The sequence below is a fragment of the Chromobacterium sp. LK11 genome (genome assembly GCF_001043705.1).
Classification (GTDB): Bacteria; Pseudomonadota; Gammaproteobacteria; order Burkholderiales; family Chromobacteriaceae; genus Chromobacterium; species Chromobacterium alkanivorans.
In genome coordinates this window covers 57672-115342 of the sequence record NZ_LDUR01000017.1, presented here as the reverse complement: position 1 = coordinate 115342, position 57671 = coordinate 57672, and the positions used below count along the sequence as shown (strand labels likewise).

The window sequence follows — 57671 nt, the reverse complement described above, 5'->3', positions numbered from 1 at the left end:
GTCGTTGAAGAAGGGGCCCTGGATCTCCGCGGGCAGGGTGGCGCGGATATCGCCTATCTTCTTGCGCACCTGATACCACAGCTGCTGCACGTTCTTGGGCGGCACGTCCTCGCGCACCGAAATCAGCAGCAGGCTTTCGCCGGGCTTGGTGTAGCTCTGGACGAAGTCGATCTCGCCCATTTCCTGCAGTTTTTCCTCCAGCTTGTTGGTGACCTGCTGTTCCATTTCCAGCGTGCCGGCGCCGGGCCAATAGGCTTGCACCAGCATGGCCTTGAAGGTGAATTCCGGGTCTTCCTTCTGGCCCAGCTGGGTATAGGCCCAGACCCCGGCCAGCATCAGCATCACCATCAGGTAGCGCACCAGCGACTGGTGGCGCAGCGCCCATTCGGACAAGTTCAGTTTTTTCATGGCCGTCTCAGCGCTCCAGCAGTTTCACGGCCTGGCCGTCGCGCAGCAGGTGGATGCCGGCGGTGACGATCTTGTCGCCCGGCCGCACGCCCTGGGACAGGGTGACGGAATCGGCGTCGACGCGGCTGATCGTCACCGCGCGGCGGGCGACCTTGCCGTTGGCGGCGATCAGCCAGACGTAGTGCTTGCCCTGCTCGTCCAGCAGCGCGGTCAGCGGTAGCCGCATCCGCGTGTCGGCGGCGTCAGGCAGCGCGACGTTGGCGGTCATGCCCAACTGCAGGCGGCTGGAGTCGCCGCCGATGGCGACGCGCGCAGCATAGGTGCGGGTGGCCGGATCGGCGTCGGCCGCCAGTTCGCGCAGCGTGCCCGGCAGCGGCGCGCCGCCGTTCCACAGCTGCACCTGGAATTGGCCGGCGCGGCGCACCTTGTCCAGCGCGTTCTCCGGCACCTGGATCGCGGCTTCGCGCGCGCCGTCCTGAGACAGCCGCGCCATGGCCTGGCCGGCGGCCACCACCAGGCCGGGCTCGGCCACCATCTGGCTCAACACGCCGTCGGCGTCCGCCACCAGGCTGGTGTAGCCGGTCTGGTTGCGGCTGGCCGCCAGTTGCGCCCTGGCCTGGTCCGCCTTGGCGCGGGCGGCGTTGACCGCGTTCTGCTGGCCGTCCACCTGGGCCTGGCTGACGAACTGCTTGGCCAGCAGTTCGCGGTAGCGTTTCAGGTTCAGTTCCTGCTGGGCCTGGTCGGACTGAGCGGCGGCCAACTGCGCCTGTTTGGCGGAGAGATCCAGCGCGTAGTCGCTGGGGTCCAGCCGCGCCAGCACCTGGCCCTTCTTCACCCGGTCGCCGCTGTTGGCCAGCTTGGCCACCACCTTGCCGGCCACGCGGAAGGCCAGATTGGTCTCGTGGCGGGCGCGGATTTCGCCGGCGTAGCTGTCGCCCTGTTGCGAAGCGGTGGCGCCGGCCACCACGTAGCGGACCGGGCGCGGCGCTTCCGGCGGCGCCTCCGGCTTGCTGCAGGCGGCGAGGGTCAGGCTGGCGATGCCCAGCCAGAGGCAGTGAGCGGCAGTTTTCATGTCAATTCTCGTAGGTGGGATTCTTCAGGCCTTGCAGCACCAGCTGCAAGGCTTCGCTCAAGTGCGCGCGGGAGTATTGATGCGAGTAGCCGCAGACATCGGGCACCACCTTGGCGAAGGAGTGGGCCCAGGTCATCGCCATCACCAGCGGCGCCAGCAGCGCGTCGCTGCTGCTGGCGATGGGCAGGTCGCGGAATTCTCCGCTGTCCATGCCGCGGCGCAGGATGTGCTCGACCATGCGCAGACAGGGCGAGATCACCTCGGTGGTGTAGAAGCGCGCCAGTTCCGGGAAGTTGGTGGCTTCGGCGATGGCCAGTTTGCACAGACCGGCGGCCGGGGTGGCGCCCACTTCGTCCCACCATTTGAGCAGCAGGATCTGCAGCAGCTCGCCCACCGGGCCCTGGTGCTGCTGTTCCAGTTCCACGAAGGCGTTGAGCCGGCTGGACAGGTGATGGCGCACCATGGCCTTGAAGATTTCTTCCTTGTTCTGGAAGTACAGATAGGGCGTGCCCTTGGTCACGCCTGCGGCGCGGGCGATGTCTTCCATCTTGGTGGCGCTGAAGCCTTTCTCTACGAACAGGGTCAGCGCGGCGTCCAGGATTTCGCTGGGACGCGCGTCTTTTTTGCGCTGCCAGCGCGAGGCGGGGGCTTGTGCCATGGTTGTGTAGCTGAATCTTGGTTCATTAATGATTCGGACTGTAGGGCAGAATGCCGTTGTTCTGCAATTAATAAATCACAGTTCATTAACGAGCTTGATTAAAATGCAACAGATCAGAACCGTCATAATCGCCGGCCGGCAACGGCGCGGCGCAAACCTGGAGAACGCCGTGCCGACCGATGCAGCAGAAAAAGCCCTGATTCTTGCCGAAGCCCTGCCTTATATCCGCCGTTTCGCCGGCAAGACCCTGGTGATCAAGTACGGCGGCAACGCGATGACCGACGCGGCTTTGAAAGAGGGCTTCGCCAAGGACGTGGTCTTGCTCAAGCTGGTGGGCATCAATCCGGTGGTGGTGCACGGCGGCGGCCCGCAGATCAACGAGCTGTTGAACCGCGTGGGCAAGCAGGGCGAGTTCATTCAGGGCATGCGCGTCACCGACTCCGACACCATGGACCTGGTGGAAATGGTGCTGGGCGGCTTGGTGAACAAGGAAATCGTCTCGCTGATCAACAAGCACGGCGGCAAGGCCGTCGGCCTGACCGGCAAGGACGGCCACTTCATCCGCGCCAGCAAGATGTATCTGAAATCCGAAACCGACGACGAGATCGACATCGGCCAGGTGGGCGAAATCTCCGGCATCGATCCGTCGCTGGTGTCCTTGCTGGACAGCCAGGACTTCATCCCGGTGGTGGCGCCCATCGGCGTCGGCGAGGACGGCGAGGCCTACAACATCAACGCCGATCTGGTGGCCGGCAAGCTGGCGGAGACGCTGGGCGCGGAAAAGCTGGTGTTGATGACCAATACCCCGGGCGTGCTGGACAAGAGCGGCAAGCTGCTGACCGGGCTGTCCGCGCAGCAGGTGGACGGCCTGTTCGCCGACGGCACCATACATGGCGGCATGTTGCCCAAGATCAGCTCGGCGCTGGACGCGGCGCGCAACGGCGTCAACGCGGTGCACATCATCGACGGCCGCGTGCCGCACGCGCTGTTGCTGGAGATCCTGACCGACGCCGGCGTCGGCACCATGATCCGGGCCTGACGCGCGTTTCCGCCCAGGCAGGCGAGGGCGCGGGCCGCCGCGCTTACCGAGGCGCCGCAGCCTGCGCTATAGTGGATTGGTGGGCGCTCGTCCGCGTCGCCTGGCGGCGGGAGAGGGCTACGGGAACGGCCGGATTGCCGGTTTGAAAGGGGACATGCATGCAAACGGTAAGACAGTTGTTGGACAGCAAGCCAAACCGAGCCTTGGTCTATGTGAACCCGGACAGCACGGTGTTCCAGGCCTTGCAGGTGATGGCGGAAAACGACATCGGCGCGGTGCTGGTGATGGAGGAGGGCGGCATCGTCGGCATCTTCTCCGAACGCGATTACGCGCGGCGCATCGTGTTGCAGGGCCGCACCTCCGCCGGCACCAAGGTGCGCGACATCATGACCAGCCGCGTGGTCTACGTGACGCCCAGCCAGACGCTGGACGACTGCATGGGCCTGATGACGGAAAAGCGCATCCGCCACCTGCCGGTGCTGGAAGGCAGCGACGTGATGGGCATGTTGTCCATCGGCGACCTGGTGCGCGCCACCATAGAAGAGCAGGAACAGGTGATCAACCACCTGGTCCATTACATCCAGTCCGCCTGAGCGCGCGCTCAGCCCGGCGGCGCCAGCCGCAACCGCAGCGCTTGCAGAGCCGGCGCGATGCGTTCGCGCATCGCGCCTTCGTTCAAGGCGAAGGCCGGACCGCTGGCGTTCAGCGCCATCGCCGGCTGGCCGGGCACGGCCAGGTGCACGCCCACCGCCATCACATCCGCCTCGTATTCTCCGAAGGACGCGGAATAGCCCTGGCGCAGATAGTCCTGGCGAGCCTCCTCCAGACGAGCGCTGATTTCCTCCCACTCCGCGCCGTAGCGCGCGGCCAGCAGCGGCTGCAGCTTGAGCTGTTCCGCCGCCGGCAAGCCGGCGTAATAGGCGCGGCCTATGGCGGTGGTGGCCAGCGGCACCCTTGAGCCCACGGTCAGTTGCACCGAGATGCGGGCCGGGCTGCGGCAGGTTTCCAGATACACCATATCGCTGCCGTCGCGCAGCGCCAGGCTGATGGACATGCCTTGTTCCAGCGCGAACTCGCGCATCAGCGGCCCGGCGATCTGGCGGATGTCGTAGCTGGCCAGCACGGTGGAGCCCAAGGCCAGCACCGCCAGTCCCAGCCGGTAGTGGCCGCTGGCCTCGTCCTGGGCCAGATAGCCCAGCCGGGTCAGAGTGTAGCTCAAACGCGACACTGTTGATTTCGGCAGGCCGGTGCGTTTGGCCAGCTCCTGGTTGGACAGCGCCAGCTCGCCGGGGCGAAACGCCGCCAGCACTTCCAGTCCGCGCGCCAGCGCGGTGACGAACAGCCGGTCCTTGTCGGTTTCCAAATCCATTGCATCCATCTTGTTTCGTGAGCCTCCGCTGGGGTTGCGCGCAGGGGGCGGGCGTCGAGTTTCGCAAAAACGCTTTACATCCGTCCAGGCGGCGATTAGCCTATTCTGCAATGTGAAACCAAGTTCCGCAATGCGGAACAAGTTAACGCGGAGACAGAACTTATGGCAGCCCCCTCCAGTCGCGCGCCGTTCAACTGGGACGATCCTCTGCTTTTGGCCGAATGCCTGAGCGAAGAAGAACGCATGGTGCAGCAGAGCGCCTATGACTACTGTCAGGACAAGCTGTTTCCGCGGGTGCTGAGCGCCAACCGCGAAGAACGCTTCGACCGTGAAATCATCAACGAGATGGGCGAGCTGGGCCTGCTGGGCTGCACCATCGAAGGTTACGGCTGCGCCGGCCTCAGTCACGTGGCCTACGGCCTGGTGGCGCGCGAGGTGGAGCGCGTGGACTCCGGCTACCGCTCGGCGATGAGCGTGCAGTCCAGCCTGGTGATGCATCCGATCTGGGCTTACGGCTCGGACGCGCAGAAGGACAAGTACCTGCCGCGGCTGGCCAGCGGCGAATGGCTGGGCTGTTTCGGCCTGACCGAGCCGGACTCCGGCTCGGACCCGGCCAGCATGAAGACCCGGGCGCGCAAGGTGGACGGCGGCTATCTGCTCAACGGCAGCAAGATGTGGATCACCAACAGCCCGCAGGCCGACGTGTTCGTGGTCTGGGCCAAGGACGACGAGGACGAAATCCGCGGCTTCGTGCTGGAGAAGGGCATGGCCGGCCTGTCCGCGCCCAAGATCCACGGCAAGTTTTCGCTGCGCGCCTCCATCACCGGCGAAATCGTGATGGACGACGTGCTGGTGCCGGAGGACGCCATCCTGCCGGGCGTCAAGGGTTTGAAAGGGCCGTTCGGCTGCCTGAACAAGGCGCGCTACGGCATCGCCTGGGGCGCGCTGGGCGCCGCCGAATTCTGCTGGCACGCGGCGCGCCAGTACACGCTGGACCGCAAGCAGTTCGGCCGTCCGCTGGCCGCCAACCAGCTGATCCAGCTGAAGCTGGCCAATATGCAGACCGAAATCAGCCTGGGCCTGCACGCGGCGCTGCGCGTGGGCCGCTTGATGGACGAGGGCAAGGCCGCGCCGGAAATGATCTCGCTGATCAAGCGCAACAACTGCGGCAAGGCGCTGGACATCGCCCGGCTGTCGCGCGACATGCACGGCGGCAACGGCATCGCCGACGAATTCCATGTGATCCGCCACGTGATGAACCTGGAGGCGGTCAACACTTACGAAGGCACGCACGATGTGCATGCCTTGATTCTGGGCCGAGCCCAGACCGGTATTCAGGCATTTGCCTGATAAGCCGGCGCGGCCGGGAGGCCGGCCGCGCCGTTATTCCTGTCTGTCCTTGGAGGCCCGGCTTGCCGGGCCGCTTTTTTTCGATGGACCGATGTATCGGGAGACGCAGATGACGGGCGCGCTGGAAGGCATCAAGGTATTGGATTTGTCCAGGGTATTGGCGGGGCCGTGGACCGGCCAGCTGCTGGCGGACCTGGGCGCGGAAGTGATCAAGGTGGAGCGCCCGGGCTGCGGCGACGATACCCGGCAATGGGCGCCGCCCAGCCTGCCGGACGGCACCGCCGCCTATTTCCTGTGCGCCAACCGCGGCAAGAAATCGCTGACCGTGGACATCTCCCAGCCGGAGGGGCAGGACATCGTCCGCCGGCTGGCCGCCGACGCCGACGTGCTGATCGAAAACTACAAGGTGGGCGGCTTGGCCAAATACGGGCTGGATTACGCCAGCCTGGCCGAACTCAATCCGCGGCTGGTGTACTGCTCGATCACCGGCTTCGGCCAGGACGGGCCGTACGCGCAGATGGCCGGCTACGACTACATCGTGCAAGGCATGTCCGGGCTGATGAGCATTACCGGACCGGCCGACGGCGAGCCGCACAAGGTGGGCGTGGCGGTCACCGACCTGTTCACCGGGCTCTACGCCGCCAACGCGATCCAGGCCGCGCTATGGGCGCGGCAGCGCAGCGGGCGCGGCCAGCATATCGACATGGCCTTGTTCGACTGCGCGCTGGCGATGCTGGCCAACGTCAATATGAACTGGCTGGTGGGCGGCGCGGTGCCGCCGCGGCTGGGCAACGGCCATCCCAACATCGTGCCCTATCAGGTGTTCAAGTGCGCCGGCGACGGCCACTTCATCCTGGCCTGCGGCAACGACCGCCAGTTCCGTTCGGTATGCGAGCTGATCGGCCGGCCGGAGCTGGCCGACGATCCCCGCTACGCCAGCAATCCGCAACGCGTCGCGCACCGCGACGCGCTGGTGCCGCTGCTGGCCGCCGGCTTCCTGGCCCAGCCGCGCGACGCCTGGCTGGCGCTGCTGGACCAGGCGGGCGTGCCCTGCGGGCCGATCAACACCGTGGACGAAGCCTTCGCCGATCCGCAAATCCGGCATCGGCAAATGCAGATCGAGCTGCCGGGACAGGACGGCCAGGCCGTGCCGCTGGTGGCCTGCCCGATCAAACTGTCGGACACGCCGCCGCAATACCGAGACGCGCCGCCTCGGCTGGGGCAGCATACCGAAGCCTTGCTGGAGCAGGCCGGCTACGGCGCGGACGAGATCGCCCGTCTGCGCGGAGTGGGCGTGATCTGAAACGGTTGAATGCCTTTGGCATTTATCGGGTCCGGGTGTCGAGCGCGGATTCGTGCGAGAATGCGCCGTCGAGTTGCCGCCGGCGGTCTGCGCCGCGGCAAGGTCCACCGCCATGCTCAATCAAATGCCCAGCGTGAAGAGCCGCTTCCTTTTCATCTGTTGTCTGTTCGCCGGGCTATTGTCCTGCGCCGCGGCTTACGCCGCCCTGCCGGCAGTGCCCAAGCCCGCGGCCAAGCCGGCGGCGTCGGCGCCCGCGGTCAGCCTGGCGGACAAGCTGGCCGAGGCGCAGCAGGCGCTGGATCAGTTGGAAACCATCAAGCTGGACAAGTTGCCGGCCGGCGTCACGGCGGGGGAGCTGCTGTTTAGGCGCGCCTTGCTGGAGCGTTTGGTGGCGTCCTACGCCTGGCAGCTGGATCTGGCGGGCGAACGCGACCAACGGCTGAGGCAGCAGGCCGAGGCCGAGGAGGCCTTGCGGAACTGGAACGGCTTCGCGCAAGCCGGCCCCTATCCGGTGTCCTTGGTCGAGGGCTTGCGCAGCCGCCTGCAGACCGGCGGCTGGGAAAAGGATACCCAGCAGGCGCAGCAACTGATGCTGTCGCAGATGCAGGAGGCGATGCGCAACAGCCTCAAGCTCAACGAAGTGAGCTTGCGCCAGGCGCGGGAACAACTGGAAGGCGCGGCGGCCGGCGAAGCCGCGGCGCTGCGCTGGCGGATGGACGGCGCGCGCTGGCGCCGCGACATCAGCGCGTCGGAACTGCTGCAGTTCGACGCCTTGGGACAGGTGCTGCGCATACGTCAGCAGACGCTGCAGGCGCAGCTGGATTTATGGCGCAAGCAACTGGACGGCATCGGCAAGCAGGTCCGTTTCCAGCCGGCCGAGTTGGACGGGGTGCAGCGGCGGCTGGGCGAGGAGCGGCTGCGGCTGGAGCGGGAGATGGGCGCGCACGAGCAGCGCCGCCGCCGGGTCAAAGGCGAGCTGGAGGAGCTGGAGAGGCAACTGGCCGCCTTGAAGCAGAAAAAGGACGCGCCGGCGCAGGCGGCGCTGCTACAGGATTTGACCCAGCGCACAGTCGAGCAGCGCCAGGCTCTGGACAATAGCGACCTCGCGGTGCAGCTGATGCGCATCCGCCAGGAGGCCAACTCTCAGGAAAGCGGCATCTGGGAATACCGCTACCAGCTGTACGCCGGCAAGGCGGCCAATCTGGCCGAAGTGGCCACCGCCAGCCATCAGGCCGGCGAGGAATTGGGCGCGGTGCGCGACTACCTGCAAAAAGAGGCCGAGCTGACCATGGCCAAGATGGCGGACGTGCAACATGAAATCGGCCTGGACAGCGGCGGCGGCCACGCGCTGGCGGTGCTGCAGCTGCTGCGCCAGCGGCTGGACATCGTCAACGCCGCGCAGCAACCGGTGCAGGCGGCCTTGACCGGCATTCTGCTGCTGCAGCAGGAGTTCGACGTCGGCGCGCCGGCGACGGGCTCGCCGCAAGAGGTGTCGCGCCGGCTGAGCGAGCGCGTATTGCAGGCGGCGCGGGCGCTGTGGAATTATGAGCTGTTCAGCGCCGACGACAGCGTGGAGATCAACGGCCAGAAGGTGCAGGCCACCCGCAGCGTGACCATAGGCAAGAGCCTGGGCGCCATTCTGGTGCTGCTGATAGGCTACGCCGCCAGCACCGCGCTGCTGCGCGCTTTGCGGCGCCTGGCCACGCAGCGGCTGGGCGTCAGCGAGGCCGCCGCCAATATCTGGTGGCGCTGGAGCTATGTCTGCGTGATCGCGCTCCTGGTGGTGTTCGCGCTCAACCTGGTCAAGATTCCGCTGACGGTGTTCGCCTTCCTGGGCGGCGCGCTGGCGATCGGCATCGGCTTCGGCACCCAGAACCTGCTGAAGAACCTGATCAGCGGCGTGATGCTCTTGGTGGAGCGGCCGCTGAAAGTGGGCGACTTCGTCCAGGTGGGCGGCATCAGCGGCACCGTCAGCAGCATAGGACTGCGCTCTTCGGTGGTGCGCGCAGGCGACGGCATCGAAACGCTGATCCCCAACTCCACCTTCGTGGAGAGCGCGGTGACCAACTGGACTTACAGCAACCGGCGGATTCGCCGGAAAATCGCCATCGGCGTGGCTTACGGCAGCCCGCCGCGCGAGGTGTGCAATCTGTTGCTGGCGGAGGCGGAGCGTCATGGCCTGGTGCTCAAGGAGCCGCCGCCGCGGGTGCTGTTCAGCAACTTCGGCGCCGACGCGCTGGAGTTCGAGTTGGAATACTGGCTGGACATCGGCGACGCCGACTCCGTGCTGGTGGCCAGCGACCTGCGTCACATGATAGACGGCGCGCTGGCCAAGGCCGGCATCGAGCTGCCTTTCCCGCAGCGCGATGTGCATTTGCAACAGGGCGAGCCCCTACAGATTGAAGTCAGACGGGCGGCCGACGGTCGGACGGCTGACAGTTTTTAAACGGTTGTTTGATTTTTGATCGCGCGCCATGCAACATGCATGCGGCAGCGGGGCTTTTGAACCCGGCGCGCGATTAAGGAGATGCAGTGGAACGCGATTACATGGAATACGATGTGGTGATCGTCGGCGGCGGCCCCTCCGGGCTGACCGCGGCGATTCGCCTGAAGCAACTGGCGGCGGAGCAAGGCCGCGAGCTCAGCGTCTGTCTATTGGAGAAGGGCTCGGAAATCGGCGCCCACATCCTGTCCGGCGCGGTGATCGAGCCGAGGGTGCTCAACGAGCTGATCCCGGACTGGAAGGAAAAAGGCGCGCCGCTGACCACCGAGGCCAAGTCCGACCGCTTCCTGTTGCTGACCGAAACCGAGTCCATCCAGCTGCCGACGCCGCCGCAGATGCACAACCACGGCAACTACATCGTCAGCCTGGGCAATTTCTGTCGCTGGCTCGGCCAGCAGGCCGAGGAACTGGGCGTGGAAATCTACCCCGGCTTCGCCGCCGCCGAAGTGCTGTACCACGAGGACGGCTCGGTCAAGGGCGTGGCCACCGGCGACATGGGCATAGGCAAGGACGGCGAGAAAACCGACGCCTGGCAGCCCGGCATGGAACTGTGGGCCAAGCAGACCATCTTCGCCGAAGGCTGTAGGGGCTCGCTGACCAAGACGCTGTTCGAGCGTTTCCGTCTGAACGACGGCGCCGATCCGCAAACCTACGGCATCGGCATCAAGGAGTTGTGGGAAGTGCCGCCTGAGCTGCACCAGCCGGGCAGCATCACCCATACCGTGGGCTGGCCGGTGGACACCGCCACCTACGGCGGTTCCTTCATGTACCACTTGGAGAACAATCAGGTAGTGGTCGGCTTCGTCATCGGCCTGGACTACCAGAACCCCTATCTGTCGCCGTTCGAGGAATTCCAGCGCTTCAAGACCCATCCGGCGATCCGCAAGGTGTTCGAAGGCGGCCGCCGCCTGTCCTACGGCGCGCGCGCGCTGACCGAGGGCGGCCTGCAAAGCCTGCCGCGGCTGACCTTCCCCGGCGGCTTGCTGGTGGGCGACACCGCCGGCTTCCTCAACGTGCCCAAGATCAAGGGCACCCATACCGCGATGCAGTCGGCGATGCTGGCGGCGGAGGCGGTGTTCGAACTGCTGGGCCAGGAGCGGCCGGCGCGCGAAGCCACCGCCTACAGCCAGAAGTTCAAGCAAAGCTGGCTGCACGAGGAACTGCACCGGGTGCGCAATATCCGGCCGTCGTTCCGCTGGGGCCTGTGGCCGGCGATGATTTACTCGGCGCTAGACACCTTTTTGTTCCGCGGCAAGGCGCCGTGGACGCTGCGCCATCACCAGGCCGACCATCAAAGCCTGAAGCCGGCCGACGAGTGCGCGCCCATCGCCTATCCCAAGCCGGACGGGGTGCTGACCTTCGACCGCCTGTCCTCGGTGTTCATCTCCAACACCAATCACGGCGAGGACCAGCCGCCGCATCTGAAGCTGAAGGACGCCAGCGTGCCGGTGGCGCTCAACCTGGCCAAGTACGATGCGCCGGAACAGCGTTACTGCCCGGCCGGCGTCTACGAGATCGTCGGCCGCGAAGAGGGCGAGCCGCGCTTGCAGATCAACGCGCAGAACTGCGTGCACTGCAAGACCTGCGACATCAAGGACCCGAGCCAGAACATCGTCTGGACCACGCCGGAAGGCGGCGGCGGCCCCAATTACCCCAATATGTAAACGGGATGATTTGGCGAAACCCCGGAGCGCGCTCCGGGGTTTTTCTTGACAAGCCGGGCCGATTGTTGGCAGCATGGACGACATGACTCAATCTTTCGCCTTCTTCAACAGCTATTTTTATTGGTACCGCACACCGGCGGCGCCAAGGGATGGCTGTGAACTGAAAGATTGATCCAGCACTAGCAAGATTCCCGATAAATGCCGCCGCGCTACCGGCGGCATTTGTTTTTCCTCCCCGAAATACATGACCTCCGGAAGCCAGGCCAGACCCCAGGAGGTCCGTTCCATGAATGAAGTCAGCGATGCCGCGCAAATCGCGCGCCAGTCTTGGTCCCTGCTATGCCCCAGCGACGCCGTGCCGGTGAGAGTGTTGGCCGACGGCGAACGCTACGCCAACCGCCCGGCGCCGGACGCCGCGTGGATGGCCGGCGCGCGGCGCGACGGCGGCGTGCTGGAAAGCCGCTTGCCGCAGCTGCGCGCGATGGCCATGCTGCTGGCGGCGCAACGCTGGCGCGAACGGAGCGGGGAGACGCCGGCGCAGCTGGCCGACGCCGCGGACTGGCTGGCGGCGCGCATTCTGCTGCTGGGCCTCAGCCACGTGCTGGTGACGGCGGAGAGCTTTTCCCTGCTGGATCTGGCGAACCGTCGCTGCCGCGCGTGGTCGGAGCAGACCGGCCAGCCGTTTGCGGCGGCGCTGCCCATCCTGGTGGCGGACGCCGGCGGCGAATTCTGCCTGCAGGCCTGGAGCCGCAGCGCCGAAGTGGCGCTGGCCCTGGCCGGCGGCAGGGCGGAGGCGGCGCTGGCGCGGCATTGCGAACAGCGCTTGCAAGCGTTGCTGGCTAGGGTATCTTGTTAATTGTTTCGCATGAAATTTGAGCCGGGGAGGCATGATGTCCATGGACGTGATCACGCAAGAAGACGAACGCAAACTGAATAATCTGACCCTGGTGGTCTATATCCTGCAGGCAATCAGCCTGTTTGTCGGCCTGACCGGCCTGGTGGCGGTGATCATCAATTACGTCAAGCGCGACGATGTGCGCGGCACGCGCTATGAAAGCCATTTCAGCTGGCAGATCCGCACTTTCTGGTGGGCCTTGCTCGGCACCGTGCTGGGCGTGGCGCTGGCCTGGATCCTGGTGGGCTTCGTGATCCTGGGCCTTACCTGGGTGTGGTATGTCTACCGCATCGTGCGCGGCTTCCTGAATTTCAACGACGGCAAGCCGATGCCGGAATAAAACGGCAAAAAAGACGGGCGCGGACATGGATGATGCCCGGCGCCCGCAAGGGTTCTGCGCGAACCGGAAAATAGGCGGCCGGCGGGCCGCTGGCTTTATGAAAGCCGCCTACATGCTAAACCCCGCGCCGTATCGTCCCCAGTCAAACCCCGCCCGCGTTTGCGCCATGTCAAGCCGGCGCCGGCGGCGGGCATGGCCAGAGCGCCGCGGTTTTGGCACAATGCGCAACTTGCTTGAAGGGAGCCGCAATGCAAGCCGATGATTTGCAAAGCCTGGTGACCCGGGCGATGCCGTTTGGCAAACACAAGGGCACGCTGATCTGCGATCTGCCCGGCAACTATCTGAACTGGTTCGCCCGCGAAGGCTTTCCACCCGGCGAAATTGGCCGCCTGCTGCAATTGATGCAGGAGCTGGACCATAATGGCCTAACCTATCTACTTGATCCGATAAGAAAGCGCTAGAAGCATGGCAATCCAATGGTTCCCCGGCCATATGAACAAGGCCCGCAAGGATGTGGCCGAGCGATTGAAAGACATCGACGTGGTCATTGAGATGCTGGACGCGCGCTTGCCGGCTTCCAGCGCCAATCCCATGCTGGCGCGCATGGCCAAGGGCAAGCCGCGGCTGATGATCCTGAACAAGCAGGACCTGGCCGACGCCGCCGCCACCCAGCAGTGGCTGGAATGGTATCGCGCCAAGAAAAACACCCAGGCGCTGGGCATGGACGCCGGCGAACGCGCGCCGGCGCAAAAGCTGGTGGCCGCCTGCCGCGAACTGGCGCCGACGCGCGGCGGTCTGGAAAAGCCGCTGCGGGTGTTGATCTGCGGCATTCCCAACGTAGGCAAGTCCACGCTGATCAACAGCATGAGCAGCCGCAAGGTGGCCAAGACCGGCAATATGCCGGGCGTCACCAAGAACGAGCAGCGCATCATCCTGGCCGACGACGTGGAATTGTTCGACACCCCGGGCATGCTGTGGCCCAAGATCGAGGTGGAAGAGGGCGGCTACAATCTGGCGGCCAGCGGCGCGGTGGGCCGCAACGCGATGGACGAGGAAGAGGTGGCGCTGGAGCTGCTCAAGTACCTGATGCAGCACTACGCGCCGGAACTGAGCGCCCGCTACAAGCTGGACGACATCGCCGGTCAGCAGGACTGGCAGGTACTGGAAATGATAGGCCGCAAACGCGGCGCGGTGCAGTCCGGCGGCAAGATCAATCTGCAGAAGGCCGCCGAGATCGTGTTGACCGATTTCCGCGACGGCAATATCGGCCGTATTACGCTGGAGCGCCCGGCCGAGTGGCTGGCCTGGGAAAAGCGCGCCAAGGAATTGGCCGCCATCCGCGCCGCCGAGCGCGAAGCCCGGCAGCAGGAGCGGGACGGCAAGAAATCCGGCCGCCGTTGAGCCGGCCTCCCTCTCGCTTCGCCCACGCGCGGCCCGTTTAAGGGGCCGCGTTTTTTTTGCCGGGTCAGAGCGGCTGGCAGGGCTCGCTGAAGCCATAGCCCACGCCCCTGGCCGCCAGGATGGGGTTGTGCTGCGGCGCGATGCCGCTGAGCTTGCGCCGCAAGCGGCTGATCAGGGTTTCCAGCCGGCGTTCGTCGTAGTGCAGGTAATCGGCGCCCAAGGCTTCCGCCAGTTCGCGGCGGTGCGCCGGCTCCGGCGCGCGCCGCAGCATCGCGCTCATCACCTTGTGCTCCGCGTGAGTCAGATGCAGCTGTCGGCCGTTGGGCGCGGTCAGCGTGCGGTTGGCGGCGTGGTAGCGCCAGCCGTCGACGCGCTCCGCCGCGTCGCCGTCCAGCCGCCGCAGCACGCTGGCCAGCGTGGCCAGCAATTCCGCCAGCGGCGTCGGCTTGACCAGGTAGGCGTCGGCGCCTTGCTGCAGTCCCTGCACCTTGTCGTCCAGCGCGCCGCGCGCGGTGAGCATGACTTGTCCCAGGCCGGGGTGGCTGGCGCGCAGCCGCTGGCTGAGCGCCATGCCGTCGATATCGGGCAAGCCCAGGTCCAGAATCAGCAGGCGGCAGGGGTGTTCGGCCAGATGCCGTTCCAGTTCCCGGCCGCAGGCCAGGCCGGTGGCCTGATAGCCGCAGCGCTTGAGCTGGAACAGCAGCTCTTCGCGCAGGTCCGGGTTGTCTTCAAGCAAGGCTATGTGCGTCATGAGCGGCTTTCGGTAGATGCAAGATGAAGCTGGCGCCGTGCGGCCAGTTCGGGTCCAGGCCCAGTTCGCCGCCGTGCTGGACGGCGATGCGCCGCGCCAGATGCAGGCCCAGCCCCAGGCCTGGGCGGTTGCTGGTTTCCGCCAGCCGGGTGAAGCGCTGGAAGATCGCTTCCTCCTGGCCCGGCGCGATGCCGGGGCCGTGGTCGCTGATCTGCCAGACGATGTGCTCGGCCAGGCGGTGGACGCCGATCTGGATCGGCGTGTCCGGATGCGCGTATTTCAGGGCGTTTTCCATCAGGTTCTGCAGCAGCACCGACAACAGCTGCGCGTCGCCGCAGAGCGGCATGAGTGTCCCGTCGCTTTGCAGCCGGAATCGCCGCTGCTCGTCGGCGTCCAGCTGTTCCAGGCTGTGGCGGGTCAGTTCCAGCAAGTCCAGCGATTGCGCGTGCAGCCCGGCGTCGCTCACATCGGCGCGGCCGTGTTGTTCGGCCAGCCGCATCAATTCCTGCATCCGCAGCAGCGCGCGCTGAATGCGCTCGTGGCGGGCCTGGCGCTGCGCCAGCACCGTCGGCGCCGGCCCGTCCTCCTCCAGCAGGCGCAGGCTGCTGCTGGCGGCGTCGATGATGGCCACCGGGGTGCGGATTTCATGTGTGATCATCGCCAAGAGATCGGTCTGCTCCTCGCGCGCCTCGCGCTGGCGCAGGCTGTCGGCCTGGGCCTGGCTGGCCTGGTGCAGCGCCTCGATGCGTTCGCGCTCCAGCGTGCGCATGCGCAGGAACAGGCCGATGTAGAGCAGGGTGATCGGCGGCAGATCGGCCAGCCGGCCGTATTCCTGGATCCAGGACTGATAAGGAATGTGCCCCAGATGAAATAGCAGCGCGGGGATGTTGAGCGCCAGATTGGTGGGCAGGTGCAGCGCGATCAGGCGGTCGCCGCTGTCGTTGCGCCGCCACAGACGCCAGCAGACCGGCAGGGTCAGCAGATTGATGCCGATGACGGCGTAGAGCGTGAGCGGGATGCTGTAGGCCAGGCCGAACGGCCAGAACAGCGCGCACAACACGGTGGCGGCGCCGGTGGCGGCCTGCAGCTGGTAGAGCCGGTAAGTGCGCGGGTAGTCGCGCTTCAGCTCCAGCAGGTGGGCGAAGTAGGCGCAGCCCAGGATGACGGCGGCGCCCAGGCCGACGTAATTGCACAGCAGCGCGATCTCGGGCTGCTCCGGAAACAGCAGCAGCCGGGCCATGCCGTCGGTGGCGAAGCGGTGGCAGGCCACCGCCAGGATGTAGCCGAACAGCTTGGCGTGCTGCGCCCGGCGGGTGATCAGCCAGGCGGCTAGCGCGATCAGCACCATGCTCAGCATATAGCCGTAGATCAGGCCCAGTTGCAGCATGCGTTCGTTGTGGTGGGCGATCAGATCCGGCTCGCTCCACAGCCGCGGCTGCGCGTTCAGCGCCAGCGACTGGATTTTGACGAACACCGTCTGTTCGCGCGGCTGCAGGGAAAAGCTGGCGGCCATCAGCGGCAGCTCCATCGCGGACATTGGCCGCCAGGAGCCGATGTCCTGCCGCCGCCAGCCGCCGTCGGGCAAGGGCTGGAATAAGCTTAGGCGGGCCAAATAGCTGGGGATCAGCTCCAGCCAGGGCCGCGGCGGCAAATCACGCAGCTGGAGCCGCAGCCAGCAGGTGTCGTGGCCGTAGCCGCGCGCCAGTTTGCCGTCGGGCAGCGGCTGGAAGCGCGCTTGCCAGCCGGGGCCGGCAATTTGATCGATGTCGAGACCGGCGTCGGCGCTGCAAAAGGCGCTGGCGTCCCGTTCGCTGAACGGGCGGAAGCCGGCTTGCGCCGCGTTGACGGCGAAGGGCAGGCATAGCAATAGCAAGATCGGCAACGCGCGAGGCATGGCTAAGCGGGGCGTGGTCTCAGATGGGCCGACATTGTGACGGCAATGTCATTTTTTGTCAGCGCTTACGCCAAAAATTAAAACAGATATCGTTGGCGTAATGAAAGATGACTTTGTAATGATAGGCGCAGGCGGACGGTTTTCTCCGTTCGTCGCTTGGGGGCGGGTCCGAATTCAGCGCCGCAGCAAGAACAAGCCGACCAGGAGCACCAGCGCGCCCACGGCCTGGGCCAGCCACGCCGACCAGTGCTTGCCCGGCTCCAGGCAGGCTTCCTCGGGGTTTTGCGGGTTGTAGAACACCGGCACGGCTTGGCCCGCCGGATAGCGCTGCACGATCTCGCGCGCCTGTTGGTCGCTGCCGCCGTAGCCGGGATTGGGGAAGCGCAGCCGCTCGGCGCGGTAGACGCGGTCGGCCACGCGGTATTCATAGCGCACGACGGCGCGGTATTCCCTGCGGTCCGAACTGTCGCCGCCGCGCGCATGGCGCCAGTCCACTTCGCTGGAGACGATGTTGCCGACGACGCTGGGCCAGCCGGCGGCCTGTTGCGCCTTGGCGGACTGCTGCCACAGGTAGACGGAAATGGCCAAGCCGACGGCGATGACCAGCAGGGCGATGACTTTTTCGCTCATGGGGCGCGGATGCCTCGCTGAACGCGCCGGCGCGGCAGCGGCAGCTTGGCCCGCAGCCGATACAGCAGCGCCCAGCCGAACAGCGCGCTCAGCGCCGCCAGGATGAATTTGGCGCTGCCGATGTCGCTGTCGCCGCCCTTGATCAGCACGGACTCGGCCGGACTGCGCGGATTGTAGTAGACGGTGATCGCCTTGCCGGCGGGAAAGCGCCGCGTCAGGTCGTCGGCGTTGCTGCGGTCGCCGGGCAGGGCGTTGTCGACGGCGAACAGCCGGTCGCTGTGGTAGACCTGGCCGCGCACCGTGTACAGGTATTGCACATGCGGCTGCCAGTAAAGCTGATCGGGGTGCTCGGCGTTGGACACCACCAGCATGCGGCTGCTCTCCACGTGGCCCGGCGCGTTGCGCCATTCGCGCAATTGATGGCTGGGCGTCAGCAAGACCGCGATCAGCCCCAGCAGGCTGGCGAGAAAGGCCAGCATCAGCGCGCTGACCCGGGCTTGCGGCGAGAATTTCATGATGGGATCAGACGGCTTGGCCGGGGTGCTCGAACCAGGTCAGCAGAATGGCCTGGGCCGCCACCTGATCCAGCGCCGGCTTCTGCTTGCGGCCGCGCACGCCGGCCTCTTCCAGCATGGATTCGGCCACCACCGAGGTCAGCCGTTCGTCCACCAGCCATACCGGCAGGCCGTAGCGGCCCTTGAGCCGGTTGGCGAAGCGGCGCGCCAGCTGCGTCATCTGGTGCTCGGTGCCGTCGATGTGCATCGGCAGCCCCACCACCAGCTGCGCCGGCCGCCATTCCTCTATCAGCGCGGCGATGGCGGCGAAGCGCGCGTCGTTGATTTCCGTGTCTATGGTCAGCAGCGGGTGGGGAATGCCGAGCAGGGTTTCCCCGACGGCGACGCCGATGCGGCGCTCGCCGAAGTCGAATGCCAAGGCGCAACCTTCAGGCATGGCCGACATCCGTGGACAGCAGGGAGGGGTCGAAGCCCAGCAGCGCCATCGCGGCGTCGTAGCGCTCTTCGCAGGGCAGGCCGAAGATGATGTCCGGCCGCGCCGGCACCGTCAGCCAGCCGTTGTCGGCGATTTCCTGCTCCAGCTGGCCGGCGCTCCAGCCGGAATAACCCAGCGTGATCAGCATGCGGTCCGGCTGCTTGTGGTTTTCGGACACCGCTATCAACACGTCCTTGGACGTGGTCAGCGCGATGTCGTCGGTGACCAGCAGGCTGGACTGCCAATTGCCCACCGGCATGTGCAGCACGAAGCCGCGATCCGGCTGCACCGGGCCGCCGAAGTAGATCGGCTCGGCGCGGAGCGAGTCGCCGTCCAGCGGCAGATCGATCTGATCGAACAACTGCGCCATGGCGATGCCGGAAGGCTTGTTGACGATCAGGCCCATGGCGCCGTGCTCGCCGTGCTCGCAGACGAAGACCAGCGAGCGCGAGAACAGCGGGTCCGCCATATTGGGCATGGCGATCAAGAATTGATTGGACAACGATAGCGGTTCCATGCGGCCATTATGGCATAAGTCGGCTGGCCGGGTAGATGCGGGTGCGCGACGCGCAACAGCGCCGCGCGCGACGCGCGGTCGGCGCGGGCAACTGCTAAAATGCCGATTTTCGCCCAGCCATTGCGAGGACATCTTGCGTCTCACCCACATCAAGCTTGCCGGTTTCAAGTCATTCGTCGATCCCACCAGCATTGCCGTGCCCGGCCAACTGGTGGCGGTGATCGGCCCCAATGGCTGCGGCAAGTCCAATGTGATAGACGCGGTGCGCTGGGTATTGGGCGAGTCTTCGGCCAAGCAGCTGCGCGGCGAATCGATGCAGGACGTGATCTTCAACGGCTCGTCCACGCGCAAGCCGGTCAGCCGCGCCTCGGTGGAACTGGTGTTCGACAACGGCGACGGCGCGCTCACCGGCGCCTGGGGCCAGTACGCGGAAGTGGCGATCAAGCGGGTGCTGACCCGCCAGGGCGAATCCAGCTACTTCATCAACAATCAGCAGGTGCGCCGCCGCGACATCACCGATCTATTCCTCGGCACCGGCGTCGGCGCGCGCGGCTACGCGGTGATCGAGCAGGGCATGATCTCGCGCATCATCGAGGCGCGGCCGGAAGAACTGCGCGCCTATCTGGAAGAAGCCGCCGGCGTGTCCAAGTACAAGGAGCGCCGCCGCGAGACCGAACACCGCATCGCCGACACCCGCGCCAATCTGGAACGCATCGCCGACTTGCGGCAGGAACTGGAGCGCCAGGTGGAGCGCTTGTCCGAGCAGGCCGAGGTGGCCGCTCAATACCACGATCTGCGCGGCGCGCTGACCCACAAGCAAAACCTGCTGGCCCTGGCGCGGCGCGAAGAGGCGGCGCGCAACGAGGCGGCGGCGCGCGCCGAACTGGCGCGCATCGAAACCGAAGAGGCGGCGCTGGAAGCGGCGGTCACCCACGTGGAGGCCGAATCCGAAACCGTGCGCGAAAGCCATTTCGCCGCCAGCGACGAAGTGCACGAGGCGCAGCAACGCTTGTTCGAGGCCAACGCCCAGCTGGCGCGGCTGGAAGAGGCGCAGCGACACCGCGAGCAGAACCGCGCCCGCGTGGACCGCGAACTGGGCTCGGTGCGCACCGAGCGTCAGGTGCTGGCCGAAAGCCGCGGTCAGGTGAGGGCCGAACTGGACGACTGGCTGCCGCGGCGCGAAGAGGCGCAGATGCGTTTGGAAGAGGCGCAGATGACGCTGGAGGACGGCGCCGACGAACTGCCCACCGCCGAGGCGGAATACCGCGCCATCGAACAGCAGCTGAACGGGCTGACCGCGCAGCAGGCCAAACTCAGCCGGGATCGGGACCTGGCGCGTCAGAACGGCGAGCATCAGCGCCGCAGCCTGGAGCAGCTGTCCGGCCGCGAGGACGCGCTGCGCCGCGAACTGAGCGACCTGAACCTGCCGGATCAGGCGCGGCAGCAGGCCGCCGCAGCCGAAGTCGAGCGCGCGCGCGGCGCGCTGGAGACGGTGCGGAGCCGGCTGGTGGCCGACGAGGCCAAGCAGGCCGACCTGGCCGCCGAACGGGAAAAACTGGACGAACAACTGGCCGCGCTGCGCGGCGAACAGGCGCGGGCCGAGGCCGAGGCCGCCGCGCTGGCCGGCATGCTGGCGCGCGAGGCGGCCAGCGAGCAACTGGACGGCTGGCTGCAGCGCCGGGGCCTGGCCGAGGCGCCGCAGCTGTGGCAGAGCCTGCAAGTGGAGCCCAAGTGGCAGCCGGCGCTGGAAGCGGCGCTGGGCGAACGCCTGGCCGCGCGCGCCGCCGCGCTGCAAGGCGAATTGCCGCCGGCGGCGCTGGCGCTGGCGGACGGCGCGGCGGCGCGAGACTGGACGGCGGAGCGCCCGTGGCCGACGCTGCTGCAACAGCTGCGCGCCGCCCAGCCCTTCCAGGCCGCGCTGCAGGACTGGCTGGCCGGCGTTTATCTGGCCGATTCGCTGGACGAGGCGCTGGCCTTGCGCGAACAGCTGCCGGCCGGCGCCTGTCTGCTGACGCCGGAAGGCCACCGCGTTTACGCCGCCAGCCTGTGCCTGCACGCCGAAGCCGGCGGCGACGGCCTGATGGCGCGCAAGGCTTTGCTGGAAGCGGCGCAGGCGAGCTTGGAGCGGCTGTCGCCGGAAATCGACGCCATGCAGCGGCGCCGCGAATCCTTGCAAAGCCGCGGCGCCATGCTGGCCGAGGCGGTGCGCGCGCAAAAAGGCGCGCTGACCCGCCTGGAGGCGGAGCTGAACGCGGCGACGCTGGAGCACGTCAAGCTGGACCAGGCCGCGCGCCAGGGCGCGGCGCGCTTGGCGGCGATCGAGGCCGAGCGCAGCCGCATCGCCGAAGAAGGCGAACTGGCGCGCGAGGGCATCGCCGAGGCGGAAATGCTGGGCGAGGAAACGGCGCTGACGCTGGAAGAACTGGCGGTGCAGCTGGAAGACATGCGGGTGGACCGGCTCAACGCCGAGACCGGCCTGCAGCTGGCGCGCAACAAGACCCGCGACGCCGAGCGCATGCTGCACGAGATCAAGCTGGAAATGAGCACCGCCGAGCAGAAGGTGGCGGAGCTGGCGCGGCGCGGCCGCGAGCTGGACGAGCGCGACCAGCAACTGGCTGAGCGGCTGGAAACTCTGGCCGAGGAGGCCGAGGCGGTGGAAGAGGCGGTGCCGGAGGAGGCCTTGCAACTGGCGCTGGCCGAACGCGAACAACGCGAGCACAGCCTGGGCGCGGTGCGCGACCGGCTCAACGGCCTGACCGAAAAACTGCGCGAGCTGACCCAGCGCCAACAACAGGCCAACGCCGCCTTGCCGGCGCTGCGCGAAGCGCGCTCGGACTGGCTGCTCAAGCATCAGGAAGCGCGGCTGGCGATGGAGCGTTTCGCCGAAGAACTGATCAGCGCCAGCGTCGACGAGGCCGCGCTGATGGCGGACCTGAACGAGGCGGTGAAGCCGAACGCGCTGGCCGCCGAGATCGCGCGGCTGGCGCGCGCGCTGGAAGGCTTGGGCGCGGTCAATCTGGCGGCGCTGGAGGAATTGGACGAGGCCAGGAAGCGCGGCGATTACCTGGCGGCCCAGTCCGAGGACCTGAACCAGGCGATGGCGACGCTGGAAGAGGCGATCGCCAAGATAGACGGCGAAACCCGCGAAATGCTGCAAGCCACTTACGACGCGGTCAACGCCAAGATGCGCGAGTTCTTCCCCACCTTGTTCGGCGGCGGCCGCGCCGAACTGGTGCTGACCGGCGAGGACTTGCTGGACGCCGGCGTGCAGATCATCGCCCAGCCGCCGGGCAAGAAGAACAGCACCATTCATCTGCTGTCCGGCGGCGAAAAGGCGCTGACCGCGATGAGCCTGGTGTTCTCGCTGTTCTCTCTGAATCCCGCGCCGTTCTGCCTGCTGGACGAGGTGGACGCGCCGCTGGACGACGCCAATACCAGCCGCTTCTGCGATCTGGTCAAGCAGATGTCGGAGCGCACCCAGTTTCTCTATATTTCCCATAACCGCCTGACCATGGAAATGGCCGAGCAACTGGTGGGCGTGACCATGCAGGAACAGGGCGTCAGCCGCATCGTGGCGGTGGACATCGTGGAGGCGCTGAAGATGCGGGAAACCGCCTGAGACCCTGTTTACGATCTGCGGCGATTCGTCAGACGCGACACGGTGAGTGGCGCTTCGAAATGCTCATGTGCCGCTTGTGCATTTCGCTTTTTCGCTTATTTTCGCCTTGTCTCGCCCTGGCTATCGAGATTTTGGGCAGGGGCTTGGTTTCGCGGTAAAGCCCGCTTGGTAGCGGCAGGGTTTTGTTAGCCCTTATTTAAATAGACGGGTGCGAACTATCTCCGTCAGTTACAGTTTGACGGCGCGCAAACCGACGCGCGCGCGCGGATGGCATACTGCGCAGCTTCCCGGCGGCAACGGCCGCCGGGCGATATCGTTGCTGGATGAATGGGCATGACCGTAAGCATCAAGCGTTGGGAACCTGAAAACCCTATCTTCTGGCTGCGCCGCGGGCGGCGCATCGCCAATCGCAATCTCTGGCTGTCCGTCCTGTCGCTGCACCTGAACTTCAATATCTGGATGATGTGGAGCATGGTGGTGGTCAACCTGCCGGCGGTTGGCTTCGCGCTCAGCAATCAGCAGCAGTTTCTGCTGGTGTCGATTCCGCCGCTGGTCGGCGCCTTGATGCGGCTGCTGTATTCGTGGATCTGGAGCTGGGTGGGCGGCGGCCTGTGGCTGGGCATTTCCACCTTGCTGCTCTTGCTGCCGGCCTTGGGCGTGGCCTCGGTGGTGCAGGACATTTCGACGCCTTTCCCCATCCTGCTGCTGGTGTCCGGCCTGTGCGGCATAGGCGGCGGCGCCAGCGCCTCCCATCTGTCCAACACCAGTTTCTTCTTCCCCAAGGCGGCCAAGGGGCTGGCGATGGGACTGAACGCCGGCCTCGGCAATCTGGGCGTGTCGGTGGCGCAATTGGCCATCCCGGTGGCCATCCTGTTGCCCTTGTTCGGCGCGGCGGGGGGCGGGCCGCAGATCTGGGGCGTAGGCGGCGCCGTGCATCCGGTATGGCTGCAGAACGCCGGCTATCTATGGCTGCCCTTCATCGTCGTCATCGCGCTGGCCTGCCTGCTGTACGCGCACGACCTGCCCAAGCTGCGCATCACCCCGCATGATCAGCTGGACGCGATGCGCGATCCGCACACCTGGTATATCTGCCTGCTGTACATGGGCAGCTACGGCACCTTCCTCGGTTTCGCCGCCGCCTTTCCGCTGCTGGCGCGCAATATGTTTCCGCTGATCGACGTCACCCCCTACGCTTTCATCGGGCCCATGGTCTGCGCCTTGTCGCGGCCCTTGGGCGGCTGGATGGGCGATCACATCGGCGGCGGCATCGCCACCATGCTCAGCAACGGGGTGATGGCGCTGGCCACCGTCGGCGTTTACCTGAGCATGCCCTCGGCCGGCAACGGCGGTTCGTTCTGGCTGTTCCTCGCCATGTTCCAGCTGATTTTCTTCGCCGCCGGCGTGGGCAACGGCTCTTCCTTCCAGTTGGCGCCCAAGGTCTTTCTGCTGCAGGCCGGCCAGCGGGCCAAGGCCGCCGGCCTGGACGTCGCCGAGGCCTATGCGCGCGGCGGCCGCCGCGGCGCGTCGGCGATGAACGTCAGCTCGGTGATGGCGGCGTTCGGCGGTTTCGTGATTCCCAAATCCTTCGGCAGCGCCTTGGCCGCCTTCGGCAGTTTCCTGCCGGCCTTCGGCATGTTCTTCGTGTTCTATCTGGTGTCCATGCTGGTGGCCTGGTGGCAGTACAGCCGGCCGGGCAGCCGGATGCGCTGCTGAGGCGAGAGATGGGCGCGCGGCCGGTCTGGCGCTGGGCCTTGCTGGCGTCGCTGGCGCTGCACGCCTTGCTGTTGTTCGGCTGGCCGCGCCGCCCGCCGCCGCCGGCCGCCGCGGCGTTGACGCTGCGGCTGACGTCGCCGCCGGGGGCTGTCGCGGCGGCCAAGACGCCGTCCGTCGGCGGACCGGCGCCCTCCAGCGCCCGGCCGGCGGCCAAGGCCGGCAGTCGGACGGAAACCAAGGCGGAAGCCAGGCCAAGCGCCAAACCGCGCGGCAGCCTTGCCGCGTCGCCGTCCTTGCCGGCGGCCGGCGGCGTGCCGGCGACGGAGGCCGCCGCCGCGGGCGGGCCGGGAGCCAGGAGCGGGACCGCCGCGCCGTCGGGCGGCGGCGCATCGCAGGCCGGCGCGGACAGCGTGGCCTTGTATCGCGCCGAGTATCTGAACAATCCGCAGCCGGAATACCCGGAGCGCTCGCGGGAAAACGGTGAGCAGGGCACGGTGTTGCTGCGGGTGGAGGTTGGCGCGGCCGGCAGAGCCGGCGAGGTGGCGGTGGCCAGCAGCAGCGGTTATCCGCGGCTGGACCGGGCGGCCAAGGCCGCGGTGGAGCGCTGGCGCTTCGCGCCGGCCAGGCGCAACGGCCAGGCGGTGGATTCGGTGCTGATGGTGCCGGTGCGTTTCCAGGGCCCTTGAGCCGCGCGCGGGCGGCGCTGAAAACGCAATGGCGGCGAGGGCGCGGGCCGCATCGCGGAGCCGCGTCTCGCCGCCGGGTAAAGGGCGGTGACGGCAGGGGGATCCTAGGCCGTGACCTCTTCCTGCTCCTCCAGCGCCAGGCTAAAGCCTTCGCGCAGGCGGCCCAGCTCCTGGCAGAAGCCGGACAGGTCGTGTTCGCCAAAGCGTTTGAAGGCGATCTGCATATAGTCGATATGAGCGGGGAAGGCCTGATCGAACAGGCGCTCGCCGTGCTGGGTCAAGGAAACGAACACGCTGCGGCGATCGTTGGGCTGCATGGTGCGGGTAACCAGACCCTTGTCTTCCAGCCGGTCGATGACGCCGGTCAGCGTCCCTTTGGTGATCAACGTGCGGTCGGACAGCTCCTTGCAATTCATGCCCTTGCTGTGGCCCAGCGTGGCGACCACGTCGAATTGCGGCGGAGTCAGGCCCAGCTGACGAATGTGCTGGCTGGCAAACTGTTCGAATGCCTGGTAGGTGCGCGCCAGCTCGTGGACCACCGGAAGGAAACTGGCTTGAGAAGTGTTTTTCATCGATCTATCCCTTGCTTTCCTAAGCAGTGTTTAAGACGATTTGGAATCATTCATTTGCATGAACACGAAATATTCTGGCACGAGATATTTCAGAGCGCCCCTGTCAGAAATGTCATCTGCCGGCCCTTCCGGTCCTGAAAATGACGTTCCGCTTCCATTTGGCCCGTTTGCGGCGGGCCCGGCTCGCGGCGCCGAACGGCTGACTGGAGCAGTTCGACGCGGTCCGATGGAACCAGCAGGGGCGATTCGGCATCCAATTCAGGTTGCGAACCCGGTTTGAAGCGCCAAATTGCCCGCATCAGCTATCGCCCCGGCTTGATTTACGCTGGCGGCAAGGCATTTACGGCTAAATTGCCGCCAAATGATGCGCAAGCTGAGGCTTTCGTTATAATAACCGTGGTCTATCGCCGTTCTCGACTGGCCGAAACGCCAGATTCGAACGGTTTTGTTGCCGAATACTTAAAGGGAGGCTGTCGGCCCGGCTATTGCCGAAAGACGCCGCATCGCGCATTGACAGAATGCGCCAGAGCGCGGCGAAGGGGCGGCCGACGGCTTCGATTATTCGCCTTAATGCGGACTGGCTGATGAGCGAATTACAGATTGGTGTGTTGATACTGGGCGGCGCGGTGATCGCCCTGGTGTACGGATTCAATGCTTTTCAGGAATGGCGTTTTCGCAAGAAGACTCGCCAGGCCTTCACGCGCGGCCACGACGACGTGCTGCTGGACGTGCCCAAGAACAATGTGCGCGACGGGGTGAAGCAGGACCGGATGGAGCCGGTGCTGGTGGACGCCGCGCCGGAGCCGGACGACTACGCCGCCGCCTACTTCGAGCCGCAAATCCCCGCGGAGCCGGCGCGCGCCGAAACCGAACGGCCGCGCGAGGCGGTCTTCGACGCGGTGCCGGTGGTGGAAGTGGAAGAGGAAGAAGAAGAGGCTCCGCAGATGGATTCCGCCGACCACCAGGCGCTGGTGGTGGCGATGCTGGACCCGTCGCTGGATTTCATCGCCGAGGTGGTGTTCCACGCGCCGCACGAGCTGGCGGCGATTCCGCGCTTCAACGTGGGCAAGCGCACCCAGTTGATCGGCCGCACCGAAAAAGGCTTGTGGAAGCCGGCCGAGGCCTTGCCGGGCACCCGTTACAAGCAGATCAACGTCAGCATGCAGATGGTGGACCGCAGCGGCGCGGTGACCGAGCAGGAACTGGCCGGCTTCTGCCAGCAGGTGTCGCGTTTCGCAGAGGAACACGACGCCGCGGTCAGCTTTCCGCAGCGCCAGCAGAAGCTGGTGGCGGCGCGCGAACTGGACCGTTTCTGCGCCGACGTGGACGTGCTGATCGGCATCAACATCGTGCCGCAGGGGCCGATAGAAGGCACCCGGTTGCGCAGCTTCGCCGAGGCCGCCGGCCTGCAGCTGGAACCGGACGGCGCCTTCCATTACCTGGCGGACTCCGGCAACACCCTGTATTCGCTGATGGCGGCGGACCAGATGCCGTTCACCTTCCACACGCTGCTGGACAAGTCCTTCCCGGCGCTGACCCTGTTGTTCGACGTGCCGCGCGTGGCCGGCGGCGTCGAGGTGTTCGACCGCGCGGTGTATTTCGCGCGCCAGCTGGCGCAGGAATTCGACGCCCAATTGGTGGACGACAACCGCCGTCCGCTGTCCGACGCCGGCCTGACCCGCATCCGCGACCAACTGCTGCACATCTACGGCAGCATGGACGACCGCGGCATCGCCCCCGGCAGCGTGGCCGCCTTGCGGCTGTTTGCCTGACCGGCCGCAAGCCCCGGTGTCGCCTTGGCGCGCAGCCGCTACACTGGGGTGATCGGCCCGCTTGATGATCTTCCGTTTCCAAGGCCGGCGCCACGCCGGCTTTTCTCGTTTGAGCCCGACTGAACATGACCACCCTCATTCCGCAACAGCGCGTAGCCGAACTGCATCAACTGCTGAACCGCTACGGCCACGAATACTATGTGCTGGACGCGCCCACGGTGCCGGACGCCGAATACGACCGCCTGTTCCGCGAGCTGCAACAGCTGGAGCAGGAGCACCCGGAACTGGCGGGCGCGGATTCGCCCACCCGCCGCGTAGGCGGCGCGCCGCTGGACGAGTTCCAGCAAGTGACCCACAGCGTGCCGATGCTGTCGCTGTCCAACGCGTTTTCCGACATGCAGCTGAGCGAGCGCGAACAGCGCCATGAAGAGCTGCTGCAGTTCGACGAGCGGGTGCGCAAAGGGCTGGATGTTGCCGAGGTGGAGTACGCGACCGAGCCCAAGTTCGACGGCCTGGCGATTTCCCTGCTGTACCGCGACGGCGTGCTGGTCCAGGCGGCCACCCGCGGCGACGGCGTGACCGGCGAGAACGTCACCGAGAACATCCGCACCGTGCGCGCGATTCCGCTGCGCTTGTCGGCCGCCGCGCCCAGCCTGCTGGAAGTACGTGGCGAGGTTTTGATGCTGAAGCAGGATTTCAACAAGCTCAACGCCGAACAGGCCGCGCGCGGCGACAAGACCTTCGCCAACCCGCGCAACGCCGCCGCCGGCAGCTTGCGGCAGCTGGATTCGCGCATTACCGCCCAGCGCCGGCTGTCCTTCTTCGCCTACGCCATCGCCCAGGTGGAGGGCGCGGTCTGGCCGGCCAGCCACAGCGCGGAAATGGCCTGGTTGCGCGAGCTGGGCTTCCCGGTGGTGGCCGAGGACTTGCGGCCGGTGGTGAGCGGCGTGGACGGTTTGATCGCCTACTACGAGCAGGTGCAGCAGCGCCGCCCCGGCCTGCCTTTCGATATCGACGGCGTGGTGTACAAGGTCAATCAGCGTGCCTTGCAGGATGAGCTGGGCTTTGTGTCGCGCGCGCCGCGCTGGGCCATCGCCCACAAATTCCCGGCCGAGGAAGCGCTGACCCAGGTCGAGGCGATCGAAGAGCAAGTGGGCCGCACCGGCGCGATTACGCCGGTGGCGCGGCTGAAGCCGGTGTTCGTAGGCGGCGTCACCGTCACCAACGCCACCCTGCATAATGAAGACGAGGCGCGGCGCAAGGACGTGCGCGTCGGCGACACCGTGATCGTGCGCCGCGCCGGCGACGTGATTCCCGAAGTGGTGTCGGTAGTGATGGAGCGCCGGCCGATGCTGCCGGCGGCGGACGGTCAGTTGTTCGGCGAGCCGGAGCACCCGGCTTACCGGTTGCCCAGCGCCTGTCCGGTATGCGGCAGCCACGTGGTGCGCGAAGAGGGCGAGGCGGTGGCGCGCTGCTCCGGCGGCCTGTCCTGCCGCGCGCAGCGCAGCCAGGCGATCCAGCACTTCGCCGGCCGCCGCATGATGGACATCGACGGCCTGGGCGAACGCTATATCGACAAGCTGGTGGAGTACGACTATGTGCGCGGCGTGGCCGATCTGTACCGGCTGACGCTGGAAGACCTGCTGGAAATGAAGCGCCGCGCCGACGAGGACGAGGGCGTCACCCCGGAAACCGTCAAGGCCGGCAAGGTGGCCAGCAAGTGGGCGGAAAACCTGATCGAGGCGATCGCCGCCAGCCGGCGGCCGCCGCTGGCGCGGCTGCTGTTCGCGCTGGGCATCCGCCATGTCGGCGAATCCACCGCCAAGACCCTGGCCGACTGGCTGGGGACGATAGCCCTGGTGCGCCGCGCGCCGGCGGCCTTGTTCGCCGCGCTGCCGGACATCGGCGGCGTGGTGGCGGAATCGCTGGCGGACTTTTTCGCCGAAGCCAATAACGAAGCCGCGCTGGACGCCTTGTTGAGTCATGTGGCGCCGGCCGACGAGCACGCGCCGTCGCCGCGCCTGGCCGAGCGCTTGCAGCCGGCGATGCTGCTGGCGCGGCTGGACATTCCGCGGCTGACCGAGGTGCGCAGCCAGCAGCTGGCGGCGCAGATCGACGGCCTGGCCGCGCTGGCCGATCGCGAGCGGCGCGCGCTGCTGGACCTGGAACTGCCGGCCGAGGTGATCAACGCGCTGGCCGACTGGCTGGACCTGCCGGGCAAACGCGACAAGTTGCGCGCGCTCGCGGCCTTGGTCGACGAGATCCTGGCGGCGCTGCCGGCGCAAGCGGTGGCGGCCGGCGTGCTGGAGGGCAAGACCCTGGTGCTGACCGGCACCTTGCCTACGCTGAGCCGCGACCAGGCCAAGGAGTTGATCGAGGCCGCCGGCGGCAAGGTGTCCGGCAGCGTGTCCAAGAAGACGCATTACGTGGTGGCGGGCGCGGAGGCCGGCAGCAAGCTGGCCAAGGCGGAAGAACTGGGCGTGGCGATTCTGGACGAGGCCGGCTTGCAAGCCTTGCTGGCCGGAGAGTAAGCCAAGGAGCGGATATGGCGGACCAAGCTTTCGAACGAGGCAATCAATTGGCGGCGCAGGGCCGCTGGCGCGAGGCGGAGCAGGCGTTCGACCAGTGTCTGCGCCAGAACGCCAAGGACTGGCAGGCGCTGGCCAATCGCGCCAACGCCCGCCTGCGCCAGGGCGACAGCGCGCGCGCGCTGGACGACTACCTGGCCGCCGCCGCGCTCAATCCGCAGTCCGTCAACATCAAGTGCAATCTGGCGGTGCTGCTCAAGGAGCTGGGCGAGCTGGAGCTGGCGGAAGCGCTGCTGCGCGAGGCGCTGGCGGCGGAGCCCGAGCATGTCGACGCCTGGAGCAATCTGGGCGTGGTGCTGCAGCACCGCCTGCAATACCAGGAGGCCATCGCCTGCCATTTGCGCGCCATCGAGCTGGCCGGCGCGAGCCCGGCGCGCTGCAACAACCTGGGCTACGCCTGCACTTGCGCCTTACTGCTGGACGACGCCGTTGCCGTATTGCAGGGCGGGCTGGAGCTGGACCCGAACGACGCCAATCTGCGTTTCAGCCTGTCCATCGCGCTCTTGTTGGCCGGGCGCTACGCCGAGGCCTGGCCGTATTACGAGGCGCGCTGGGAGGCCATCCTGCAGCCGCGTCACCGCGAGCGGCGTTGGCAGGGCCAGGCGCTGGACGCGTCCACCCTGCTGTTGTGGGCGGAGCAGGGTCTGGGCGACAGCCTGCAGATGGCGCGCTTCCTGCCGCGGCTGCGGGCCGAGCATCCGCGGGCGCGGCTGCTGCTGGCCTGCCCCAAAACCTTCCATCGCCTGTTCGCCCAATTCGACGGCATCGAACTGTTGGAGCCGGACGCCGCGCCGGCTTTCGATTGGCAACTGCCGCTGATGTCCTTGCCCGGCGTGCTGGGCGTCACCCTGGACAATCTGTCCGCCCAGCCTTATCTGAGCGCGGTGCCGGCCGCCGAGGTCCCGCCGCGCGCCGGCGGCCGGCCGCGCGTCGGCGTGGTGTGGGAGAGCGGGCAATGGGGCGTGGGCAAGGCCGATCACTGGCGCCGCCACAAATCGCTGCCGCCGGAGGATTTCGCCGCGCTGTGCCGGCTGCCCGGCATCGACTTCGTGTCCTTGCAGCCGGGGGAGACGCCTGCGGCTTTGCAAGGCTTGTTGGCCGCGCCGGTCTTGAGCGACTTCGCCGACACCGCCGCCTGGGTGGCGGAGCTGGATCTGGTGATCACCGTAGACACCGCCGTCGCCCACCTGGCCGGGGCGATGGGCAAGCCGGTGTGGGTGCTGATGCGCGCGGAGAGCGCGCCCTTCTTTCTGGCCGCCGGCGAGCGCGCGCCGTGGTACGAGTCGATGCGGGTCTGGCGTCAGGCCGAGCCCGGCGTCTGGGCGCCGGTGCTGGAGGGCGCGGCTCAGGCGCTGGCGCAGCGTTTCGCCGCCGCTTTATGAGGCCGGGACTTTCACCAGCGGGCCGCGGCGCGGTAGAATGCGCGGCTGTCAACGCTTGTTAACGAGAATGGGCATGAAAAAAATCACGAAAGCGGTTTTCCCCGTCGCCGGACTCGGCACCCGCTTCCTGCCGGCCACCAAGGCCAGCCCCAAGGAAATGCTGCCGGTGGTGGACAAGCCGCTGATCCAGTACGCGGTGGAAGAGGCGATCGCCGCCGGCATGACCGAGCTGATTTTCATCACCGGCCGCAACAAGCGTTCGATCGAAGACCATTTCGACAAGGCTTACGAGCTGGAAACCGAACTGGAAAACAAGAACAAGCAGAAGCTGCTGGAAACCGTGCAGGGCATCATCCCGCCGTCGGTGTCCTGCATCTTCATCCGTCAGACCGAGGCGCTGGGCCTGGGTCACGCGGTGTTGTGCGCGCGGCCGGTGGTGGGCAATGAGCCGTTCGCGGTGATCCTGGCCGACGACCTGATCGAAGGCGCGCCGGGCGCGATGGAACAGATGGTCAAGCTGTTCGACGAAACCCACGCCTCGGTGCTGGGCGTGGAAACCGTGGCGCCGGAGGAAACCAGTTCCTACGGCATCGTCAAGGTGGCCCCGGACGCGCGCGGCCATCAGCAGGTGGAGCACATCGTGGAGAAGCCGCGCCCGGAAGCGGCGCCGTCCAATCTGGCGGTGGTGGGCCGTTACATCCTGACCCCGCGCATCTTCGACAAGCTGGTCAACACCACGGCCGGCGCCGGCGGCGAAATCCAGCTGACCGACGGCATCGCCGCGCTGATGAAGGACGAGCCGGTGCTGGCGCTGCCGTTCAAGGGCGTGCGTTACGACTGCGGCTCCAAGCTGGGCTATCTGAAAGCCACGGTCAATTACGGCTTGCAGCATCACGAGGTGGGCGCCGAGTTCGCCGCCTACCTGCGGTCGCTGGCCAAGAACTAATCGTTTTTTCAATCACGCCGCTCGGAATCATGAGCGGCGTTTGTACGTGTGAATCAAGGAGGCATCATGCCCAATATTGCCGAGGCCCGTGGCCTGATCAACAGTTCCGACGTGCTGTTTACCGCCGAGGAAGTCAGCGCGGCCGTTGACCGCATGGCGGTGGAAATCACCGAGGAACTGGGCGAAACCTATCCGCTGGTCTTGTCCGTGATGGGCGGCGCCGTGGTGTTCACCGGCCAGCTGCTGCCGCGCCTGGCCTTCCCGCTGGACTTCGACTACGTTCACGTGTCCCGCTACGGCGACAAGACCCAGGGCGGCGAGCTGGTGTGGAAGCAGGCGCCCAAGGAAGACGTGCGCGACCGCGTGGTGCTGGTGCTGGACGACATCCTGGACGAAGGCCACACCATGGCGGCGATCCGCGACAAAGTGATGGCCATGGGCGCCAAGGCCTTCTACAGCGGCGTGTTCGCCAACAAGCTGATCAGCAAGGCCAAGCCGATGCAGGCGGACTTCGTCGGCCTGGACGTGCCGGACCGCTACGTGTTCGGCTACGGCATGGACGTGCGCGGCGCCTGGCGCAATCTGCCGGCGATCTACGCGCTGAAATAAGCGCGGACTGATCGCGAAAAACCCCCGGCTCGCGCAAGCAAGCCGGGGGTTTTTATTTGATGACTTGGGTTTAGGCGCCGGAGGCCAGCGCCGCCGGCTGTTGCGCCTGCGCCAAGGCGGCGTTGACCTGCCAGTCGTTGCCGTTGCGCTGCAAACGCACCGGCCAGCGGTAGACCGCCAGCAGCCGTTCCGGCGTCAGCACCTGCTCCGGCGCGCCGGCCACCACCAGCCGGCCCTGTTCCAGCAAGGCCACGTGGTCGGCGTAACTGGCGGCCAGCGCCAGATCGTGCAACACCTGCACCACGGTGCGGCCCTGGCGCGACAACTCCAGCAGCAATTGCTGCAAGCGGTGCTGGTGGCGCAGGTCCAGATGGTTGGTGGGTTCGTCCAGCAGCAGCACCGGCGCTTGCTGCGCCAAGGCGCGGGCGATGGCCGCGCGCTGGCGCTCGCCGCCGGACAGCTGGTCCAGCCGCTTGTCGGCGTAATCGTCCAGCTCCACCGTGCCCAGCGCGTCCGCCACCGCGCTCTTGTCCTCCACTCGCGGTTGAGAGAAGGCGCCCAGATAGGGCACGCGGCCCAGCATCACGAACTCGCGCACCGTCAGCGGAATGCCGGCGGGAATGTGTTGCGGCACCCAGGCGATGCGGCGCGCGCGCACCGCCGGCTCCATGCGGCCTACGCACTGGCCCGCCAGGCGCACCGCGCCGGCGCTGGGCGTGTTCAGGCCGGCCAGCAGCCGCATCAGCGTGGTTTTGCCGGCGCCGTTGGGACCCAGCAGCGCGCTGACCCGGCCGGTGGGCAAGTCCAGATTGATGTCGTCCAGAATCCGCTTGCCGCCGATGTCGCAGGCCAGCTGGCGCACGCACAGATTAGTGGTTTCAGCCATTGATCAGACTCCTTTGTTGACGCCGGAACAGCCAGACGAAGAACGGCGGCCCGGCGAACGCCGCCATCAGGCCCACCGGCAGATCGATGGGCCAGGCGATGGTGCGCGCCAGCGTGTCCACCGCCAGCAAAAACAGCGCGCCGGCCCAGGCCGACAACAGGATCAGCCGACGGCGGCAGCCGCCCAGCAACAGGGCCAGCGCGTTGGGAATCATCATGCCGACGAAGCCTATCACCCCGGACAGCGCCACCGCGCCGCCGGTGGCCAACGCCGCGCCGACGGCGGTGAGGCGGCGGGTGCGGCGCACGTCTATGCCCAGCGAGCGGGCGGCGTCCTCGCCCAGCAGCAGGCAGTCCAGGTCGCGGCCCACCGCGATCAGGATCAGCAGGCCCAGGCCGGCCACGCCCAGGCAGGCCAGCAGCCGTTCAGACGAGGCCGAAGACAGATTGCCGGCCAGCCAGCTGGTGGCGGCGCGCAGGGTCAGGTCGTCGGACATGAAAATCATCAGGCTGGTGACCGCGCCGCAGAAGGCGCCCACCACCAGGCCCATCAGCAACAGGCCGGCCAGGCCGCCGCGGACCAGCCGCGACAGCAACAGGATCAGCCAGGTGGCCAGCAGGCCGCCGCCGAAGGCGGCCAGCGGCAGGGACAGGCCGGCGGCGCCGATGGCCAGCATGCTGACCACGGCCAGCGCCGCGCCGCTGGAGGTGCCGATCAGGCCGGGGTCGGCCAGCGGATTGCGGAACAGCGCCTGCAAGGCCGCGCCGCTGGCGGCCAGCGCCGCGCCCACGCCCAGCGCCGCGGCGATGCGCGGCAGCCGCAGCTGGGTCAGCAGCGGATCGCTGAAGTCCGGCCAGGCCAGGCCGTTGCCGCCGCTGGACAAGGCCAGCAAGGGCAGCAGCAGGCTGGCGGCGATCAGGCCCAGCAGCAGCCAGCGGCCGCGATTGGGCGCGGCGGCGTCCATGGTCAGCGCGCTCACATTTTCACCATCTGCTCGACCACCGCCGGGCTGTTCAGGCCCACCATCATCGCGTCCTTGGCCGGCAGCAGATAGATGCGGCCCTGCTTGCCGGCCGGGGTGGAGGCGATCTCCGGCCGCTTGGAGAAGGCCTCCTTGCCGCCGTGCACCGCGCCGGTGTGGCTGCCCAGGATGATCACGTCCGGCTGCAGGCTCTGCCAGGCGTCGCGCGCCATCGGCTTGAAGCCGGACAGCTGGCTGGCGACGTTGACGCCGCCGGCGGCGCGGATCAGGGTGTCGGCGGCGGTGTCGCGGCCGGCCACCAGCTGGCCGTCGTAGCTGACCAGGTAGCGCACGCCGCGCGCCGGGCGCGGCGTCATTTCGCGCTGCCAGCGGCTGGCCAGTTGCTGGGCGTTGGCGTCGCGGCCCAAGAGCTGTCCCACTTTGCGGATCGCCTCGGCGAAGTCCGCGCCGTCCTCGCGGCGCGTCACCTCCTCGGCGCGCACCTGCAACTGGCGCAGCTGGGTCCACACCGTGGGCGGCTGCGCCTCGGCGCTGCCCAGCACCAGGGTGGGTTTGAGCCGGGCGATGGTCTCGGCGTTCAGCGCGCGGGAAAAGCCCACCACCTGCGCCTGGGCCAGCGCCGGCGACTTGCTGGAGCGGTCGCGGCCGACGACTTCCTTGCCGGCGCCCAGCGCCACCACGATGTCGGCGATGTCGGGGGTCATCACCACGATGCGCTGCGCCGCCCAGGCGGGCAGCGCGGCGGCCAGGCCCAACAGGGCGGCGAAGGCGTATTTAGGCGACATCGGCGCGCTCCAGTGCCGGCAGCTCGCCCAGCAGCTTGATCCATTCCACGCGTTCCGCCTGGCCCGGCTTGCGCTCGCCGAAGAAGGTGGCCAGCGACAGGCCCTTGTCGTCGAACAATTCCAGCGAGGTCACCACGCCGTGATCGCCCGGCTTGCGGGTGACCCAGGCTTCGGCGATCAGATCGGTGCGCAGGTGCAGGTTGAAGTGCGGGTCCAGCACATTGAGCCAGTTGCCGACGATCTGCACATTGCGCACCGGGCCGGTGTGGATCTGGATCATGCCGCGGTTGCCGGCGAACACCATGATCGGGGCTTCGATATGAGCGGCGCGGCGCAGCAACTGCTCCACCGCTTCCGGCAGCACGCGCCAGGCCTGGCCTTCCGGCGCCAGGCGGAAGCCTTGCTGGCGGGACACGCCCCAGCGGCGCAGGAAGGGATGGAAGGCGTGCACGTCTTGCAGGCTCTGCCACTCTTGCTGGAAGCCGGCCTTGTCGATGGCCTCGTCGTCCAGCTCCGCCGCTTCGGCTTCCGGCGGGTCTACGCGCAGCGCGGTCTTGGGCGCGGCGAAGTTCTCCACCAGGCGCTGGTAGGCGGCCACGTCGCTATTGGCGGTCAGGTAGATTTTGTGCACCGCTTCGCCGAAACGGTCGAAGAACTGCAGGCTGCGCTGCTCGCCGCGCGCGCCGGCCGTGGTGACGGCGAAGGCGTGCTGCCAATGGAACAGGAAGATGCGCAGGTCGATCACCGGGTTGATGGCCAGGCCGATCTTGCCGTCGATCTGCACATTGCGGTAATCGCCGGTGGTTTCATGCACGCAGGCGTGATTGCGCGTCAGCGCCATCACCGGGCCCAGCTGGGCGATCTGGCCCAGGATATCGTTCCAATGCGGCTGCAGGGCCTGGCTGGCCGGATCCGCGGCCACCAGTTCGGCTTCGCTGACGCCCAGGGCGTCGGCGGCGTCGCGCGCGCGCAGTTTCGGCTGGCTGGCTTTCAGGACTTGGAAACGATCCCACAGCTGGCTGAAGTCGGTCATGTTTGGATTCTCCTTGGAACGATCAAAAACGGGCGCCCGCCGGGGAGCGGGCGCTTGCGGTTAGAAGGTGTATTCGACGCTGGCGCTGATGTTGCGGCCAGGCTGGGTGAACAGGTCCAGCGTGCGGTCGCTGCTGGTCTTGCCGCGCACGTCGGCGGCTTTCCAGTACTTCTGGTCGAAGACGTTGAACACGCCGGCGCGCAGCACGGTGTTCTTGGCCGGCTTCCAGTAAGCGGTCAGGTCCAGCACGGCGTAGCCGGGGGCTTTGAACGGCGGCGAGGTCTGGCTGCTGCCCTGTTGCGAGATATTGGGCAGGCGGTCGTTGGCGCTGGCCAGTTTCAGCAAGGCTTCGCCGCCGAAGCTCGCCTGGTCGTAGCGCAGGCCCAGCGTGGCGTTGAGCGGGGTGATGCTGGCCAAGGGCTCGTTCTTCTGCTTGTTCTGGCCATGGGTGTAGGCGATGGACGCCATCGCGCGCCAGCTCGGCGCGAAGCGCCAGGCGGCGCGGCCTTCCACGCCCTTGATCTCGACTTCGCCGATGTTCTGGTACTGATAGGCGGACAGGCCGTTGATCATGCCGATGTCCGCCAGATCGATGAAGTCCTTGTAGCGGTTGGCGTAGGTGGTGAGGCCGAAATCAAAGCTGTCCCACTGGCCTTTCAGCCCCAGTTCCACGCCGCGGCTGCTTTCGGACTTGAGATTGGGGTTGGGCAGCACTTGATAGCGCTGGATCTGGTTGGTGAACGCCATATTGGCGTCGTCGAACGGCGGCGCGCGGAAGCCGGAGGAGAACTGCAGGAAGCCGGTGTAGTGATCGGCGAAGGGCAGGCTCAGACCCAGCTTGGGCGAGAAGGCGCTGTCCTTGAAGGTGGGCACCTGATAGTTGTTGGGGTTGCCGTTGGCGAAGGCCTGATCCGGCTGCGGCGTCATCTTGTAGTGATCCCAGCGCAGCGACGGCGAGGCCACCAGGCCGTTGCCGAACTTGATCTCGTCCTGGACAAACAGGCCGATGCGCTCGGAGCGGCTGTCCGGGAAGGTCTTGTTGGGGTAGGTTTCGCCGCCGACGATATTGCTGGTGCTGCCGTTCGGGTTGTACTGGGTCTTGGTGCGCGGACGGCTGGTGTCGGTGCGGCTCAAGTCCGCGCCCCACAGCAGCTGGTGCTCGGCCGAGAGGGCCTTGAAGTTGTGCTCGGCTTCCAGAGTCAGGCCGTAGCTGTCCTGTTTGAAGCCGTAGTCGGACAAGATGCGCAGGCCGTTGCTGCGCCATTCGGTGTTGGTGTCCGCGTTGTCCAGCTTCTGGTAATAGGCTTTCACCGCCAGGCGGTCGAAGGCGCCCAGCTGCTTGCCTTCCCAGGCCAGCGACGCGCGGTCGCGCTGGGTGCGGTCTTTGGCCTGATTGTCGGTAAGGGCGTAAGTGGTGCGGGGAACCGGTCCCAGCGAGCTCAGCAGCGCGCTGTCGGTGTCGCGCCGATAGTGTTCCAGCGTCAGCTCCAGCCGCTGATTGGCGGCAGGCTTGAAGCCCAGCTTGGCCAGCACGTTGTCGCTGTTCCAGCTTTGCGGATTGGGCTTGGTGCGCAGCGTGCTGCTGCTGTCGTTATTGCCCTGGTTGTCGGTTTCGTGGCCGTTGCGGTGGGTGTATAGCACCATCAGATCGGTGCGCTCGCCCTTGACGCCCACGCCGGCGCTAGTGCCCCAGCCGTTGTTGGCGGTGCCGCCGAAGCCCTTGACGCTGCCGCCCACGCCTTGTTCTTCCGGCACGAAATCGTCCACGGTCTTGGTGCGATAGCCCACCACGCCGCCGATGGCGTCGGAGCCGTACAGGCTGGAAGTGGGGCCTTTGACGATGTCGATGGCGCGCAGGGTTTCCAGTTCAACGTAGTCGCGGCCGGAGATGGCGCCGCTGTTGTTGCCGCCGCCGGTATAGGATTCCGGCAGGCGGATGCCGTCGATCAGCATCAGGATGCGGTTGCCGTCTATGCCGCGGATGGTGTAGCCGGCGTTGCCGCGGCGCGCCGGATCGGTGGCCACTTCCACGCCGGGCTCGTATTTGACCGCGTCGGCGATGTCGCGCACCAGTTGATCGTCCAGCTTGTGACGCGAGATCACGCTGGCGTTGGGCGCGGTTTCCGCCAACGATTTGCTGCTGCGGTGGGCGGTGACCTGAACGGTCTCCAGTTCCGCCGGCGTCGCCGCCAGCGCGGGCCAGGCGGCGGCCAGGCTCAGAACCAAGGGGGTGGCGCGAAATAAGGCCATGGAAACTCCAAACTTCCTAAGGTTGGGTGCTTCCGCTGGCTGGCGAGTCCTGGCTGGCTTGCGGTGTGTGTGGTCTGGGACCTATTTGATCAGGATGAGCTTGCCGTTGCGCGTTAACTGCAAGCGGTACATCTCGCCCTGATGCTCGATCAGGATTTCTCTGCCTTTGGCGAACAACTCGCAGCTGCGCAGCACCGGGGACAGGCTGGCAGCGCCGGTTCCGGTGCCGGGCTTGGAGGCAGTGTGGGCGTGCATGAATTTATCCATAGCCAAATGGTAACGATTCTCATTATCGAGTTCAACCAAGAAATGTGATTATTACGCATGAAAAGTGCCAAATTGTAGCGGGATGGTCACAAATGGCCTGGTTGAGCCGCTGCGGGCTAGGGATAATGGCGGTTTTTGCGCGGAGAGGCGGATGGAACTGAACGCTTTGATCAAGCCCTTGCCTTGCCCGGCGGGGGCTCCGCAGGGCTTGCTGCTGTACCGCGTGCGGCTGGATGTGGATTGGCCGGTGGACGAGGCGCTGCTGGCGGGCTTGAGTCCAGACGAGCGCAAGCGCTGCCTGCGCTATCTGCGCACCATCAATCAGTTGCAGTTTGGCCTGACCCGGCTGGCCTTGCGGCGTTTGCTGGCGCAAGAAACCGGCCTGGCGCCGGACGCGCTGCGGTTTGAGCAGGGCGAGCACGGCAAGCCGGCTCTGGACTGGGCGGCTGCGCCGGTTTTCAACGTGTCTCATTCCGGCGCCTACGCGCTGATCGCCATCGGGCGCGGCGGCCAGGTGGGCGTGGACATCGAAACGGTGCAGCCGATGCGCGACGTGCCGGCGCTGGCGGAGCAGACCTTGCTGCCGGGGGAGCTGGAGCTATGCCGGCATGGCGGGGACGTGGAGGCTTTTTTTCAGCTGTGGACCATCAAGGAGGCGGTGCTGAAAGCCTGGGGCGTGGGCATCGCCCAGCATTTGTCCGCGTTTGAGGCGCTGGAACTGACGCGCAGCGAACTGCCGTTGCGGATTGCCGCTCCCGAGCGCTGGCCGGCGACAAGGGCCTGGGCGCTGGAGGCGCCGGAAGGGTATCGGGCGACCTTGGCTTGGGCAGAGAGCTAAGAGCCTGTTCAAAGTCTGCTGCGCTTCAGCGATACGGCGTTGAAAACTAGCTCAAAATGCTCATGTACCACGTGTACATTCCGCTTTTTCGCTAGTTTTCGCCTTGTCTCGCCCTTGCTCGCGAGACTTTGAACAGTCCCTATGAAGCTGTTCACGATCTGTTGCGCCTTGTGGAGCGTTACCTGGTGAGTGCGCCTTAGCCCGCGAGGCTGAGCTCCCAGGCGCAAGCTGAGGAGGGGTTGCTGGTTTGTGTCAGAATGGTCTTGCGCGAATCAATGCAAACCAGATGGCTATTGCGGACGGCTTGCGCGGCAAGCCGTTTGTCTTTGTGGTGTGGTTTGCGCGGACGACAAAAAACCCGTCATGTTGCCATGACGGGCTTCTTGAGAAAGCTGGCGTCCCCACGGGGAATCGAACCCCGGCTACCGCCGTGAAAGGGCGGTGTTCTAACCGCTAAACTATAGGGACTTAAATTGTGGCGCACCCGGAGCGATTCGAACGCCCGACCCTCTGGTTCGTAGCCAGATACTCTATCCAACTGAGCTACGGGTGCTAGTGGCGTCCCCACGGGGAATCGAACCCCGGCTACCGCCGTGAAAGGGCGGTGTTCTAACCGCTAAACTATAGGGACACTTTAAGTTGTGGCGCACCCGGAGCGATTCGAACGCCCGACCCTCTGGTTCGTAGCCAGATACTCTATCCAACTGAGCTACGGGTGCGCTGTCTTGCGAGACGTTGTGTCTTGCGAGAAGCGGAATAATATAGATCCGGCTTTTGAGCGTCAAGGACTTTTGAAAAAAATTTCACATGGCCGCGAGCGGGCGGATTCAGGATGTCGCTTCATGCCAACATGCTAAGTCCGATCTTCCGGCCAAAGCCCCTTCCCGGGGCTTTGGTCGTTTATAAGGCTCAGGCCAGTTCCTGCATTTGCATCGTAGTCTGTTGCAGGCGGCGGGCGAAGGGTTCCAGCAGGCAATACACCTGCTCGCATTCCAGCGTGTCTAGCTTGGATTGCTCCAGCATCGCCGCCAGCGCCGACAAGGCGGTGCTGACTTGATTGAATTCCAGGCTGAGCAGATGAAGGCTGTGATCGAAGTGTTCGCAGTACTCGTCGAGTTGCCGCAATAGCGGGTCAATGGGGTGGAGCGTGGCGTCCTGCTGACGCAAGCTTTTCAGCTGGAGCAGCAAGGTGGATAGCGATGGGATGTGGTGGGGGCGGGGAGAGTTAGGCATGGTGCCTCCATGATGTACGGTATGTTTTCCGCGGCCCACTTCCTACGGTGGGCGGCAGCCCGAACGAGGGTAGGAATACCGGCATCATGGAACCGGCCAGCCCGTGGGCTGCCTCGCCCGGTCTGCCTTTGAGGGCATGACAAGGCACGGACATAGTTGCTCTCGCAGTGATGTCCGCCATGATGCTGCTCGGGTTCCTACGCCCGGTGCTGAATTACAGCACGGCCGGATTATCACGTGCCTGTGGCGGGGAGGCAAGGGGCGGGCGTCCGCTATGGCGGCGCAGCGAGGCCGGGCGCGTTTGAGTTCGGCGTTTCCTCCGGCGGCAGAGGCTTAGAGTCTGTTTATGATCTTTTGTAGGTGTGGTTAAACGCTGCTAGATATGTAGGAGACCACGTATCCGACGCGCCCCAGGTCCCTTCAAGCCTGCCGACGGGTGGCAGGCCCGAGGTCTTAAGCGGCTGCTTGTTCGAGCAGCGCGACGTTAGCGCGCTGCGAGTTCAGCCGCGCCTCGGGACTGACGGGAACCGGCGGGAAGCCGTAGGCCAGGCTTGCAGGGCGGCCTTTGGGGTAAAGGGGAATTTGGCCGCGCAAATTCCCCTTTCCGTTTGCCGGGCGGAACCGGCCCTAAATCATCATCCGCGAAGCGGATTCAATGCCTTGAACAATACTTCCGATCAGAAAAGATCGTGAACAGGTTCTTAGGCAAGGTCCGGCATGGCGGCTGCGTGGCTGGACAGCGCGTCGGCGAGTTCGCTGTTGAGATGAGCGAGCACGGCGTCCCGGGCGCTGGCGATGAAGAAGTGGTCGCCGTCGAACCAGTGGACGCGCGAGGGCGAGGCGGTTTCCCGCTGCCAGCCCTCGGTTTGCTCCGGCAGGCCTTGACGGTCGCCGCGGCCGGCCAGCACGGTGATGGGCAGGCTCAGCGGCGGGGCCGGCTGGTAACTATAGGTTTCCACCAGTTCGAAGTCGGTGCGCAGCGTGGGCAACAGCAGGTCCATCATTTCCCGGTTGGCCAGGATTTCCGCCGGGGTGCCGTTGTAGTCGCGCAGCGCGTCGATGAAGCCGTCGTTGTCCATCCGGTGCAGCATGCGCGGCGGCTGGCGGTGTTGCGGCGCGTCGCAGCCGGACACGATCAGCCTTTGCGGCAGCGGCCGGCCCCGGGCGCGCAGCAGCCGCGTCAGTTCGAAGGCGATCAGCCCGCCCATGCTGTGGCCGAAGAAGGCGAAGGGCAGCGGGTCGTCCAGGGGCAGTTCCCGCGCCAGCGCTTCCACCAGCGGCGGCAGCGCCTTGAAGCCGGCCTCGCGGAAGCGGGCGGCGCGGCCGGGCAGTTGCGCGGCGCAGACTTCCACTTCGGCAGGCAGCTTGCCTTGCCAGCCGGCATAGGCGCCGGCGTGGCCGCCGGCGTAGGGAAAGCAGTACAGGCGCAGCCGCGGCGGCTGGCTGCAGGGCTGGCGCTGGAGCCAGGGTGAGGGGTGCATCGATTCAGTCTCCGGTTTGCAGGGAAGGGCTGGGGCGGAGGTCCGCCGCGCCGGGGCCGCCGGGCGCGCCGATGGCGCGCAGCCGGGGGCTGCACAGCGCCAGCACGGCGACGCCGATCAGCAGCAGGCCGGCGCCGACGAACAAGGCGCGCACCGGCGCCGAGGCCAGGCTGACGCCGGCCAGCGTGGTGGACAAGGGCGTGACCGCCGCCATCATGAACATCAAGAAACTCATTACCCGGCCGCGCATTTCCGCCGGGATGCGGGCCTGGATCCAGGCCATCAGCCGGACTTGCACCAGGCCGCCCAACAGGCCGATCAGGAACATCATCGCGCAACTGGCGGCAAACGCAAGGGACAGGCCCAGGACTATGATCAGCGTGCCCATCAGCGCGTCGGCGCAGAACACCATCCATCCCAGCCGGCCCAGCGCCTTGGGCGGCAGCAGGCTGAGCACGGCCATGCCCAGCAGGCTGCCGGCGCCTTGCGCGGACAGCAGGGTGCCGAAGTGGCCGGCGTCCAGGCCCATCGCGTTCTTGACCAGCAGCGGCAGGCCGATCTGGATCGGGCCGGCGGTCAGGAAGGCGATTACCGCCCAGTAGAAGAACAGCGCGCGCAGGGTGGCGTCGCCCCAGGTCCAGGCGGCGCCGCGGCGGATGGCGCGCAGGATGCCGGCGGCGGACTGCGCCGATTGCGCCGGCGCGGCGGCGGCGCGCGGCCGCAGCCGGCTGAGCATCAGGCCGGCGCTCAGGAAGCAGGCGGCGCCCAGCAGGAAGGCGAGGCTGAGGCCGCCGCCGGCGCGGACGCCGGGCAGGGCGATCAGCGCGCCGGCCAGCATGGGGCCGGTCAGCAGGGTGAGCTGGTTGACCGCCATGAACACGGAGTTGGCCTGTTGCAGCTTTTCTTCCGGCACGGTGTTGGGCAGCAGCGCGGCGGCCGACGGCCCGGTGAAGGCGGCGACCACGCCCATCGCCGCGGCGAAGGGGTAGAGCCAGGCCAGCGGCAGCCCGCCGCGGTAGGCGGCGTAGCCGAGCAGGGCCAGCAGCGCCGCGCAGCACAGCAGCGAGCACTGGAACACCCGCCGCGGCGAGTGCCGGTCCGCCACCGCGCCGCCGACGATGATGAACACCGCGCGCGGCAATTCCATGGCGGTGACGATCAGGCCGAGGGCGAGGCCGTCGCCGCCCCGTTGCAGCACCAGCCAGGGCAGGGCGATCAGCGCGGTCTGCTGGCCCAGGATGGCGCAGAACCAGGCGGCGGTGAGCCAGAGAAAGCGCCGGTCGCGCCAGAGCGCGGGCTGGGCGGCGGGCATGGGCTTAGTCATGGCGGGCCCTCATCGCGCGCTCCAGGCTTTCCGCCAGGCCGGCCACATGCGGCTCGCGCAGCATGTCGGCGTGCTCGCCGGCGGCGCGGAACACCTGGACCGGGCCGGCGGCGTAGCCGGACCAGCCGAGGTCGGCCGGCTCGTCCGCGGCGGCGGCCAGCCCGTCGGTGACCCACAGCGCCACCGGGCAGGGCGCGGTTTGCGGCTGGTGGCCGCGCAGGCTGAGCAGGTTGGCGCGGTAGACGTCGAACATCGCTTCCACCCGGCGCGGGTCCATGCCTTGCGGGAACAGGCCGGAGGCCTGCACTTGCCGGCTCAGCAGCGCGAAGCGCCCGGCGCGGTCCAGCGGCCGCAGCTGCTCTTCCGAGACGGCCAGCGCTTTGCCGGTGGCGATTTCCACGGTGCGGGCCATGTAGTGCAGCAGCCCGGCCTCGTCCTGCGGCAGTTCGCTCAGGAAGCCGGCGTCCGGGCGCGGCGGCGCGTCCAGCGCCGCCAGCAGGCACACTTCGGCGCCGGCCTCCACCAGCCGCCGCGCCAGTTCCGCCGCCACCGCGGCGCCGAAGGAGTGGCCGGCCAGGATCAGCGGTCCGGACAGGCCGGCTTGCAGCACCGCGGCGGCGTAGCGCGCGGCCATCGCCGCCACGCTGTCGTCGGCGGCGACGGCCGGGTCCAGCCCCGCCGCTTGCAGGCCGTAGACGCGCCAGCGCGGCGACAGCCGCTCCACCAGTTTTTGATAGCCGATGATCTGGCCGGAGCCGTCGTGGACCAGCAGCAAGGTGGCCTCGTCGCCGTCCGGGCGTATCGGCACCAGCACCGAGGGCGCGGCGGCCTGGCCGGCCTCGGCCACCAGCCGGGCGAACTCGGCGACAGTGCCGGAGGTGAACAGCGAGGCCAGCGGCAGTTCCACGCCCAGTTCCTCGCGGACGCGGGACAGCAGTTGCAGGGTCAGCAGCGAGTGGCCGCCCATGTCGAAGAAGCTGTCGTCCACGCCGATGCGCGGCAGGCCCAGCGTGGCGGCGAACAGCGCGGCCAGTTGTTCCTCCAGCGGGGTGCGCGGCGCCTGGTAGGCGCGCGCGGCCAGCTCCGGCGCCGGCAGCGCGCGGCGGTCCAGCTTGCCGTTGGGCGTTTGCGGCAGCGCCGGCAGGCTGACCCAGGCGCCGGGAATCATGTATTCCGGCAATTGCTCGGCCAGCGCGCGGCGCAGCGCGGCGGTGTCCGCCTTGCCGTCCGTCGGCACCAGATAGCCCACCAGCCGCGCGGCGGCGGGCGGCGCGTGGTGCAGGGCCACCGCGGCGGCGGCGATGCCGGGCTGCGCGCGGAGCGCGGCTTCGATCTCGCCGGTTTCGATGCGGTAGCCGCGCAGCTTCAGCTGTTGGTCGCCGCGGCCCAGGTATTCAATGCGGCCGTCGGCCAGCCAGCGCGCGCGGTCGCCGGTGCGGTAGAGCCGCTCGCCGTCGCGGAAGGGATTGGGCAGGAAGCGCTCGGCGGTCAGCCGCGGGCGGCGCAGATAGCCGCGGGCGACGCCGGGGCCGGCGAGATAGAGTTCGCCGGCGAGGCCCGGCGGCGTCGGCTGCAAGGCCTGGTCCAGGATGTAGGCGCGATAGCCGGGGACGGCGCGGCCGATGTCGATGGCTTGGCCGTCGCGCGCGACGATTTCCGTGGCGGTGCCCCAGACGGTGGCCTCGGTGGGGCCGTATTCATTGTAGAAGCGCCGGCCTTCGCCTATCAGGTCGTCGGCCGACACCGCTTCGCCGCCGAACAGCACCGCGCGCAGCGATCCGCCCCAGCCGGCGGGCTGGGCCTGGGCCACGGTCCGGTACAGCGAGGGCAGGCTGAGCCAGACCTCGGCCCGCTCGCGCTCCACCAGCCCGGCCAGATAGCCGGGCTCCAGCTGGCCGCCGGCGCGGCTGATGATCAGCCGGCCGCCGCAGGCCAGCGACCAGAACAGCAGCGCCACCGAGCTATCGAAGGAGAAGGAGGGCAGCAGCAGGAAGGCGGTGCCCGGCCGCGACAGCTCCGCCGGGTAGAAGGCGAGCCGGGCGGCGGTGGAGGCGTAAAGGTTGCCGTGCTGGATCACCGCGCCCTTGGGGGCGCCGGTGGAGCCCGAGGTGTAGATCAGGTAGGCGGGGTGGCTGGGCAGCAGCGGGCGGACGCGCTCGTGGTCGGCGGGGTTGCCGTCCGGCAGCGCGGCCAGTTCTTGTCGCAAGGCCGGGTCGTCCAGGTCCAGCCGCGCCGCGCCGTCCGGCAGCGCCGCGCCGGCCAGGGTCAGCACCCGGCGCGGGGCGGCGTCGCCCAGCATGAAGGCGAGGCGGGCCGGAGGGTAGTCCAGGTCCAGCGGCAGATAGGCGGCGCCGGTTTTCAGCGCGGCCAGCATGGCCACCACGGTGTCGGCGCCGCGCGGCAGCGCGATGGCGACGATGTCCTCCGGGCCGACGCCGTCGGCGATCAGGCGCCGCGCCAGTTGGTTGGCGCGGCGGTTGAGTTCGCCGTAGCTCAGGCTGCGGCGTTCGTCGCTCAAGGCGGTCGCATCCGGCGCGGCGGCGGCGCTGGCCTCGATCAGGGGCAGCAGGGTGGCCGGCGCGGACGGCGTGCGGCCGTCGTCCGCCAGCAGCAGCCGGGCTTCGTCCGCGTCCAGCAGCGCCAGGCTGGCCAGCGGCCGTTCCGGCCGCTCGGCCATGGCCAGCAGCAGCTTTTGCAGCCGGCAGGCCAGCCGGCACGCGCCGGCTTCCTCGAACAGGTCGACGTCGTATTCCAGCATCGCCTGCAGGCCGCCGTCGGCTTCGTGCAGGGTCAGGGTCAGATCGAAGCGCGGCGAGCTGTCGCCGCTGGACAGCGTTTCCAGTTCCAGCCCCGGCAGGCGCAGGGTGTCCAGCGGCGCGTTTTGCAGCACCAGCATAGTCTGGAACAGCGGGTTGCGCGCCAGCGAGCGTTCCAGCCGCAGCGCGTCGACGATGGTTTCGAAGGGCAGGTCCTGCAGTTCGTAGGCTTCCAGCACCGTGTCGCGCACCCGCGAGAGCAATTGCAGAGCGCTGGGCGCGCCGGCCAGGTCCACGCGCAGCGCCAGGGTGTTGACGAAGCAGCCGATCAGGCCTTCCAGGTCCGCGTGCTGGCGGTTGGCGATGGGGCTGCCTATCACCAGATCGCGCTGGCCGCTATAGCGCGACAGCAGCTCGGCGTAGCCGGCCAGTAGCACCATGAACAGGGTGCCGCCGGCGCGTTCGGCCAGCCGGCGCAGGCTCTGGGTTTGCTCCGGCGAGAAGCCGAAGCGGACGAAGCGCCCGCGGCGCGGGCGGCCGACGCCGGCGATGCCGCGCGGCCGGTCGCCCAGCAGTTCCAGTTCCGCCGGGGCGTCGGCCAGCCGCGTTTTCCAGCGCGCCAGCAGCTGCTCGAAGCGCTCGCCGGCTAGCGCGTCGCGCTGCCATTGGGCGAAGTCGCCGTATTGGATGGGCAGCGCGGGCAGGCGCGGTGGGCGTTGCTCCAGCGCGGCGGCGTACAGTTCGCCGAACTCCCGCACCAGCACGCCCAGCGACCAGCCGTCGGACAGGGCGTGGTGCAGCGCGATCAGCAGCGCGGCGTCGTCCGGCGCGATGCGCAGCAGGGCGAAGCGCAGCGGCGGCGCGGCCTCCAGGTCGAACTTGGGCCGGGCGAAGGCTTCGGCGGCGCGGCTCAGCGCCGCGTCCAGGCTGTCGCTGGCGTCCACGCGCAGCGTCTGTTCCTGCAAGGCCGGGCCGTCGCCGGCGTCGATGATTTGCAGCAGTTCGCCGTCGCGCAGCTGGAAGCGGGTGCGCAGCGCCTCGTGGCGGCGGACCACGCCGGCCAGAGCGGCGCGCAGCGCGTCCAGGTCCAGGCGGCCGCGCAGGCGCAGGCCCTGGGCGATGTTGTAGACGCCGTTGTCGCCCTGGTCCAGCCGTTCCAGGAACCAGAAGCGCTGCTGGGCGAAGGAGGACGGCAGCGGCCGGGAGCGGTCCGTCGGCGGGATGCGACGCTCCGGCGCGGCCGCCGGCGCGACGGGGTCTTCCAGCGCCGCGCGTTCCGCCAGCGCGACGGCGAATTCGGCCACCGTCGGGTGTTCGAACAAGGCGCGCAGCGGCAGCTCGACGCCGAACTCGGCGCGTAGCCGGGACATGACCCGGGTGGCCAGCAGCGAATGGCCGCCGGCTTCGAAGAAGTTCTGTTCGCGGCCCAGGCCGCCGACGCCCAGCACTTCGCCCCAGATGCGGGCCACCTCGCTTTCGGCGCGGCCGCGCGGCGGGGTGCCGGCGTCGACGCCGCGCTGTTCGGCCTGGCCGGGTTCGGGCAGCGCGCGCGCGTCCAGTTTGCCGCTATGGGTCAGCGGCAGCTTGTCCAGGACGACGAAGGCGGCGGGCAGCATGTAGTCCGGCAGCCGCGCGGCGAGGTGGCGGCGCAATTCCGGCCCCAGCGCGTCGAGCGGCTGGCTTTGCGCCGGGGTGTTGAAGCAGGCGGCGGGCTCGCCGTCGTCGTCGCTGTCCAGCCACTCCAGCGGCAGCGCGGGCAAGGCGTCGGCGGCGGCGGCCAGCGCCAGGTCTAAGCGACCGTCGACGGCGTTTTCGCTCCAGCAGAGGCGCGTGGCCAGGCCGTCGGCGGCGGCCGCGGCCAGCAGTTCGGCGGGCTCGGCGGCGTCGGGCAAGGCTTGCGCTAGCCAGGGCTGGCCGGCGGCGGCTTCGTCGTCGGCCGCGCTGTTGGCCGGATCATGGTCCAGCCAGGCGAGGAAGCGGTTGACCTCGGCGGCGCGGCGGTTGGCCAGGCCGGGCCGCAGGCGCGAGGCGTCGGCGGCGGGCGCGGCGGCGGCGTTCGGCGCGCCCTTGCTCAGCACCACGTCGTAGCGGTAGGTGGTCAGTTCGCAGTCGCCGCCGTCTTCCTTCAGGCGGATTTCAATTCCGGCGATGTCGCCGCGGCGGCGCGCCAGGCGGCGGAACAGCGCGGGGTCCACCAGCAGTTCCTTTTCCTCGGCGATCAGCGCGTCCAGCTGGCGGCGCAGTTCCGCCCGTGTCGGGTGGGCGAGGGCGGGCAGGCGGTGCAGCAGGCGGCTGGCCTGGAAGTGGCGCAGCAGGCCCAGGTGGCGCAAGTCGCCCAGCAGCAGCTTGCCGCCGGGACGCAGTCGCGCCAGCGCCTGGTCCACCACGTCCAGGAAGTAGGCGGCGTCGGGGAAGTATTGCGCCACCGAGTTGACGATCACGGTGTCGAAGTCGTCGGGCAGGCCGGACAGCTCGCGGGCCTCGCGCCGTTCCAGCGTCACCTGGTCCAGGCCGCGCGCGGCCACGGTGCGGCCCAGGCGCTCCAGCGCGCGGGCGGAGAAGTCCAGGCCGTGGTAGCGCTCGCAGTCCGGCGCGACGGCGAGCAGCAGCATGCCGCTGCCGACGCCGATTTCCAGCACCCGGCGCGGGCGCAGCGCGCGGATGCGGCTCAGGATTTCGTCGCGCCAGCGCCGCATGTGGGCGGCGGGAATCAGCGCGTTGTCGTAGGAGTCGGTCCAGCCGACCAGGTCGAGGTCGGCGTCCTCGGCCGGCGCGTCCTCGTAAATCATGTCGAAGGCGGGCAGCCAGCCCTTGTCCTTGTCCTTGGCGGCGTCCACGCCGCTGCGCTTGGCGACGTAGGCGACCAGCCGCGCCTGATCGCCGTCGCCGCGCACCACCACGGCGGCTTCCGCCACCGCCGGGTGCTGGCTGAGCAAGGCCTGGATTTCGGCGGTTTCGATGCGGAAGCCGCGCAGCTTGACTTGTTGATCGGCGCGGCCGCGGTATTCCAGATCGCCGCGCGGGGTGACGCGCGCCAGGTCGCCGCTGCGGTAGAAGCGCAGGCCGCTGTCCAGGTGCGGGTCCGGCATGAAGCGCTGGGCGCTCAGTTCCGGCTGATTGACGTAGCCCAGCGCCACGCCGGCGCCGCCGACGTGGATTTCGCCTACCATGCCCGGCGGCACCGGTTGCAGAGCGTCGTCCAGCAGACGGATGCACAGATCGGGCAGCGCCGCGCCGATCACGCTGCCCAGCTTGCGCTTGATCTCGGGCAGGCCGATGCGGCGGAAGGTCACGTGCACGGTGGTTTCGGTGATGCCGTACATATTGATCAGCAGCGGGAAGTCGTCGCCGTGGCGGTCCAGCCAGGGCTCCAGGCTGCTCAGGTCCAGCGCCTCGCCGCCGAAAACGACGTAGCGCAGCGCCAGATCGCCTTCGCGCGGATTGAGCTCCTCGGCGGCCATCAATTGGCGGAAGGCCGACGGAGTCTGGCTCAGCACGGTGACTTTTTCCTGGCACAGCAGCTGGTAGAAGGCGTCCGAGGAGCGGGCCAGCAGCGGCGGCACGATCAGCAGCACGCCGCCGTGGGCCAGCGCGCCCCAGATTTCCCATACCGAGAAGTCGAAGGCGTAGGAGTGGAACAGCGTCCACACTTCGCGCGGGCCGAACTGGAACAGCTCGGCGCTGCTGGAGAACAGCCGCGCGCAGTTGCGGTGGCTGACCGCCACGCCCTTGGGCCGGCCGGTGGAGCCGGAGGTGTAGATGATGTAGGCCAGGCCGTCCGGGTCGTCGCCGGCCGGCAGCGCCGCCGCCGGCGCGGGCTCCGTCGCGTCCAGCGTCAGCAGCGGGCCGGCGAAGGGCGGCAGCGTGGGTGCCAGCGCCTCGGTGCTGAGCACGGCGCGCGCGCCGCTGTCTTCCAGGATGTAGCGGATGCGGTCGGCAGGATAGGCGGGGTCCATCGGAACATAGCCGGCGCCGGCCTTGAGCGCGGCCAGCACGCCGATCAGCATTTCGAACGAGGGCGTCAGCCACAGGCCCACCGGTTCGCCGGGCCGCACGCCGGCGGCCACCAGCCGCCGCGCGGCGGCGTCGGATAGTCGTTCCAGTTCGCCGTAGCTGAGCTCGCGGCCGTCGCAGCGCAGCGCCGCGGCGTCGGCTTGCCGCGCGGCGAAACGGCTGAAGGCGCGGTGCACCGGTTCGCAGCCGGGCGCGGCGGCGCGCAGCGGCAGCGCCAGCAAGGCGGCGGCCTGGGCCGGCGTGGTCAGCGGCAGCGCGGCCAGCGGCGCGTCCGGCTGGCGGCTGGCGGCGTCCAGCAGAATCACCAGCTGTTCGGCCAGCCGCTCCACCGAGAGCCGCTCGAACAGCGCGGTGTTGTAGGAGAACGCGCCGGACAGGCCGTCCTCGGTCTCGCGCATGAACAGCTCCAGGTCGAAGCGGGCGGCCTCCTGGCTCAGCACCGGGGTCAGCCGCAGCCCGTCCAGCGCGGCCGCCGCCGCTGGGATGTTGAGCAGGGTGAAGGCGACCTGGAACAGCGGGTTGCGGCTGGGGTCGCGGCTGGCCTGGCCCAGCGCGCCGACCAGCTGGTCGTAGGGCACCGCGGCGTGTTCGACGGCGTCGCGCATAGTGTCCGATTGGCGGCGGGCGAACTGGCGGAAACTGTCCGCCGGGCCGATGCGGGCGCGGATCACCAGCATATTGGCGAAGAAGCCGATCAGCGCCTCGGTCTCCACCCGGTCGCGTCCGGCCAGCGAGGTGCCGATGGCCAGGTCGTCCTGACGCGAGTGGCGCGCCAGCAGCGCCTGGAAGGCGGACAGCAGCAGGCAGAACAGGGTGGTGCGTTCGTCCGCCGCCAGCCGGCGCAGGCGCTCGGCGATGTCGGCGGACACGGCGAAGCCCACGGTGGCGCCGTCGAAGCCTTGCACCGGCGGCCGGGGCTTGTCGGTGGGCAGCTCCAGTGTGGGCAGGCCGTCCAGCTGGGTTTTCCAGTAGGCGAGATCGGCGTCCCAGTGTTCTTGCCGGCCGGAGGCGTGCTGCCAGCGCGCGTAGTCCAGATACTGGATGGGCAGCTCCGGCAGTTCCGGCGCGCGGCCGCGGCTGAGCGCGGCGTAGGCGCGGGTCGTCTCGTCCATCAGCACCGCCAGCGACCAGGCGTCGCCGACGATGTGGTGCAGGGTCAGCACCACCGCGTGTTCGTCCTCCGCCAGCCGCGCCAGCGCGATGCGCAGCGGCTGGCCGGCGGACAGGTCGAAGGCGTGGGCGCTTTCGCGGCGCGCCAGCGCTTCCAGCCGGGAGGCGGCTTCCTCGGCCGGCAGGCCGGACCAGTCCAGGCGCTCGATCGGCGCGCGGCCGGCCGGCTGCGGGATCTGGGTGGCCGCGCCGTCCACTTCGCGGATGGCGGTGCGCAGCGAGGCGTGGCGCGCCACCACGCAATCAAAGGCCCGGCACAGCGCGTCCGCTTGCAAGGCGCCGCTGAGGCGGAAGGCGGAGCAGATATTGTAGGCGGCGGCGCCGGCGCTGAGCTGGTGCAGGAACCAGAGCCGCTGCTGTTGGAAGGACAGCGGGCCGGAGGCGGCGTCGCCGCGGGCAATCCGCCCGCCGTCGACGGGCGCCGGGGACGGGGGTAGCACGTCCAGTTCTTGTTCCAGCAAATGGTCGAGAAGGTCCAGATCGTTATCGTTCCAATCGCTAACGCTCATTTCAATGGCTTTCCAGGTGATGTGTTGTCGGCGCCCATCGGGCTGCGCGTCTATCGCGCCCGATTTGATTTCGATTATTTTTCGAGGTCTGTAAAAATATTCAATTTGTGCGGTATATTCTTTGGCGGGTTTGTGGGTCGGTATTCTCCGATTTAAACAATTCCAATTAGAACCTGTTTGCGATCTGCTGCGCGTCGGCGATACGGCGTTGAAAACACCTTCGAAATGCTCATGTACCGTGTGTACATTCCGCTTTCTCAGCTGTTTTCGCCTTGTCTCGCTCTAGCTCGCGAGATCGTAAACACGTTCTTCGCAATGTTTTGATTGGGTAAATTAATTTATTTGAAAACTGTCTTAATTTTCTAGCGACGGCATGGAGGTGGATATGACGCAGGACGCAATCAGCGAAACCCAATACATCGTGGTGGTCAATCATGAGGAACAATATTCGATATGGCCGGAATATCGCGAAATTCCCGCCGGCTGGCGCTCGCTTGGCGTCAGCGGCGGAGAACAGCAGTGTCTGGACTATATTGAAAAGAACTGGACGGATATGCGCCCGTTGAGCCTGAGGCAATTCATGCAGGAAAATCAAACGGCTTCCCCTTCCGATAATTAATGGTTTTTATGTATTGTTTTTAAAGTCGCCGCATTGCGGCGACTTTTTCATTGCAAGGGCAGCCGCCGCGTCAGCCAGGGCAGCAGCAGCCGGTTCAGCCGGGACAGCAGCCGGTGGCGCAGGCCCAGCCAGTTGAGGTCCATGTGGTGGCGGGCGTAGCCGCCGTCGGGGTCGTCGGCCGGCGGCCAGGAACTGCCGTCCGGCGTGGGCGAGCCGGGCTCGAAGTAATAGCCGGGGCAGCACAGGGTGGTGACGTCGTCCAGGCAGCCGCTTTGTTGCACGCACCAGGTGAAGAAGCGCGGCCCCACGGTGACGGCGGTGCGCATCGCCGGCGATTCGCGCAGCCTGGCCGGCATGGCCGGGTCCAGCGGCGCGGACTGGCCGGCCGCCAGCCGGTTCAGCACGGTGTCCCACAAGGGGTGGCCGGGCGCGCTGCCTATCAGCGCGTTGTTGAAGCCGTGGGTGCGCGACAGGATCAGTCGCCGTCCCGGCAGCAGCGGGTCTATCGGCCGCAGGTTTTCGATGTCCATGTCGATGTAGAAGCCGCCCTGCAGCGCCAGGAACAGATAGCGCGCGGCGTCTATGCGCTGGATGTCGCGCTCGAAACCCGCGTAGCGGGCGGCGAACCACGGGTAGTGCTCGTCGACCAGCGCCTGCATGCCGGGCGCGTCCCAGAACACGAACTCCCAGTCCGGATGCCGCCGCATCCAGGCGTCGCGGTAGCGGCGGTATTTGTCCGGCAGCGCGGCGGCGCCCTGGTACCAGATCTGATGGATGCGGCGGGGAATGCCCGCCGCCGGGGTGGCGAGTGTCGGGTTCACGAGAAGGTGGCTCCGCCGTCGATGGCGATGATGCGGCCGTTGAAGTAGTCGCATTCGATGATGAATTTCAGCCCCTGCCAGATTTCCGCCGGCTCGGCCATGCGCCGCAGCGGCACCTGGGCGATCAGCTCCTCGCGGGTGGCCGGCGCCAGGCCGGCCGCCATCGGGGTGTCGGTCAGGCCGGGGGCGAGGCCGGCCACGCGAATGCCGAAGGGCGCCAGCTCCAGCGCCCAGGTCCGGGTCAGCGCGTCCAGGCCGGCCTTGGACGCCGCGTAGTTGGACTGGCCGGGATTGCCGGCGCTGGTGACCGAGGAGACGTTGACGATCAGGCCCGGCGTCTTGAGGCCGGATTCGACGCGGGCGGCGGCGAATTCGCGGCTCAGCAGATAGGGCGCGGTCAGATTGGCGTCCAGCACCGCCCGCCATTGCGCGGTGGGCAGCTTGCGGACGAAGCCTTCCGCGTCCAGCCGCACCAGCCAGCCGTCGCGCAGGATGCCGGCGTTGTTGACCAGCAGATTGGCCGGCTCAGCGTCCTCGGACGCCGTTTGCAGAAAGGCGCGGACCGCGGCCTCCTGGCTGACGTCCACCACTGAGCCGCGCACCGCGCCGGGCAGGCCGGCGGCGTCTTCTTCCAGCCGGCGCAGGCCGGCGGCGTCCAGATCGGCGGCGTGGACCCGCGCGCCGGCGCGGGCCAGTTCCAGCGCGAAGGCGCGGCCTATGCCGCTGGCGGCGCCGCTGACGATGGCCTTGATGTGTTCCAGTTTCATTCTGCGGTTTCCATGGGGGTGGGTTGGGCGGCGGCCTGGCGCAGCGCGTCGCGCTCGGCGTCGGACATGCCGCGCAGTTTCAGATAGACGGCGGCGATCTTGGCGGCCAGGCCGGGCGCGGATTCGCGTTCGGCCAGCAGCGCGGCCAAGGCGCGCGGGGTCTGGGCGTGGAAGGTGGCGCGCAGCGGCAGCGTCTGCCGGAAGATCTTGTTGACGCGCACCTGGATGCGGGTGGCCAGCAGCGAATGGCCGCCCAGTTCGAAGAAGTCGTCGTCGGCGGCGATGCCGGCGCGTTCGAACACCTCTTCCCACAGCGCGCACACCGCTTGCTCCAGCGCGCCCTGGGGCGCGCTGCCGGCGCGGCTGGGCGCGCTCGCCGCCGGTTCGGGCAGGGCCTTGCGGTCCAGCTTGAGGTTGGCGGTCAGCGGCAGTTGCTCCAGGGCGACAAAGCGGCTGGGCAGCATATAGCCGGGCAGCGCGGCGGACAGCCGGGCGCGGATGCGCTGCAAGGCGGCCGGGTCGGCCTCGTCGCCGGCGCGCCAGGCGCCGCTGTCGTCCGGCACCAGATAGGCGATCAGCCGAGCGTGGCCTTGCGGGTCGAGGCGGACGGCCGCCGCCGCCTGGCGCACGCCGGGCAGTTCGCGCAGCCTGGTTTCCACTTCCTCCAGCTCCAGCCGGAAGCCGTTGAGCTTGGCCTGGCCGTCCAGCCGGCCCAGCACGCGGATCTTGCCGTCCGGCCGCAGGCAGGCCAGATCGCCGCTGCGGTAGACGCGGGCGCCGGGCCGGCCGGCCAGCGGGTCGGGGCGGAAGCGGGCGGCGGTTTGCGCCGGCGCGCCCAGATAGCCCAAGGCCAGGCCGTCGCCGCCGATGTGCAGCTCGCCCGCCAGTTGAGGCGGCAGCGGCTGGCCGTGGTGGTCGGCCACCCACAGCGTGGTGCGGCGGACGGCGTGGCCGGCCGGCGGCGGCAGTTCGTCGCCGTCGACCCGGTGCAGCGCGGACCAGATGGTGGTTTCGGTGGGGCCGTAGACGTTCCACAGCGTGACGCCGGCGTCCAGCAGCGCGCGGGCCAGGTCGGCGGGCAGCGCCTCGCCGCCGCACCAGGCGCGCAGGCCGGGCGCGGGCTTCCAGCCGGCTTCCAGCAGCATGCGCCAGCTGACCGGCGTGGCCTGGATCACGCTGGCGCCGCGGCGCGCGGCCTCGGCGGCCAGCGCCGGGCCGTCGCCGCCGGCGGCCGCCGGCGCGATGGCGACCGTGCCGCCGCAGACCAGGGGCAGCAGCAGTTCCAGCGCGGCGATGTCGAAGGACCAGGTGGTGACAGACAACAAGACGTCGTCGGCGCCTAAGCCGGGCTCGGCGCTGAAATGCCGCAGGATGTTGGCCAGCGAGCGATGGGCGATCTGCACCCCTTTGGGCCGGCCGGTGCTGCCGGAGGTGAACAGGGTGTAGGCCGGCGCTTCCGGGTGGAGCGCGTCGCCGGGCAGAGGGCTGTCGTCAGCGTCCGCCTCGGTCGGCGGCAGCGGTGCGGGCAGCGTCAGCAGCCTGGCGGACGCGGGCCAGCCGGCCTGGTCGCCGTCGACGAGGATCAGGCCGGGGCGGGCGTCCTCCAGGATGGCGTCGCGGCGCAGCGGCGGCAGCGCCGGGTCCAGCGGCAGGTATTGCGCGCCGGCCCACAGCGTGGCCAGCAGGGCGGTCAGCGCGCGTCCGTCCGGCGGCAGCGCCAGCGCCACGGTGTCGCCGGGGGCGACGCCGTGAGCGGCCAGCCGGCGCGCCAGCGCGCGCGCGCCGGCCACCAGCTGGCGGTAGCTCAGTTCGCCGTCCTCGGCGGCGACCGCGGTCTTGTCCGGGTTGAGCCGCGCGGCGGAGGCCAGCATGGCGAGCACGTTGTCGCCGCGTTCCGGCGGCGGGAAGGCGGCCGGAGCGTCCGGCTCGGCCAGGCGCAGATCGCCGACGCGGGCCGCGCCGTCCGCGATCTGCCGCAGCAGCCGCGGCAGCGCCTCCAGCAGCGCCGCGACGCGTTCCGGCTCGATGCGGCCGGCGTCGAAGACGCCGTCCAGCTCGATGCCGTCGGCGCCCGGTTTGACGTAGAGGGTCAGCGGATAGTTGGATTGCTCGCGCGCGGAAGCCGCGCCCACGCGCAAGGCCTGGGCGGCGTCGCCGACCGCGGCGCGGATAGGGTAGTTTTCATAGACCAGCACCGCGTCGAACAGCGGCTGGCGCGCGGGCAGGCCGCTCCAGCGCTGGATGTCCACCAGGGCGCTGGATTCGAACGGGACCAGCCGGCTCTGAGCGTCCTGCAAGCGGCGGAGAAAATCGTCCACCGGCTGCGCGGCCGAGCAGTCGGCGCGCAAGGGCAGGGTGGCGATGAACAGGCCGACGGCGGCGTCGCGGCCGGGCAGCGATTCGGGCCGGCCGGACATGGTGACGCCGAACACCAGATCGTCGCAGCGGCCGATCCGGGACAGGGCCACCGCCAGCGCGCCCTGGAACAGGGTGTTGAGGGTGACTTTGCGCTCCCGCGCCGTCCGCCGCAGCGCGGCGCTCAGCTCGGCGTCCAGCCGCAAGGCATGGGCGCGCGGCCGGGCCGGGCCGCCGGCCGGCAGCAGGGCCAGATCGGCCGCGGCGGCGTAGCCGTTGAAATAGTCGCGCCAGAAGGCTTGCTGGGCTTGGCGGTCGCTGTGCGCGCGCAGCCATTTGATGAAGCGCCCGAACGACGGCGCCGGCGGCAGCGCCGCGTTGCGGCCCTGGCTCAGCCCGCGGTACAGGGCCAGCGCTTCGTCGAAGACCACGGCCATCGACCAGCCGTCCAGCAGCGCGTGGTGATGGGTCCAGACCAGCCGCCACGGCGCGCCGTTCCGGGTCAGCAGCGCGAGGCGCATCAAGGGCGGGGCGTTCAGATCGAAGCCGGCGGCGCGGTCGGCGGCCAGATAACGTTCCAGCGCGTCCTGGTCCGGCGTTTCGCTGAGGGTGAACGGCAGCTCGGGCGCGCGGTGGACCCGCTGCAGCGGCGCGGCCAGGCCTTCCCAGGCGAAGCTGACGCGCAGCGCGTCGTGCCGCGCCAGCACCTGTTGCCAGGCCTGGCGCAGCAGCGCCGGGTCCGCCGCGCCGTCCAGTTCGGCGACGATTTGTTCGATGTAGACGCCGGCCGGACCGGCGGCGGCCTCCATCCGCGAGTGGAACAACATGCCTTCCTGCACCGGGGTCAGCGACCACAGGTCGACGATGTCGCCGCGCTGGCCCAGCGCCGCCGGCAGGCTGGCTTCGTCCA

44 protein-coding genes and 4 tRNA genes (2 of these 48 cut by a window edge) are annotated in these 57671 nt (G+C 68.0%); 20 read left to right on the top strand and 28 right to left on the bottom strand.

The genetic code is table 11. From position 1 onward, the window contains the following. The 3 genes in view from VK98_RS12955 to VK98_RS12945 are tightly spaced (at most 7 nt apart) and all read right to left on the bottom strand, a layout consistent with a single transcriptional unit that may run on beyond the window. A protein-coding gene (locus VK98_RS12955; RefSeq protein ID WP_048414417.1) for an efflux RND transporter permease subunit crosses the window boundary here: on the bottom strand, nt 1-408 show its 5' portion. The gene continues 2646 nt to the left of window position 1, outside the view; 408 of the gene's 3054 nt are visible here — the first part of the coding sequence; it begins with the start codon at nt 406-408; the stop codon falls past the left edge of the window. 7 nt (nt 409-415) lie between these two features. Continuing rightward, nucleotides 416-1480: an efflux RND transporter periplasmic adaptor subunit gene (locus VK98_RS12950; protein WP_048414416.1), complete on the bottom strand. Its 1065-nt coding sequence runs from the start codon at nt 1478-1480 to the stop codon at nt 416-418. A 1-nt stretch (nt 1481) separates the two neighbouring features. Further along, on the bottom strand, nt 1482-2138 hold the full coding sequence (locus VK98_RS12945; RefSeq protein WP_048414415.1) for a TetR/AcrR family transcriptional regulator: 657 nt from the start codon (nt 2136-2138) through the stop codon (nt 1482-1484). Between the two features lie 169 nt (nt 2139-2307). Here VK98_RS12945 and argB point away from each other — a divergent pair, with 169 nt between their 5' ends. After that, nucleotides 2308-3177, top strand: coding sequence for an acetylglutamate kinase (gene argB / locus VK98_RS12940; protein WP_048414447.1), 870 nt, complete (start codon nt 2308-2310; stop codon nt 3175-3177). A gap of 158 nt (nt 3178-3335) precedes the next feature. Then, nucleotides 3336-3770: a CBS domain-containing protein gene (locus VK98_RS12935; RefSeq protein ID WP_048414414.1), complete on the top strand. Its 435-nt coding sequence runs from the start codon at nt 3336-3338 to the stop codon at nt 3768-3770. Between the two features lie 8 nt (nt 3771-3778). On the opposite strand, the gene VK98_RS12930 is transcribed toward VK98_RS12935, so the two are convergent. After that, nucleotides 3779-4546, bottom strand: a complete 768-nt coding sequence (locus tag VK98_RS12930) for an IclR family transcriptional regulator (protein WP_048414413.1) — start codon at nt 4544-4546, stop codon at nt 3779-3781. 162 nt (nt 4547-4708) lie between these two features. On the opposite strand from VK98_RS12930, the gene VK98_RS12925 reads away from it, so the two are divergent. From VK98_RS12925 to ylqF, 8 genes are all read left to right on the top strand, one after another. Continuing rightward, complete coding sequence (locus VK98_RS12925; RefSeq protein WP_048414412.1) at nt 4709-5896, top strand: acyl-CoA dehydrogenase; 1188 nt, start codon at nt 4709-4711, stop codon at nt 5894-5896. 109 nt (nt 5897-6005) lie between these two features. Further along, on the top strand, nt 6006-7199 hold the full coding sequence (locus VK98_RS12920; protein WP_048414411.1) for a CaiB/BaiF CoA-transferase family protein: 1194 nt from the start codon (nt 6006-6008) through the stop codon (nt 7197-7199). Between the two features lie 112 nt (nt 7200-7311). Beyond that, on the top strand, nt 7312-9645 hold the full coding sequence (locus VK98_RS22835) for a mechanosensitive ion channel domain-containing protein (RefSeq protein WP_053077374.1): 2334 nt from the start codon (nt 7312-7314) through the stop codon (nt 9643-9645). 101 nt (nt 9646-9746) lie between these two features. Continuing rightward, nucleotides 9747-11366 (top strand): electron transfer flavoprotein-ubiquinone oxidoreductase, encoded by a 1620-nt coding sequence (locus VK98_RS12910; RefSeq protein ID WP_048414445.1) that lies wholly within the window; start codon nt 9747-9749, stop codon nt 11364-11366. Nucleotides 11367-11652: 286 nt separating this feature from the next. Beyond that, a complete protein-coding gene (locus tag VK98_RS12905; protein WP_053077373.1) occupies nt 11653-12222 on the top strand; it encodes a hypothetical protein in 570 nt (189 codons plus the stop codon). A 40-nt stretch (nt 12223-12262) separates the two neighbouring features. Next, nucleotides 12263-12601 carry a DUF4870 domain-containing protein gene (locus VK98_RS12900; RefSeq protein WP_048414443.1) on the top strand — a complete coding sequence of 113 codons (339 nt, stop codon included), beginning with the start codon at nt 12263-12265 and terminating at the stop codon, nt 12599-12601. A gap of 248 nt (nt 12602-12849) precedes the next feature. Beyond that, nucleotides 12850-13062, top strand: a complete 213-nt coding sequence (locus VK98_RS12895; protein ID WP_019100859.1) for a DUF3820 family protein — start codon at nt 12850-12852, stop codon at nt 13060-13062. 4 nt (nt 13063-13066) lie between these two features. Continuing rightward, the gene (gene ylqF / locus VK98_RS12890) at nt 13067-14002 is read left to right on the top strand and encodes a ribosome biogenesis GTPase YlqF (protein WP_048414410.1); all 936 of its coding nucleotides are present in this window, start codon (nt 13067-13069) and stop codon (nt 14000-14002) included. Between the two features lie 64 nt (nt 14003-14066). Here ylqF and VK98_RS12885 read toward each other — a convergent pair whose 3' ends face one another. From VK98_RS12885 to VK98_RS12860, 6 genes are all read right to left on the bottom strand, one after another. Next, a complete protein-coding gene (locus VK98_RS12885; protein WP_053077372.1) occupies nt 14067-14753 on the bottom strand; it encodes a response regulator transcription factor in 687 nt (228 codons plus the stop codon). Beyond that, complete coding sequence (locus tag VK98_RS12880; RefSeq protein ID WP_082158977.1) at nt 14731-16647, bottom strand: sensor histidine kinase; 1917 nt, start codon at nt 16645-16647, stop codon at nt 14731-14733. Before VK98_RS12880 ends, VK98_RS12885 begins: the two co-directional genes overlap by 23 nt. A gap of 174 nt (nt 16648-16821) precedes the next feature. Then, nucleotides 16822-17277 (bottom strand): DUF3592 domain-containing protein, encoded by a 456-nt coding sequence (locus VK98_RS12875; protein ID WP_048414408.1) that lies wholly within the window; start codon nt 17275-17277, stop codon nt 16822-16824. Beyond that, on the bottom strand, nt 17274-17792 hold the full coding sequence (locus VK98_RS12870; RefSeq protein WP_048414407.1) for a DUF3592 domain-containing protein: 519 nt from the start codon (nt 17790-17792) through the stop codon (nt 17274-17276). The genes VK98_RS12875 and VK98_RS12870 overlap by 4 nt, the downstream gene beginning before the upstream one ends. 7 nt (nt 17793-17799) lie before the next feature. After that, nucleotides 17800-18237: a Holliday junction resolvase RuvX gene (gene ruvX / locus VK98_RS12865; RefSeq protein WP_048414406.1), complete on the bottom strand. Its 438-nt coding sequence runs from the start codon at nt 18235-18237 to the stop codon at nt 17800-17802. Then, a complete protein-coding gene (locus tag VK98_RS12860) occupies nt 18221-18784 on the bottom strand; it encodes a YqgE/AlgH family protein (protein ID WP_048414405.1) in 564 nt (187 codons plus the stop codon). Before VK98_RS12860 ends, ruvX begins: the two co-directional genes overlap by 17 nt. 133 nt (nt 18785-18917) lie before the next feature. Between VK98_RS12860 and smc the strand changes: the two genes are divergently transcribed. The 3 genes from smc to VK98_RS22830 all read left to right on the top strand — a co-directional run bounded on the left by smc (nt 18918) and on the right by VK98_RS22830 (nt 24802). Continuing rightward, nucleotides 18918-22403, top strand: coding sequence for a chromosome segregation protein SMC (gene smc, locus VK98_RS12855; protein ID WP_048414404.1), 3486 nt, complete (start codon nt 18918-18920; stop codon nt 22401-22403). A gap of 333 nt (nt 22404-22736) precedes the next feature. After that, nucleotides 22737-24116 carry a nitrite extrusion protein gene (locus tag VK98_RS12850; protein ID WP_053077371.1) on the top strand — a complete coding sequence of 460 codons (1380 nt, stop codon included), beginning with the start codon at nt 22737-22739 and terminating at the stop codon, nt 24114-24116. Further along, nucleotides 24077-24802 carry an energy transducer TonB gene (locus VK98_RS22830; protein WP_156187855.1) on the top strand — a complete coding sequence of 242 codons (726 nt, stop codon included), beginning with the start codon at nt 24077-24079 and terminating at the stop codon, nt 24800-24802. The genes VK98_RS12850 and VK98_RS22830 overlap by 40 nt, the downstream gene beginning before the upstream one ends. A 104-nt stretch (nt 24803-24906) precedes the next feature. Here VK98_RS22830 and VK98_RS12840 read toward each other — a convergent pair whose 3' ends face one another. After that, nucleotides 24907-25374, bottom strand: coding sequence for a MarR family winged helix-turn-helix transcriptional regulator (locus VK98_RS12840; protein WP_019103187.1), 468 nt, complete (start codon nt 25372-25374; stop codon nt 24907-24909). A gap of 584 nt (nt 25375-25958) precedes the next feature. Between VK98_RS12840 and VK98_RS12835 the strand changes: the two genes are divergently transcribed. The 5 genes from VK98_RS12835 (at nt 25959) to VK98_RS12815 (ending at nt 32671) form a co-directional block, all read left to right on the top strand. Continuing rightward, nucleotides 25959-27146, top strand: coding sequence for a cell division protein ZipA C-terminal FtsZ-binding domain-containing protein (locus tag VK98_RS12835; RefSeq protein ID WP_048414402.1), 1188 nt, complete (start codon nt 25959-25961; stop codon nt 27144-27146). 125 nt (nt 27147-27271) lie between these two features. Then, the gene (gene ligA, locus VK98_RS12830) at nt 27272-29677 is read left to right on the top strand and encodes an NAD-dependent DNA ligase LigA (protein ID WP_048414401.1); all 2406 of its coding nucleotides are present in this window, start codon (nt 27272-27274) and stop codon (nt 29675-29677) included. 14 nt (nt 29678-29691) lie between these two features. Then, nucleotides 29692-31116: a tetratricopeptide repeat protein gene (locus tag VK98_RS12825; protein WP_048414400.1), complete on the top strand. Its 1425-nt coding sequence runs from the start codon at nt 29692-29694 to the stop codon at nt 31114-31116. A gap of 73 nt (nt 31117-31189) precedes the next feature. Continuing rightward, the gene (gene galU / locus VK98_RS12820; RefSeq protein WP_048414440.1) at nt 31190-32062 is read left to right on the top strand and encodes a UTP--glucose-1-phosphate uridylyltransferase GalU; all 873 of its coding nucleotides are present in this window, start codon (nt 31190-31192) and stop codon (nt 32060-32062) included. A 66-nt stretch (nt 32063-32128) separates the two neighbouring features. Beyond that, nucleotides 32129-32671, top strand: a complete 543-nt coding sequence (locus tag VK98_RS12815) for a hypoxanthine-guanine phosphoribosyltransferase (protein ID WP_048414399.1) — start codon at nt 32129-32131, stop codon at nt 32669-32671. Between the two features lie 70 nt (nt 32672-32741). On the opposite strand, the gene VK98_RS12810 is transcribed toward VK98_RS12815, so the two are convergent. The 6 genes from VK98_RS12810 to hemP form a co-directional block, all read right to left on the bottom strand. Next, nucleotides 32742-33557, bottom strand: a complete 816-nt coding sequence (locus tag VK98_RS12810; RefSeq protein ID WP_048414398.1) for an ABC transporter ATP-binding protein — start codon at nt 33555-33557, stop codon at nt 32742-32744. After that, the gene (locus tag VK98_RS12805; protein WP_231589274.1) at nt 33550-34536 is read right to left on the bottom strand and encodes an iron ABC transporter permease; all 987 of its coding nucleotides are present in this window, start codon (nt 34534-34536) and stop codon (nt 33550-33552) included. Before VK98_RS12805 ends, VK98_RS12810 begins: the two co-directional genes overlap by 8 nt. Then, a complete protein-coding gene (locus VK98_RS12800) occupies nt 34533-35324 on the bottom strand; it encodes a hemin ABC transporter substrate-binding protein (RefSeq protein WP_048414397.1) in 792 nt (263 codons plus the stop codon). Before VK98_RS12800 ends, VK98_RS12805 begins: the two co-directional genes overlap by 4 nt. Beyond that, nucleotides 35314-36357 (bottom strand): hemin-degrading factor, encoded by a 1044-nt coding sequence (locus VK98_RS12795; RefSeq protein WP_048414396.1) that lies wholly within the window; start codon nt 36355-36357, stop codon nt 35314-35316. Before VK98_RS12795 ends, VK98_RS12800 begins: the two co-directional genes overlap by 11 nt. Nucleotides 36358-36417: 60 nt before the next feature. Next, on the bottom strand, nt 36418-38607 hold the full coding sequence (locus VK98_RS12790; protein ID WP_053077369.1) for a TonB-dependent hemoglobin/transferrin/lactoferrin family receptor: 2190 nt from the start codon (nt 38605-38607) through the stop codon (nt 36418-36420). An 81-nt stretch (nt 38608-38688) separates the two neighbouring features. Then, nucleotides 38689-38862: a hemin uptake protein HemP gene (gene hemP, locus VK98_RS12785; protein ID WP_082158981.1), complete on the bottom strand. Its 174-nt coding sequence runs from the start codon at nt 38860-38862 to the stop codon at nt 38689-38691. A 163-nt stretch (nt 38863-39025) separates the two neighbouring features. On the opposite strand from hemP, the gene VK98_RS12780 reads away from it, so the two are divergent. After that, nucleotides 39026-39712: a 4'-phosphopantetheinyl transferase superfamily protein gene (locus tag VK98_RS12780; protein WP_048414394.1), complete on the top strand. Its 687-nt coding sequence runs from the start codon at nt 39026-39028 to the stop codon at nt 39710-39712. 393 nt (nt 39713-40105) lie between these two features. On the opposite strand, the gene VK98_RS12775 is transcribed toward VK98_RS12780, so the two are convergent. The 8 genes from VK98_RS12775 to VK98_RS12740 form a co-directional block, all read right to left on the bottom strand. After that, a tRNA-Glu gene (locus VK98_RS12775) sits at nt 40106-40180 on the bottom strand. 8 nt (nt 40181-40188) lie between these two features. After that, a tRNA-Arg gene (locus tag VK98_RS12770) sits at nt 40189-40265 on the bottom strand. A gap of 3 nt (nt 40266-40268) precedes the next feature. Further along, a tRNA-Glu gene (locus VK98_RS12765) sits at nt 40269-40343 on the bottom strand. Between the two features lie 11 nt (nt 40344-40354). After that, nucleotides 40355-40431: transfer RNA gene (locus VK98_RS12760), tRNA-Arg, on the bottom strand. A 190-nt stretch (nt 40432-40621) separates the two neighbouring features. Further along, nucleotides 40622-40945 carry a hypothetical protein gene (locus tag VK98_RS12755; protein WP_156187854.1) on the bottom strand — a complete coding sequence of 108 codons (324 nt, stop codon included), beginning with the start codon at nt 40943-40945 and terminating at the stop codon, nt 40622-40624. A 701-nt stretch (nt 40946-41646) separates the two neighbouring features. Next, nucleotides 41647-42426, bottom strand: a complete 780-nt coding sequence (locus tag VK98_RS12750; RefSeq protein ID WP_048414393.1) for a thioesterase II family protein — start codon at nt 42424-42426, stop codon at nt 41647-41649. A gap of 4 nt (nt 42427-42430) precedes the next feature. Continuing rightward, the gene (locus VK98_RS12745; RefSeq protein ID WP_082158973.1) at nt 42431-43750 is read right to left on the bottom strand and encodes an MFS transporter; all 1320 of its coding nucleotides are present in this window, start codon (nt 43748-43750) and stop codon (nt 42431-42433) included. Further along, nucleotides 43743-52199: a non-ribosomal peptide synthetase gene (locus VK98_RS12740; protein WP_053077368.1), complete on the bottom strand. Its 8457-nt coding sequence runs from the start codon at nt 52197-52199 to the stop codon at nt 43743-43745. Before VK98_RS12740 ends, VK98_RS12745 begins: the two co-directional genes overlap by 8 nt. 385 nt (nt 52200-52584) lie before the next feature. Between VK98_RS12740 and VK98_RS12735 the strand changes: the two genes are divergently transcribed. Continuing rightward, nucleotides 52585-52818 (top strand): MbtH family NRPS accessory protein, encoded by a 234-nt coding sequence (locus tag VK98_RS12735; protein WP_048414436.1) that lies wholly within the window; start codon nt 52585-52587, stop codon nt 52816-52818. A 47-nt stretch (nt 52819-52865) separates the two neighbouring features. Here the strand turns inward: VK98_RS12735 and VK98_RS12730 are convergent, their stop codons facing one another. The 3 genes in view from VK98_RS12730 to VK98_RS12720 are tightly spaced (each overlapping or abutting the next) and all read right to left on the bottom strand, a layout consistent with a single transcriptional unit that may run on beyond the window. Beyond that, entirely contained in the window at nt 52866-53639 is a 774-nt protein-coding gene (locus VK98_RS12730) for a glycosyltransferase family 32 protein (protein WP_053077367.1), read from the bottom strand. Then, complete coding sequence (locus tag VK98_RS12725) at nt 53636-54406, bottom strand: SDR family oxidoreductase (RefSeq protein WP_048414391.1); 771 nt, start codon at nt 54404-54406, stop codon at nt 53636-53638. Before VK98_RS12725 ends, VK98_RS12730 begins: the two co-directional genes overlap by 4 nt. Beyond that, nucleotides 54403-57671, bottom strand: the final stretch of a protein-coding gene (locus tag VK98_RS12720) for a non-ribosomal peptide synthetase (protein WP_048414390.1). Its footprint extends 7672 nt past the window's final position; the window shows 3269 of its 10941 coding nt (coding positions 7673-10941); its start codon lies off the right edge, out of view — the gene reads right to left on this strand; its stop codon occupies nt 54403-54405. Before VK98_RS12720 ends, VK98_RS12725 begins: the two co-directional genes overlap by 4 nt.

Bases quoted from the DNA above. Each gene is read 5' to 3' on its own strand.
- VK98_RS12950 (WP_048414416.1), bottom strand. From the start codon at position 1,480: ATGAAAACTGCCGCTCACTGCCTCTGGCTGGGCATCGCCAGCCTGACC.
- VK98_RS12945 (WP_048414415.1), bottom strand. From the start codon at position 2,138: ATGGCACAAGCCCCCGCCTCGCGCTGGCAGCGCAAAAAAGACGCGCGT.
- VK98_RS12935 (WP_048414414.1), top strand. From the start codon at position 3,336: ATGCAAACGGTAAGACAGTTGTTGGACAGCAAGCCAAACCGAGCCTTG.
- VK98_RS12930 (WP_048414413.1), bottom strand. From the start codon at position 4,546: ATGGATTTGGAAACCGACAAGGACCGGCTGTTCGTCACCGCGCTGGCG.
- VK98_RS12925 (WP_048414412.1), top strand. From the start codon at position 4,709: ATGGCAGCCCCCTCCAGTCGCGCGCCGTTCAACTGGGACGATCCTCTG.
- VK98_RS12920 (WP_048414411.1), top strand. From the start codon at position 6,006: ATGACGGGCGCGCTGGAAGGCATCAAGGTATTGGATTTGTCCAGGGTA.
- VK98_RS22835 (WP_053077374.1), top strand. From the start codon at position 7,312: ATGCTCAATCAAATGCCCAGCGTGAAGAGCCGCTTCCTTTTCATCTGT.
- VK98_RS12910 (WP_048414445.1), top strand. From the start codon at position 9,747: ATGGAATACGATGTGGTGATCGTCGGCGGCGGCCCCTCCGGGCTGACC.
- VK98_RS12905 (WP_053077373.1), top strand. From the start codon at position 11,653: ATGAATGAAGTCAGCGATGCCGCGCAAATCGCGCGCCAGTCTTGGTCC.
- VK98_RS12900 (WP_048414443.1), top strand. From the start codon at position 12,263: ATGGACGTGATCACGCAAGAAGACGAACGCAAACTGAATAATCTGACC.
- VK98_RS12895 (WP_019100859.1), top strand. From the start codon at position 12,850: ATGCAAGCCGATGATTTGCAAAGCCTGGTGACCCGGGCGATGCCGTTT.
- ylqF (WP_048414410.1), top strand. From the start codon at position 13,067: ATGGCAATCCAATGGTTCCCCGGCCATATGAACAAGGCCCGCAAGGAT.
- VK98_RS12885 (WP_053077372.1), bottom strand. From the start codon at position 14,753: ATGACGCACATAGCCTTGCTTGAAGACAACCCGGACCTGCGCGAAGAG.
- VK98_RS12880 (WP_082158977.1), bottom strand. From the start codon at position 16,647: ATGCCTCGCGCGTTGCCGATCTTGCTATTGCTATGCCTGCCCTTCGCC.
- VK98_RS12875 (WP_048414408.1), bottom strand. From the start codon at position 17,277: ATGAGCGAAAAAGTCATCGCCCTGCTGGTCATCGCCGTCGGCTTGGCC.
- VK98_RS12870 (WP_048414407.1), bottom strand. From the start codon at position 17,792: ATGAAATTCTCGCCGCAAGCCCGGGTCAGCGCGCTGATGCTGGCCTTT.
- ruvX (WP_048414406.1), bottom strand. From the start codon at position 18,237: ATGTCGGCCATGCCTGAAGGTTGCGCCTTGGCATTCGACTTCGGCGAG.
- VK98_RS12860 (WP_048414405.1), bottom strand. From the start codon at position 18,784: ATGGAACCGCTATCGTTGTCCAATCAATTCTTGATCGCCATGCCCAAT.
- VK98_RS12850 (WP_053077371.1), top strand. From the start codon at position 22,737: ATGACCGTAAGCATCAAGCGTTGGGAACCTGAAAACCCTATCTTCTGG.
- VK98_RS12840 (WP_019103187.1), bottom strand. From the start codon at position 25,374: ATGAAAAACACTTCTCAAGCCAGTTTCCTTCCGGTGGTCCACGAGCTG.
- VK98_RS12835 (WP_048414402.1), top strand. From the start codon at position 25,959: ATGAGCGAATTACAGATTGGTGTGTTGATACTGGGCGGCGCGGTGATC.
- ligA (WP_048414401.1), top strand. From the start codon at position 27,272: ATGACCACCCTCATTCCGCAACAGCGCGTAGCCGAACTGCATCAACTG.
- VK98_RS12825 (WP_048414400.1), top strand. From the start codon at position 29,692: ATGGCGGACCAAGCTTTCGAACGAGGCAATCAATTGGCGGCGCAGGGC.
- galU (WP_048414440.1), top strand. From the start codon at position 31,190: ATGAAAAAAATCACGAAAGCGGTTTTCCCCGTCGCCGGACTCGGCACC.
- VK98_RS12815 (WP_048414399.1), top strand. From the start codon at position 32,129: ATGCCCAATATTGCCGAGGCCCGTGGCCTGATCAACAGTTCCGACGTG.
- VK98_RS12810 (WP_048414398.1), bottom strand. From the start codon at position 33,557: ATGGCTGAAACCACTAATCTGTGCGTGCGCCAGCTGGCCTGCGACATC.
- VK98_RS12800 (WP_048414397.1), bottom strand. From the start codon at position 35,324: ATGTCGCCTAAATACGCCTTCGCCGCCCTGTTGGGCCTGGCCGCCGCG.
- VK98_RS12795 (WP_048414396.1), bottom strand. From the start codon at position 36,357: ATGACCGACTTCAGCCAGCTGTGGGATCGTTTCCAAGTCCTGAAAGCC.
- VK98_RS12790 (WP_053077369.1), bottom strand. From the start codon at position 38,607: ATGGCCTTATTTCGCGCCACCCCCTTGGTTCTGAGCCTGGCCGCCGCC.
- hemP (WP_082158981.1), bottom strand. From the start codon at position 38,862: ATGCACGCCCACACTGCCTCCAAGCCCGGCACCGGAACCGGCGCTGCC.
- VK98_RS12780 (WP_048414394.1), top strand. From the start codon at position 39,026: ATGGAACTGAACGCTTTGATCAAGCCCTTGCCTTGCCCGGCGGGGGCT.
- VK98_RS12755 (WP_156187854.1), bottom strand. From the start codon at position 40,945: ATGCCTAACTCTCCCCGCCCCCACCACATCCCATCGCTATCCACCTTG.
- VK98_RS12750 (WP_048414393.1), bottom strand. From the start codon at position 42,426: ATGCACCCCTCACCCTGGCTCCAGCGCCAGCCCTGCAGCCAGCCGCCG.
- VK98_RS12745 (WP_082158973.1), bottom strand. From the start codon at position 43,750: ATGACTAAGCCCATGCCCGCCGCCCAGCCCGCGCTCTGGCGCGACCGG.
- VK98_RS12740 (WP_053077368.1), bottom strand. From the start codon at position 52,199: ATGAGCGTTAGCGATTGGAACGATAACGATCTGGACCTTCTCGACCAT.
- VK98_RS12735 (WP_048414436.1), top strand. From the start codon at position 52,585: ATGACGCAGGACGCAATCAGCGAAACCCAATACATCGTGGTGGTCAAT.
- VK98_RS12725 (WP_048414391.1), bottom strand. From the start codon at position 54,406: ATGAAACTGGAACACATCAAGGCCATCGTCAGCGGCGCCGCCAGCGGC.